The sequence below is a fragment of the Massilia terrae genome (genome assembly GCF_024753145.1).
Taxonomy (GTDB): domain Bacteria; phylum Pseudomonadota; class Gammaproteobacteria; order Burkholderiales; family Burkholderiaceae_D; genus Telluria; species Telluria terrae.
In genome coordinates, this window is record NZ_JANUGU010000001.1 from 1,602,232 (window position 1) to 1,659,902 (window position 57,671).

A 57,671-nucleotide genomic window follows, 5' to 3' on the forward strand; every position below is an offset into this window, starting at 1 on the left:
ATGCCGCGCGTCGGTTCGTCGAGGATCATCAGCGTCGGATCTGTGGCCAGCCAGCGCGCCAGCAGCACCTTCTGCTGGTTGCCGCCGGAGAGCGTGCCGATCGGCGTCTCGATGCTGGCTGTTTTGATGCCCAGCCATTTCACGTAGTCCGTGGCGAGCTGCTGCTGGCGCTTGAACGAAATCGCCCGCAGCATGCCCTGGCGCGCCTGCAGCGCGAGGATCAGGTTTTCGCGCACCGACAGCGACAGGATCGCGCCTTCATGCTTGCGATCTTCCGAGCAGAAGCCGATGCCTTGGGCGATCGCGTCGCGCGGCGTATCGAAGGTACGCTCACGTCCGCCGATGTCGATGCTGCCGCTGTCGGCCTTGTCCGCGCCGAACAGCAGGCGCGCGGTTTCGGTACGGCCGGAACCCAGCAGGCCGGCCAGCCCCACCACTTCGCCGTGCTTGATGGTGAGATCGACCGGCTGCAGCACGCCTTTGCGCGCCAGGCCGCGCGCGCTAAGCACGATGCCCTCGCCCGCGTGGCTCGTCACATCGGCGCTTTCTTCAACGACGGCCGGCGCGCCAACCATTTTGTTCACCAGCGCCAGGCGCGACAGCTCGCTGCACGCGTATTCGCCTTCGCGCTCGCCGTTGCGCATCACCGTGATGCGGTCCGAGATCGCGTAGGTCTGTTCGAGGAAGTGGGTGACGAACAGGATCGCCATACCCTGCTCGCGCAGCGAACGCAGCACGGAGAACAGCAGCTGTACCTCGGCCTCGTCGAGGCTGGAGGTAGGTTCGTCAAGGACCAGCACACGCGATTCAATGTTGAGCGCGCGCGCAATCGCCACCATCTGCTGGATCGCGAGCGGATAAGTGGACAGCGGCGCCGCGACGTCGATGTCGACCTGCAGGCGCGCCAGCAGCGCGGACGCCTGCTTGCGCATGGTGCGCCAGTCGATCATGCCAAAGCGGCGCGGATATCGGCCGGTGAAGATGTTCTCAGCCACCGACAGGTTCGGGCACAGGTTCACTTCCTGGTACACGGTGCTGATGCCGAGGTCCTGCGCTTCCTGCGTGGAGCGCGGCGCAATCTGCTTGCCGCCCAGCGTGATGCTGCCGCGGTCTGGCTGGTAGACGCCGGTGAGCACCTTGATGAGCGTCGACTTGCCCGCCCCATTCTGGCCCATCAGCGTGTGGACTTCGCCCGGATAGAGGCGCAGGCCCGCTTCGGCCAGCGCCTTCACCCCGGGGAACTGCTTGTGGATGCCGGCCATTTCAAGGACCGGCGCTCCCTTGACTGCATCGGGCATGTTCGCCTCAGTACTTCCGATTCGGGAGTTCCTTGGCCGCCAGGTCGGCCGGGTACACACCCTCCTGCACGGTCACGCGCTTCGGCACCGGCTTGCCGGCCACGACATCCTGCGCGGTCTTGATCAGCAACGGCCCAAGCAGCGGATTGCATTCGACCGTGACGTTGAGCTTACCCTGCGCCATGGCCTCGAACGCGCCCTTCACGCCGTCGACCGAAATGATGATGATGTCCTTGCCCGGCTTGAGTCCCGCTTCCTCGATCGCCTGGATCGCGCCGATCGCCATGTCGTCGTTGTGCGCGTACAGCACATTGATGTTCTTGCCCTCCGACTTGAGGAAGGCTTCCATCACTTCCTTGCCTTTGGCGCGGGTGAAGTCGCCGGTCTGCGAGCGGACGATCTTCAGCTTCGGATTGGCGGCGATGACTTCGGCGAAGCCGCGCTTGCGGTCGTTGGCCGGGGCGGCGCCGGTGGTGCCCTGCAGCTCGACGATGTTGAGCTGTTTGTTAGGGTTCTTCTTGGCGTAATCCAGCAGCCAGTGGCCGGCGCGGCGGCCTTCCTCGACAAAGTCCGAGCCGATGAAGCTGACGTACAACGACTGGTCGCCGACGTTGACCGCGCGGTCGGTCAGGATCACCGGGATCTTTGCGTTCTTCGCTTCGCGCAGCACGCTTTCCCAGCCGGTTTCCACGACCGGCGAAAACGCGATCACGTCGACGCGCTGGGCGATGAAGGAGCGGATGGCCTTGATCTGGTTCTGCTGCTGTTGCTGGGCGTCGGCGAATTTCAGCGTGACGCCGGCGGCCTTGGCGGCGGCCTTGATCGACGCGGTATTTGCGGTGCGCCATTCGCTTTCGGCCCCGACCTGTGAGAATCCGATCACGAGTGGCTTGGCGGCGAATGCCGGAATGGCGGCGGCGAAGCTTGCGGCGGCGGCTGCAAGCAGCAGCGTTCTACGGGTGAAGGTCATGCCTTGTCTCCAGTATAGTTATGACCCAATACTAGAGCATGGGCCGATACTCTTCCAATCATATTTTTGACAGAATTGATCACTTTTTCGGTATCCACAAACTAGCGCAGCAGGCGCAATCCAAATAGCCGGGCGGTGCTCGATCCCGGCCGCGCGCGCAAGCTCACGACCAGCTTCCCATCCGCGCGGAGGCCAGCCGGCAGCGCGAACTCGCGCGCGTACACCTCCTCCGCCGCCTCGCCGTCCAGCCTCACCGATTGCAGTAGCTGTCCGTTGACGAGGATGTCGAACTCGCGGCCCTTGTCCGCGCGCGCGAACTCGAGCCTCAGCGTTTTGGCCTCTCGCTTGCGATCGGTGAGGTCGTAGCTGAACCATCCTTTTGCCTCGCGCCAGTGCCGCCCCTGGGTCAGGCCTGCGCGCGACTCGTCACCTTTGAAGAAATGGTCCGATTCCGGCTGCTGCTCGCCCGGCGCAACCTGGTCGATCGTCTGCGCGTCCAGCGCCAGGCGGGCGGCCTCGCGCTCACGGTTCTCGGCCATGATGCGCACCAGCCCGGATGAGGTGGTCTGCTGCCAGTAGAGCATGTAGCGCGAATCGTGCAGGCGGAAGAAGGGAATGAATTCGGTCGACGCGCCGGCCCCGCCGTGCACCAGTCCCGGCGCCACGAAGGTCAGCGGCTTGCCCTTCACCGGCTTGAACTTGTCCATGAAGGCCTTGGTATCGCTGACGAACAGCGGCGCCGCCTCCTGCGGGCACACCGGGCCCTTCGCGATGTGCCCCATCCGCGAGCCGTCGGCGAGAAAATCCAGGTGCTCATCCGGGAACGGCTTGGTTTTCGCCGCCAGCACGATCGGGCCGTGCAGCACCGCGTAATAGTTCGACAGGTCCGGCATCTGCTCCAGGTGAGTCGTCATCGGCAGCACCACGTCCACATGGTCGCCCCTTCGCCAATTGCGCTCGATGCTTGCGTAGCCGCCGGGCGCGGCGTTGACCTTGACCGGCAGGCCGTTCACGCGCAACTGCATCCGCCCGGCCGCGACCCAGGCCGGATAGCGGATCCTCATTGTGAAATGCGAAGACGAATCCACCGTGATGCGCGTGCTGTCCATATCCGGGAAGCGCGTCGACTGCGTGATCCGCGCGCCCTTCTCCCGCCACTCCAGCGTGGAGGGGATGAACAGGTTGACGAACAGCGCATCGCCCTCGTGCGCGTAGATGAATTCGCCGTACTTGGCATGGCTCTCGATGCCGGAACCGACGCAGCACCACATCGCCTGGTCCACCTGCGAATACACCCGGTAGTGGTTCGGACGCATCGGCGTGAAGTAGACGAAGCCGCCGCCCGGGCGCTCGGACGAGAGGATGTGGTTGTACAGCGCGCGCTCGTAGTAGTCCGCGTAGCTGCCCTTCTGCTGCGTCAGGAACAGCATCTCGGTCAGCTTGAGCATATTGTAGGTATTGCAGGTCTCCGGTCCCTCGACTTCCTCCATCATCGAACTGAAGTCGTTCGCGTCGTTGAAGTGCTCCTTGACGCTGTTGCCGCCGATGGCAACCGTGCGGTGCTCCACCACCGTCTGCCAGAAGAACTCCGCGGCGCGCTCCATGTCCGCGCTGCCGGTCAGGTCCGCGATGCGCTTGAAGCCGATCACCTTGGGAATCTGCGTGTTGGCGTGCAGGCCGGTCAGCCTATCCTGTCCTTGTTCGAGCGGCTGCAGCAGGGCCTGGTGCGAAAAGCGCAGCGCCAGGTCCATGTACTTGCGCTGGCCGGTCATCTGCGCGACGTCGGCCAGCACTTCGTTCATGCCGCCCTGCTCGCTCCTGAGCATGTCCTGCATCTGGCTGTCGCTCAGGTGCGAGGTGAGGTTCAGGGCCCAGTCGGACAGGGCAACCAACATCGCCTTCGCATCCTCGTTGCCGGCATAGCGCCAGGCGTCGCGCAGGCCGGCGTACGTCTTGTGCAGGTTGTACCACGGGACCCATTTGCCATTGACCGAGAAGCTGTCGGCATGCAGCTTGCCGTTCTCGATGTCGCGCCAGGCCTGCCGTCCGCCCGGAATGCCGCCGACGTAGCCGTCGCCATTGGCCCGCTGCGCGCGCTTCAGTTCAGAGACAAAGTAGTTCAGCCGCCGCAGCACCTCGGCGTCGCCAGTCGACGCGTACATCAGCGACAGCGCGGACATGTAGTGGCCGCCCATGTGACCATCCAGGCCACTCGATTCCCAGTTTCCGTAGCTGGGCTGCTTCGGCTGCAGGCCCGCTTCGCGCAGGAAGGGTGCGAGCAAGCGGTCCGGATCCAGCGCGAGGATGTAATTGAGATCGGCGGCCTGCGCGTCGAGGAAGGGACTTGGGCCGAGGCGCACGTCCTTCAGCGGGAACAGTTCGGCCGCCTGTGCGTGGACAGCGGCCAGCGCCATGAGCAGCGCGAAAAACTTCGTCTTCATTTAAGCAGCTCGCTCTGGTAGCGCTCCAGGTCATTGTGGTCTACCGCCGGCCAGCCGTCCGCGTCCCATTTCATCTCAAGCACCTTGAGCTTGGATTTGTAGCGGTCGGCGGTCTCGTAGGCGTGCAGCACCAGGTAGTCCTCGCCGTCGAAGGTATACGCGCCGTTATGCCCAAGCGCCTTCCAATCCCTGTCGCCTTCGATGACGAGCGAACCGCCGCCCTTGGCCATGTCGCGGCCGGCGCGGTCGAGATAGGGGCCGGTCGCATCGCGCGAACGGCCGATCATCACGTGGTAAGTGCTGTTCGCGCCCTGGCAGCATTTGCCGAAGGAGACGAACAGGAAGTACCAGCCATTCTTCCTGAAGATGAACGGCGCCTCGATCTCGGCGGGGCCGCCCTTCTCGTCTGCCGTGAACGAAGGCCGTTCCCGGCGCGCGATGGTGTGCCAGTCCTGTGGCTCGGCGAGATGGGTCCAGCTCTCGTCCAGTCTCGCCAGTTTGATGCCGGTCCAGAACGAGCCGAAGGCCAGCCAGGCAGCGCCCTTCTCGTCCTCCACCACGTTTGGATCGATCGCATTCCACAGGTCGCGGCCGGGCACCGACTGCAGCACCATGCCCTGGTCTTCCCAGCGGTAGTTGGGCGAGCACGGGTCCAGCGCCGCATTCACCGTCACACCGATGGCCGAGGTGTTCTTGCCGAAATCTGAAACCGCGTAGTACAGGTAAAACTTGCCGTTGTGGCGCTGGATGTCCGGCGCCCAGATGTGGTCCTTGAAACCCGGCGCGGCCTTGCGTGCCCATGCGGGAGGCGTGTCAAAGATGCGGCCCTCCGCCTTCCAGTGGACCATGTCGTCCGAGCTGTAGAAGCTGATGCCGCGCCCCGTGCTGAAGAGGTAGTACTTGCCGCCCTCCTTCGCCATCACGGGGTCATGCACGCCGACCTGCGTGGCGCCAGCGTGCACCGTCACGGCCAGCGCAAGCACGCCGGCGAATGCGCGCAGCACTGGCTTCATCACTCAGCCGGCAACGGAGAACACGACCACCGCCTTGGCCGGCACCTTGACGGTCAGCTTGCCGTTGGCGGCTTGCGCCGAGAACGGAGCCGGCTTGATCGCCTGCTTCTGCTCCATCGTGTTGTGCGCATCCATCGCGACCGCGGTCAGCACCTGGCCCTGCACCGACTGCGCGCTTTCGCCGGCGACGGACAGCACGACGTCGGTCGCTTCATGCGGGTTGGTATTCACCAGCGCCACGTACAGCTTGCCGTCCTTTGCACGCGCGGCGGATGCGCTGATGCCCGGGATGCTGGACGCGCCGAGCTTGTACGATGTGTCGTTGGCGACGGACACCGGCAGCGAGGCCGCGTCCTGGAACGGCACGTACATCTTGTACGCGTAGTAGGTCGGCGTGAGCAGCATCTTGTCCTTGTCGGTGATGATCATCGACTGCAGCACATTGACCATCTGCGCGATGTTCGTCATCCGCACCCGGTCCGCATGCGCATGGAAGATGTTGAAGTTAAGGGCCGCCACCACCGCGTCGCGCAGCGTATTCTGCTGGTACAGGAAGCCGGCGTTGGTGCCCTTCTCCACGTCGTACCAGGTGCCCCACTCGTCGACGTAGAAGCCGATCTTCTTCTGCGGGTCATTCTTGTCAAGGACGGCCACGTTGTCCTGGATATGGTTCTCCATTTTCAGCGTGTTCTGCAAGGTCGACATCCACTGAGCCTCGTCGAAGCCGGTCGCAGCGCCCTTGACCTTCCACTGGCCGGTGGGGATGGTGTAGTAGTGGAAGCTGATGCCGTCGGTGCGGTTCTTCAGCTCGCGCGACAGGACCTCGGTCCACCTGGTGTCGCTGTCGTTGCCGCCGCTCGCGATGATCTTCGGCCGCACTTCGCGCGGCGCCTTCAGGAAGCTGTCGTACTGCTTGTACATGTCTGTGTAGTACTCCGGCCGCATATTGCCGCCGCAGCCCCAGGCCTCGTTCCCGACCGCGAAGTAGGCGACCTTGAAGGGCTTGGGATGGCCGTTCTTGCGGCGCAGTTCGGCCAGCGTGGACTTGCTGTCCGAGGTCATGTATTCGATCCACTCGCTCATCTCGCGCGAGCTGCCGGTGCCGAGGTTACCGTTCACGTAGGCGTCGGCGCCCAGCATCTCGACCAGGTCAAAGAACTCGTGCGTGCCGACGGCGTTGCTCTCCTCGACGCCGCCCCAGTTGGTATTGACCTTCACCGGGCGCTTGTCGCGCGGGCCGATGCCGTCGCGCCAGTGGTACTCATCGGCGAAACAGCCGCCCGGCCAGCGCACCAGCGGCACGTGCAGGTCCTTGAGCGCGCCGACCACGTCGTTGCGCCAGCCTTTGGTATTCGGGATCTTCGAATTCGGGCCGACCCACAGGCCGCCGTAGATGCCGCTGCCGAGGTGCTCGGCGAACTGGCCGTAAACGTTCTTGTTGATGACCGGGCCGGGGTGGGCGGCGTCCACCGTGACCGTCACCTGCGCAAAGGCCGGCACGGCGGCGATGGCGAGGGAAATAAGGCTAAGCTTGAGTGCTTTCATTGGATTGTCTCTACTGTTTTTATATTTGCGCTGCCGCGCCGCGTGCTTTAGCTTTGCCGTCGTTCCCGCGTTCGCGGGAACGACGGTTAATCTGAAGCTTTGGCTTAGATCCAGCCCGCATCAACGATAAAGTCCTGCCCTGTACACATCCGGCTGTCATCCGCCGCGAGGAACAGCACCATGTTCGCCACATCCTGCGGCATCAGCTTGCCCGGCAGGCACTGCGATTTCTCGATCTCTTTTTCGGCTTCGGCGTCCACCCACAGGTCCAGCTGCCGCTGCGTCATCACCCAGCCCGGCGTCACCGTGTTCACACGGATACCGAACTTGCCCAGGTCGCGCGCGAGCCCGCGGGTCAGGCCCAGCACCGCCGCCTTGGTGGTGGCGTAGACCGGATAGCCGCCGTTCATCGCGTGGAAGGACATCGAACTGAAGTTGATGATCGAACCGCCGCCCTTCTTCTTCATCCCCGGGAGCACGGCCTGGCAAGTGAAAAACATCGGACGCTGGTTGATCGCGATGCGCTCGTTCCAATAGTCGAGCGTCACATCCTCGACCTTATGGCGCTGGTCGTTGGCCGCGTTGTTGACGAGGATGTCGAAGTCGCCGAGCTCCTTCGCCAGTTCGGCCATGGTCGATTGCAGCGCGCCGATGTCGGTGATGTCGCAGTAGCGGAACACCGGCTTGTGCTCCAGCCGTTCCACCAGCGCGAGGCTGGCCTCGCGCATGATGTCCACGAAGGCCACCACCGCGCCCTGCTGCACGAACGCTTCGACGATCGCCTCGCCGATGCCGCTGCCGCCGCCCGTGACGAAGACGCGCTTGCCCTTCAGGCTAGCGTAACTGGCCAGTTGTTCGCTCATAATGCGTTCACTTTCACATAGCGGGTTTCGGTGATTGCCAGGCGGTTGCTCAGCGCCGGCCCGAATGCCTCGGCCTGCACCTCGAAAGTTTCGCCAGCCTTGACCTGCACGCCATCGGCAAAGCTCAGCGTCGCGGTGCCGAAGAAGTGGATGTGGACATCGCCGGGCCGCTTGAACAGGCCGTACTTGAAGTGGTGGTACTCAAGGTTCGCGATGGTGTGCGACATATTCTGCTCGCCGCTGACGAAAGCCTTCTCCCAGCGCACTTCTCCGTTGGCATCGCGGATGCGCGACATTCCCGCCACGTGCTCCGGCAGTTCGCCCGCCAGTAGTGCCGGGCCGACGCCACAGCTGCGCAGCTTGGAGTGCGCGAGGTAGAGGTAGTTCTGGCGCTCGGTGATGTGGTCCGAGAACTCGTTCCCGATCGCGAAGCCGAGGCGGTAAGGCTGGCCGTCGTCGCCGATCAGGTACAACCCGGCGATCTCCGGTTCCTCGCCACCGTCCAGCGCGAAGTCGGGCATGTCGAGCGCCTGGCCGCTGGCGCGCACGATCGATCCGTCGCCCTTGTAGAACCATTCCGGCTGCACGCCCGCTTCGCCGGCTTGCGGCTTGCCGCCCTCCACGCCCATGCGGAACATCTTCATGCTGTCCGACAGCGCGGCGACGTCGCCGCCGATCTTCTTGTGCATGGCGTCGCGCGTGTCGGCGCTGCCCAGGTGCGTGAGACCGGTGCCGGTGACGTAGCAGTGCGCGGGGTCCGGGTGATCGAGCGGTGGCAGGATGCGGCCTTCGCTGGCGGCCGCACCAAAGGCCGCGGTGGCGTCGCCGATGCTTGCGCCGGCCAGCTCGGCCAGCTTGACGCGTTTGGCGATGGCGGCGCGCGCCAGCTGCAGCGTCGAACTGTAGCCTTCGATGATGCGCAGCGTGTCGCCGTCGAGCGCGCCGACGCGGCGCTGTCCGGAAGTGGTGGTGAATTGAACGAGCAGCATGGTGGCCTCCGGTCAGTGCGAATGCTTGGGAACGGCGGAGCCGCGGCAGCCCACAAGGAAGTCGAAGTCGCAGCCTTCGTCCGCCTGCAGCACGTGGTCCAGGTAAAGGCCACGGTAGCCGGTCTTGTCGAGTGGCTTCTGCGTGCGGGCGCGTTCCGCCAGGCGCTGCGCGATCTCCTCGTCCGACAGCTCAAGGTTCAGGGCGCCTTCGCGGCAGTCGAGCGAGATGATATCGCCGTCCTGCACGATGCCCAGCGGGCCGCCGGCCATCGCTTCCGGCGCCACGTGCAGAACCACGGTGCCATAGGCGGTGCCGCTCATGCGCGCGTCCGAGATGCGCACCATGTCGGTGATGCCCTGCGCCAGCAGCTTCGGCGGCAGGCCCATATTGCCCACTTCGGCCATGCCCGGATAGCCCATCGGGCCGCAGTTCTTCATCACCAGGATCGAGTCGGCGTCGACGTCCAGCTCGGGGTCGTTGATACGCTGCTTGTAGTGGTCGAAGTCCTCGAACACGACGGCCTTGCCGCGGTGTTTCATCAGGTGCGGCGACGCGGCGGACGGCTTGAGCACGGCGCCGCGCGGCGAGAGGTTCCCGCGCAGGATGCAAATGCCGCCGTCGGCGATCAGCGGGTTGTCCAGCTTGCGCACCACTTCGTCGTTGTAGATCGGCGCATCGGCGCAGTTCTCCCATAGCGACTTGCCGTTCACGGTTTGCGCGTCCGGATGCGGCAGCAGCTTGCCTTCGCCGAGGCGGCGGATCACGGCCGGCAGGCCGCCCGCGTAATAGAACTCCTCCATCAGGAAGCGGCCGGACGGCAGCAGGTCGACGATGGTCGGGGTGCCCTTGCCGATGGTGGTCCAGTCTTCCAGTTCGAGCGGCACGCCGACGCGGCCGGCGATGGCTTTCAGGTGGATGACCGCGTTGGTCGAACCTCCGATTGCTGCGTTCACGCGGATCGCGTTTTCGAAGTTCTCGCGCTTGAGGATCTTCGACAGGCGCAGGTCCTCGTGCACCATCTCGACGATGCGGATCCCGGACATATGGGCCAGCACGTAGCGGCGCGCGTCCACTGCGGGAATCGCGGCGTTGTGCGGCAGCGAGGTGCCGAGCGATTCGGCCATGCAGGCCATGGTCGACGCGGTGCCCATGGTGTTGCAGGTGCCGGCGGAACGCGAATGGCCCGCTTCGGCCGACAGGAAATCGTGCATCGTGATCTGGCCAGCTTTGGCCTGCTCGTGCAGCTGCCAAACGGCGGTGCCGGAGCCGATGTCCTTGCCGTTCAGCTTACCGTTCAACATGGGGCCGCCGGTGACGACGATGGTCGGCAGGTCGACGCTGGCCGCGCCCATCAGCAGCGCGGGCGTGGTCTTGTCGCAGCCGACCAGCAGGACCACGGCGTCCATCGGATTGCCGCGGATGGATTCTTCGACGTCCATGCTGGCCAGGTTCCGGGTCAGCATCGCGGTCGGGCGCAGGTTGGATTCGCCGTTGGAGAACACGGGGAATTCGACCGGGAAGCCGCCGGCTTCGAGGATGCCGCGCTTGACGTGTTCGGCCAGCTTGCGGAAGTGGGCGTTGCAGGGGGTGAGCTCGGACCAGGTGTTGCAGATGCCGATGATCGGCTTGCCCTGGAATTCGTGGTCGGGGATGCCCTGGTTCTTCATCCAGCTTCGGTACATGAAGCCGTTCTTGTCCTGGGTGCCAAACCATTCCGCAGAGCGCAGTTTGGGCTTGTTCTTGATCTCCGACACGCGGTTCTCCTCATTGAGCGATGAGGCATACTAATTTGGCGAGAGATATGTTTCCAATCAATTTTTTGACGGATTTGATATCAAAAACGGTATTAGCACCTCTCTGCTCGAAGAGCCGCGGTTTCAGTAGATTTCGGAGGCGACCGCCCGCACTGCGTCAAGCAGCAAATTCGCCCCCGGCGACAGCAAGCGGTCCTCCTGCCGGATGATCCCAAACGCATCCATCTTGCACGGCAAATCGATCGGCAAGATCCGCAGCACGTTCAGCGAGGCGTAGTACTGCGCCACGTCCACCGGCATCACGTGCAGCGAATCCGTCTGCTGCAGCAGCGTCGTGATCACCAGCAGCGCCGTCGTGTCGACCACATTGGCCGGCGGCTGCAGCCCCTCGCGGCGGAACATCATTTCGAAGCGGTGGCGCAGGATGCTCCCTTGCGGCGGCAAGATCCACGGCAGCGAGGCAATGTCTTTCAGTTCAAGCTGGGTGCGCGCGAGCAGCGGATGGCCCGGACGCACCACGGCGCAAGCCGGCTCCTCGGTCAGCTCTTCGTAGACCAGCGCCGTGGCGCTCCCCGTTTCCTGCACGCGACCGATCATGAAGTCGAGCATGCCCCGTTGCAGCTTATCGAGCAAGACATTGCTCGGCTCCAGTTGAATGCCCACGCGCAGCAGCGGCGCCTGCTCCTTCACACGGGCCACCGCGCGCGGCAGCAAGGCCATCGCCGGCGACATGATCACGCCGACCTCGACCTGCCCGCTCAGACCGGACTTCAGCGTGACCAGGTCGTCGTGCGCCAGCGCCAGGCTGGTCAGCGCCATGCGCGCGTGGCGGATCATGGTCTCGCCGTAGATGGTCGGCTCCATCCCGCGCGGCAGGCGGTCGAACAGCCGCACCTCCAGCATGTCTTCAAGGTCCTTGATCTGCTTGGACGCGGCCGGCTGCGTCATGTGCAGCTCTTCCGCCGCACGATGGATGTTGCGGAAATCGTCGAGCGCGATCAACAGCAGCAGCTGCCGCGTCTTCAGGCGCGCCTTCAGGAACCAGTTTGGATTCGGATTCATTTACGAATATTAACAGAGCAACATATTCATCGGACCAGCAGTTCATAGCTAACGATATCGAAATCGATATCATTATTGGCGCGCAACATGCCGTAAGCTGGACACTGCCACACCAACCAGAAAGTGAGAACGCATGCCGGAGCGGTCCTTTTCCACCCTGCGATTGATCCCGCGCCCGATTTGGGTGCTCGGCTTCGTGAGCATGCTGATGGATATCTCGTCCGAAATGGTGCACAGCCTGCTGCCGATGTATCTGGTCGCGGGGCTGGGCGCCAGCGTCGCCACGGTGGGGCTGATCGAAGGCATCGCGGAAGCGGCGGCCCCGATCGTCAAGATTTTTTCGGGCGGGCTCAGTGACTACCTTGGCAACCGCAAATGGCTGGCCGTCGCCGGTTACGCGCTCGGCGCGGCCAGCAAGCCGTTTTTCGCCATCGCCGGATCGGCCAACACCATCCTCGCGGCACGCTTCGTCGACCGCATCGGCAAAGGCATCCGCGGTGCGCCGAGGGATGCGCTGGTTGCCGATATCGCTGCTCCGGAATCGCGCGGCGCGGCCTTCGGCTTGCGCCAGGCGCTGGACACCGCCGGCGCCTTCGCCGGCCCCTTGCTCGCGGCCGGATTAATGTTCTTGTGGGCGAACGACTACCGCCGCATCTTCTGGGTGGCGGTGATCCCGGGCGCGCTGGCGGTGCTGCTGCTGGCTGCAGGCGTGAAGGAGCCGCCACACGCTACGGGCTCCAAAGGGATCAATCCCATCCATCGGGCCAGCCTTCAGCAGCTGTCGTCTTCGTTCTGGTGGGTGGTGGCCATCGGCGCCGTGTTCACGCTGGCGCGCTTCAGCGAAGCCTTCCTCGTACTGCGCGCCATGCAGGGAGGGATGAAGCCGGCGCTGGTGCCGCTGGTGATGGTCGCGATGAACGTCGTCTACATGCTGTCGGCCTACCCCTTCGGCAAGCTGGCCGACTCGATGAGCCACCGGCGCCTGCTGGTGATCGGGCTCGGCTTCCTCGTCCTCGCCGACCTGATGCTCGCACACGGCAATGGCTGGCCACTGGTGCTGCTCGGCGTTGGCCTATGGGGCCTGCACATGGGGATGACCCAGGGCCTGCTGTCCGTGATGGTGGCGGACACCGCGCCGGCCAACTTGCGCGGCACGGCGTTCGGATTCTTCAACGTGGTCTCCGGTATCGCCATGCTGTTCGCGAGCGTGGTGGCGGGCCTGCTGTGGGAACGCTTCGGCGCATCCGCCACCTTCCACGCCGGCGCCACATTCGGTGTACTGGCCGCGCTATTGATCATCATCCGCGGCCCGCGCTAGCAGGCCCGCGCCGGCGGCGCAGAAGAAAATAGGCCGCCGGTACCACGAACATCGACAGCAACGGCGCCGTCACCATCCCGCCCACCATCGGCGCGGCGATGCGCTGCATGACTTCCGAACCGGTGCCGCTGCCGACCATGATCGGCACCAGGCCGAGCACGATCACGGCAACCGTCATCGCCTTCGGGCGCACCCGCAGCACGGCGCCATCGGTGATCGCCGCCCGCAAGTCCTCCTCGCTGCACTGGCCCGCGGCGCAGCGGGCTTCCCACGCTTGTTTCAGGTACAGCAGCATGATGACGCCGAATTCGGCCGACAAGCCGGCCAGCGCGATGAACCCGACGCCGCTCGCGACGGACAGGTTATACCCGAGCAGCCAAAGCAACCACGCGCCGCCCGAGAGCGCAAACGGCAGCGTCGCCATGATCAGCAGCGCTTCGTCGAAGCGGTGGAAGGTCAGGTACAACAGGAAGAAGATGATCGCCAGCGTCGCCGGCACCACGACCTTGAGCCGGGCGACGGCGCGCTGCAGGTATTCGAACTGCCCGGACCAGGCGACCGAATAGCCGGGCGTGAGCTTCACCCCGCGCGCCACCGCCTCCTGCATCGCCTTCACCGCCGACTGCAGGTCACGGCCGCGAATGTCCACGTACACCCAGCCGGACAGCCGCCCGTTCTCGCTCTTGAGCATGGGCGGCCCGTCGGCGACGCGGATATCGGCAATGTCGCCCAGGCGGATCTGCGCGCCACGGCCGGTCAGCACCGGCAGCTGGCGCAGCTTGTCGACCGAGTCGCGCACTTCGCGCGGATAGCGCACATTGATGGGGAAGCGCTGCAGGCCCTCGACAGTCTCGCCGACATTGTCGCCGCCCACCGCGGCCGATACGATGCCCTGCACGTCGGCGATGTTCAGGCCATAGCGCGCGGCGCGTTCGCGGTCGATGTCGATGTCGACATAGCGTCCGCCGTTGAGGCGCTCGGCCAGGGCCGACGACACGCCCGGCACCTTCCTGACCTCCGCTTCGATTTCGCCGGTCAGCCGGTCGATCTCGGCCAGGCTGGGTCCCGAGACCTTGATGCCGACCGGGCTCTTGATGCCGGTGGCGAGCATGTCGATCCGGTTGCGGATCGGCGGTACCCACACGTTCGACAGGCCCGGCACCTTGACCACGCGGTCCAGCTCTTCCGTGAGCCGGGCCATGGTCATCCCCTGCCGCCACTGTTCGCGCGGCTTGAACTGGATGGTGGTCTCGAACATCTCCAGCGGCGCCGGATCGGTGGCCGATTCCGCCCGGCCGGCCTTGCCGAACACGGTAGCTACTTCCGGCACGGTCTTGATCAACCGGTCGGTCTCCTGCAGCAATTCAGCAGCTTTGCCTGCACTCAGGCCGGGCAGCGCGGAAGGCATGTACAGCAGGTCACCCTCGTCCAGTGTCGGCATGAATTCGCCGCCGAGGTGCATGGCGGGCCACAGCGCGGTAGCGCCGATGATGGCGGCAGCGGCAAGTACCGTCTTCGGGCGCCGCAGCACTTGCGCGATGAGCGGCCGGTACAACGCGATCAGCGCGCGACTGAGCGGATTGGCCTGTTCGGCGGGGATCCGTCCGCGCACGAGGTAGCCCATCAGGACCGGAACCAACGATATCGACAGCCCCGCGGCGGCGGCCATTGCATAGGTCTTGGTGAAGGCGAGCGGCGCGAACAGCCGCCCTTCCTGCGCCTCCAGCGTAAACACCGGCACGAAGGACAGCACGATGATCAGCAGCGAGAAGAACAACGCGGGACCGACCTCGGTCGCGGCATCGCCAATCACCCGCCAGCGCGCCTCGCCCTCCAGGTTCGCGCCGGGATGCGCGTGGTTCCACGCCTCGATGTGCTTGTGCGCGTTCTCGATCATCACCACGGCACCGTCGACCATGGCGCCGATCGCGATCGCGATACCGCCCAGGGACATGATGTTCGCGTTCACGCCCTGGTAGTACATGATGGTAAACGCAGCCAGCACGCCCAGCGGGAGCGACACGATCGCCACCAGCGCCGATCGCAGGTGGAACAGGAAGAGCGCGCACACCAGCGCGACGACGATGAATTCCTCGACCAGCTTGCGATTGAGGTTGCTGACGGCGCGATCGATCAGCCTGGATCGGTCATACGTCGGCACCACTTCCACGCCGGCCGGCAGGCTGGCCCTGAGCGATGCCAGTTTCTGCTTGACGGCGGCGATGGTGGTGCGCGCGTTCTTCCCGGAGCGAAGGATCACGACGCCGCCTGCCACTTCGCCCTGCCCGTCCAGCTCCGCGATCCCGCGCCGCATCTCCGGCCCGACCTGGATCCGCGCCACGTCGCCCAGCCGCACCGGCACGCCAGCCGCGCTGGCGTTGACCGGAATCGCGCGGAAGTCGTCCAGCGAGCGCAGGTAGCCGGAGCTACGTACCATGTACTCCGCTTCGCCCGATTCCAGCACCGAACCGCCGCTTTCCTGGTTGGCCTTGCCGAGTGCGTCGAGCACCATCGCATGCGTGACGTTGTAGGCCCGCATCCTGTCAGGATCCAGCACCACCTGGTACTGCCTGACCATGCCGCCGATACTGGCCACTTCGGACACGTTGGGCACCGTCTTCAGCTCGTACTTGAGAAACCAGTCCTGCAACGCGCGCAGCTGCGACAGGTCGTGCCTGCCAGTGCGGTCGACCAGCGCGTATTCGAACACCCAGCCGACACCGGTGGCGTCCGGGCCGAGCGCGGGACGCGCCTGCGCCGGCAGCCGCGCCTGCACCTGGTTCAGGTATTCCAGCACGCGCGAACGCGCCCAGTACGGGTCGGTGCCGTCCTCGAACAGGACGTAGACGAAGGAGTCGCCGAAGAAGGAGTAGCCGCGCACCGTCTTCGCGCCGGGTACCGACAGCATTGTAGTAGTCAGCGGATAGGTGACCTGGTTCTCGACGATCTGCGGCGCCTGCCCCGGCCACGTCGTGCGGATGATGACCTGCACGTCGGACAAATCGGGCAGCGCGTCGACCGGCGTGCGCGCCAGCGACCAGATCCCCCACGCCGCGAGCGCCACTGCCGCTGCCAGCACCAGGATGCGGTTGACGATTGACCAGCGGATGATTCGGGCGATCATTCATGGCTCCCGTGGCCGCCGTGTTCGTGTGCTGCGGCGCCTTGCGGCCGGATCGCCACGATCTGGTAGCGCCCTCCCGGCAACGCCTTGATCTCAAACACGACGCTGTCGCCAACCTTCAGGCCGTCCATGCCGCCGGGCGGCGGCGCGAAGCCCATCGTCATCGGTCCCCAGTGCAGCTCCGGTATGGCCTCATGCGAAATCGTGACCTCGGCGCTGCCGATCTTTTCAATGCGGCCGCGGGTCTGCCAGGTCGCCTGGACGGGTTCCTGTTTCGTCTCGGCCTGCGCCGCTCCCTCAAGCCGGCGCAGGCTTCCCCGCAGGCTCGCCTCGGAGTCGATCAGGAACTGGCCCGACGCGACCACGCGCTGCCCCGCGCCCACACCAGACACGATCTCGGTCTCGCCGCCCGATTCGGCACCGGTCTGGACGTCGACCGGCCGGAACTTCCCGCCGTCTTCGGCCAGGATGACGACACTGCGCGTGCCTGTCCGGATCACCGCTTCCGACGGTACCAGCAACGCTTGCCGATGCTGGGGCGCGATCTCGATGTTCGCGAACATTCCGGGGGTGAGCTTGCCGTTCGGGTTGTCCACGGCGATGCGCGCAGTCAGCGTGCGCGTGGCCGGATCCACCTGCGGCAGCAACGCCTCGACCTTGCCGGTGAAGGTCTCGCCCGGCCAAGCCACCGTGGATGCGCGCACCGGCGTGCCGGGCCGCACCTGGGCGGCGGCGCTCTCCGGCACTTCGGCATTGATCCAGACACTGCGCAGGCCACTGATCGTCATCAGTGGCGCCCCGGCGGCCACGGTCATGCCTTCGCGCGCCGGCAGCTCGCTGATCACTCCCGACACCGGCGCCGTCACGGTGACGTGCCGCTGCACCTGGCCGCGCGCGGCGACCTGGCGCACCTGCTCGTCAGTCATGCCGGCGAGCCGCATGCGCTGCAGCGCGGCGTCGAGCAGGCCCGCGGCCTGCGCTGCGCCCATGCGCTTGATGGACAGGTAGTCCTCCTGCGCCGCGACCCAGTCGGGCACGTACAGGTCCAGCAGCGGCTGGCCTTTGCGCACAGGGTCCTGCGGGGCGCGCGTGTACAGGCGCTCGACGTAGCCATTGCTGCGCGCCTGCACCACCACGCGTTCGCGCTCGTCGAAGGCCACATTGCCGACCAGGCGCAGCGCAGCGCCAAGGCTGCCCTCGCGCACGTCGGCGTAGCGGATTCCCAGGTTTTGCGCGACACCCGGGCTCACCTTGACCGTGCCCTCGTCGGCCTGCCCGTCCGCGTACACCGGCACCAGCTCCATGTCCATGTACGGCGACTTGCCCGGCTTGTCGAAGCGTTTGCCGGGGGCCATCGGATCCTGCCAGTACAGGATCTTGCGTTCGCTTGAAGGCGCGAGGACGGGGACGGCCGAGCGTTGGCCGAGCCGGTAGGCGCTGTAGACGGCTGCCGCGGCCAGCAGCACGATGACGGCAAAGGCTGTGAGGACGCGGCGCTTCATTGCGCCTCCTGTTTGGCGGTGATGGTATTCATCTGTGTCGTCGGAAGTAGGAAGTTCAGGCGCGCCCACAGGCGTGCCGTTTCGGCTTCGAGCTGCAGGGCCTGCAGCCGGGTGTCGAGTTCAGTGGCGCGCGCGGCGATCACGTCGGTGAGCGCAGCCTTGCCTCCACGGAAGGCGGCAAGTTGCGCCTCGGCGCGCTCGCGGGCCAGCGGCAGCAGCTCTTCGCGGTAGCGGGCCAGCCGTTCGAGGCCGGTGCGCCATTCGCCGATTTCGGCGCGGGTCTCGGCGGAGTGGGCCCGCAGCGCTTCGTCGCGTTCGTCGCGCGCCTGGTCAGCCAGCGCGAGCTGCGCCGCGACCTGGCGGTCCTGGCGATGCTTGCGGTCCCATTGCAGCGGCACCGCCACGCCGAACGACACCATGTTCGGGTAGTCGGGACCGCGCTGCTGGTAAGCCAGTTCGACCCGCCAATCGGGGCGGCTTTCCGCGTCCGCCAAACGCGCCTCGGTGCGCGCCAGCTCTTCGGCCCGGGTCATGACCGCGACTTCGGGGTGATGGTCCAGCTGCGAAGGCAGCGTCTCGGGATTGTGCCGCAGGCGCGTGATGTCCGGAACGCCGGCTGGCGACGGGTCTGGCAGGTCGCCGACCCAGCGCGCCAGCATGGTGGCGGCGTTCAGGCGTTGGCGCTCGATCGTGGCGGCGCGGTCGCGCACAAGCACGGCCGCGCTGCGCGCCGCGAGCAGGTCGGCCTGGCTGGCGCGGCCGCCGCGGAAGCCTGCCTGCGCGGCCTCGGCCTGCGCATCGGCCTGCCCTGCCTGTTCGGCCACCAGCTGCGCCATCTGCCCGGCGTAGTATAGGTCGAGCCAGGCCAGCGCGGTATCGCGCTCGATCGCCGCCGCAGCCGCAGCCTGCTCGGCGCGGGTCTTGTCGGCCTGGCGTTCGTAGCGTTCCGCGCGCAGGTCGCGCGTGGCGCCCCGGGTCAGCTCCTGCTCGATGCCGATGCGGCGCATGGTCATCGAGTCCCGGCCCAGCGAGTAGCGCTCGGCGCCACTGAGCGGGAGGTTGTCGATGCCGGCCTTGAGCATCGGATCGGGCAGCTGCCGGGCCGCCACGGCCAACTCGCGCGAGGCTGTAACTGCGGCATCCTGCGCGCGCAGCTGAAGCGAACGGTCGAGCGCCCGCTTTTGGGCCTCGGGCAGGGACAGGCTCGTCGCGGCGGCGGGACCGCTGGCGGCCAAAGCCAGCGACAGCAGCGCCGGCGTCACGCGGCGCCGCAGCACCGCGAGGTCAAAATGGAAGAGCATGGTATCTCCAAATGCAATTGACTACCTCGGCCCTTCTGGGAAGAGCCATGGAACGAAGAGCAAGCGGAGGGCTAATTGCGCAGGCAGCAGTGCCTGATGGAGATGGGTGGTGAGCTGCTCGCCGCCTGCAGGAACGCAGCCGGCGCGTCAAGATTGAGCGGAAGCGGATGTCCGATAGGCGACAGTTCGACCACGAGCGCCGCAGGGATGAAGGGCGCAACGGGAGGCTGCACCGGTGAATCTGGCGTCTGAGTTTGCGCGTGTTTGTGCGCGTCGCACAGGTTGGGGCTTTGCTGGTCGTGAGGCGCGCAGCAGTCCGCATGCGCCGCCGGTGTATGCATCATCGACGCCGATTGCTCGATCTGCTTCGCCAGTTGCGGACAGTCGTAGGCGGCCAGGGCGACCTGCGTGAACAGCAGGCTGACCAGGGCAAGCAGTGCGGCGAACAGTCGAATGTGGCGTGGATATCTCATGGCGTATCAGCCCAGGCAGGTTATCATCCCCGCACGTAAATGTCGAGTGAGGGGAGTAAGCATGTTCGCCAAGCGATTGTTCCTGGCCGGCGCGTTTGCCGCGGGCGCGGCACTTGCCACATCGGCGCAGGCCCATGCCAAGCTGCAGTCATCCGATCCGGCCGCAGGCAGCATCGTCGCAACCGCGCCGAGGCAGATCAGGCTGAAGTTCAATGAGGCGGTGGAGCCCGCGTTCAGCAAGATCATCCTCAGCGACGACAAGAATGCCGACATCAAGCTGCCGCACGTCGAAGTCGACAAGGCCGATCCGAGCGTCATGACAGCCACCTTGCCTGCCCTGGGCCACGGGACCTTCCGCGTCCAATGGACGGCCATGACCCACGACAGCCACAAGACCAAGGGCGACTTCACGTTCCAGGTCAAGTAGCATGCTGCAGGACGGCGCTGCCGTTGTGCTGTATGCGGCAGCGGCGATTGCGCTCGGGGCGTGCATGGCGGCGCTGTGGATCGCGCGCGGCTATTCCGATTTGGAACGCAGGACGCCGGGCGCGAACGGGAAGCCTCTATCAGGAATCTGTCCAACCCGGCGACCCTGGCCCTGGCGGGTATCGTGCTGCTGGCCGCTACTCCACCGGGCGCATGACACGCAGCGTCGGGCGCGGTTGGTTCAGCGGCAGGTAGACCTCGTGGCTGCGCGGGTCGGCCGCTATCGTATGCGCGTTGCGTCCAGCGCTAATTGAAACGGCCTTCGTCACGCCGTCCGGCCCAATGCGAAACATGTGCACCGGCCCGGACTCGGTTGCGACATACAGCAGCTTGCGACCCGGGTCGTAGGCCAGCACGTCAGGCTCACCGCCGACCGGGAATTCAGCCGTGACGCGCTTGCTCCGAAGGTCCAGCACGAGCAGTTTGTCGTTGCCTTCACAGGCGATGAACGCGAGCCGCTGCTCCGGCTCGATCAGCAGGCCGTGGTTTCCATCGGCGTTGGGCAGGCGAATGCGGCCGACGATCTTGTCGGTGGCGGGATCGAGCTCGACGAGCTCTCCTGTCCCTTCCACGTTGACGTACACATGCCCGCTGATCGGATCGTACTGGCTGTTCCCGACTGTGCCACCCAAGGCGACCACCGCCACGCGCTTGTGCGTGCGCACATCGATCACGCTCTCCGTCTTGCCCTCCTTGTCCGACACGTAGACCTTGCCGGCACGCGGCGCATAGGCCAGCCCGTCGGGATAGCGGCCCACCGGCACGCGCGCCAGGATCGCCAGGCTCGATTCATCGATGACGACCAGCTCATCGCTGCCCGTGGCCGTCGCAAAGATGCGCCCGAGTTCCGGCACCGCGAGCACGCCGTGCACCTGCCTGACATTGCCGACCGTGCCGAGCACCTTCCCCGATTCGGTGCTCACCACCACTACGCTGTCGTCCCCGAGGTGGGCCAGCGCCAGTTTTCCGTTTGCGGCATCGAGGCTCATGTAATCCCACCGCGTGGCCCGCCCGGGCAAAGGAAGATCACGCACCAGCTGCAATGTGTCTGCCGCCGCCAAGGCCTGGCAAGATGCGAGCGCGGCGAGCGCGAGCAGTCGGCGCAGATTCAATCGGGGCATATCGTTTCTCCATTCACTGGTGCGGACTCCAGGTAAAGCCAGCACGCAGACGCCCACCGTGCGCGACGAATCGCTGTCGGCGGCGCGCACGGCGCCTTCGGCCACAAGCTCACTGTCCGGCGAGATGCCGGCATTGAGCACCAGGCCCGGCGCGGACAGGCTCCGCCGGCTCCCCTCCCGCACCAGGTCCAGATACCCGACCTCGAACGCCATCGCGCCGCTCCGGACGACGGTGGCATCCGTACCGTCGAATGGCGAAACGCCTGAGCGGGCCGCATGGCCGCCAGCGCCAAGACCACAGCCAGCAGCGCGCGCTTCATCGCCCCGGGATCAAATGATTGCGCGGACTCCGGGCCTGCTCCTCCGGCGGCCGGATGTGCCTGAACCTGAAGTACAGCAGCAGATCATAGACGATCTTGCAGGCGCCGGCCGCAATCAAGGGCCAGCCGAAGGTACTCAGCGTGAGCATATAGCCTGCCAGCGCCGGACTGGCGGCAGCAGCCAGGCTGCGCGGCACCGACGTAACGCTCGCCGCCGCGGCACGCTCCTCGGGCGGCGTGATCGCCATGACGTAGGAAGAGCGCGTCGGCACATCCATTTGCGACAGCGCGCTGCGGGCGATCAACAGCAGCAGCGCCCAGGGCAATGTCGGCGCGAACGGGATCAGGATGAGCAGCAAACTCGATGGCAGGTGCGTGAACACCATCGTGTTGACCAGGCCGAAGCGACCGGAGATCCAGGCCGCCGCAAGGTACGACACCGCGGAGACGAGTCCGGTCCAGAAGAAGATCGTGCCCGTCGCCATGGGCGACAGCTGGAACCGGTCGAACAGCCACAAGGCGAACATCGACTGGACCACGAAGCCGCCCCCGAACGCGTCCAGGCTGAACAGGGCAGCCAGCGTATAGGCGGTGCGCTTCGATTTCCTCAAGGGTGCCTTGCCCCTGCCCTCTTCCGTCTTGCGCAAGGCCGGCAGGCCACGATAGACCAGCGCGCAGGCCATGCCCAGCACCGCATACAGCAGGAACATGCAGCGTAGCGCCGTCAAGCCATCGACATGAAGCAGCGCGGAGAGCACCTGCGGCAGCCCCGCCATCAGCGCGCCCAGCGCCGCGACGATCGAGCCGACCACGTTGTAGCGGGCGAAGAAGCCGGTGCGGCGATTATCCTCGACCGTATCGGCCAGCAGCGCGTGCTCGAGCGGCAGGAACACGCTGACGTCGCCACTGGACGGATTCAGCGTGCCGACGACGGCGATGACGAGCAATGGCCAGAAATCGCTGGCGAGGGCGAAAGCGATGCCGGTAGCGGCCATCAGCGCGCAGGCCAGCAACAGCCAGCTGCGAAAGCGAAGGCGCCCCGCGTGCAGCCCGACCAGCAAGGACAAGGCGCCGGAGCCGAGCAAGGTGCCGGTCGTAATGATGCCGACCTCGAATGCGCTCATGCCCAGGCCGATCAGGTAGACCGGCAGCAGCAGGCTGACGTATCCGTCGGCAAATGCGCGCAGGCCGCGCGCCCATAACAAGCGCGTCAGGACCGACCCATTCGTTTGCAAGGCCGCCATGAACGGCTCCCCGCCGGCGTCGCCGCCGGAGTGTCTGATCGATCTCCAGAGATTAGCGCACGGCCTCGATCAGTTCAATGCGATTCCCGAACGGGTCTTCGATGCCGGCGCGGCGGCGCCCGTAAACCTGAACTTCCTCGCGCACGGTCACCTGACGCTCGCGCAGCAAAGCGCAGTAGCCGTCGAAATCGTGAACCAGCAGGGCCGGATGGGCTTTTTTGGCAGCGATGAAATTGGGCTGGCTGCCGATGTGGACCTGCGCCGTTCCCGCCAGGAACCACAGGCCGCCCGAGGCGTTCAGCGGGGCCGGCTTCGGGATCTCGGCCAGGCCCAGCACGCCGCCGTAGAAGGCCCGCGCCTCTTCGTCGGCGCCGGGAGGAATGGCTACCTGGACGTGGTCGATACCGGCAATGTGGGGCATGTCTGTTCCTCAGCGCTTGTCGAGTGCAATGCTGTGCATTATGGCACGGCCAGCGTGATGTCGAAGGGGGCGTGTGCAGGTAGAATGGCAACTTTCCATCCTTCCTTGCAAGCCTTCAGGCACATGGCCAAGCTTCCCACCACGACCCGGCGCAGCATCAACCGCCTGTTGGAACACATTGCCAGCGACTTGCAGGTGGGCGATCTCTTGCCGACCGAAATCCAGATGACCACGATCGTCGACAGCAGCCGCACCGTCGTGCGCGCCGCCCTGGCTTTCTTCGTGGAGCGCGGGCTGATTGCGGGCATGAAGGACCGGCATCTGCTCCGCATCCCGGTGCCGGACGATTACTTCGATGTGTCTGCCCTGCACAGCAACACCGAGCAACTGCAAGAGATGCTGATGCGGCTGATTTACCAGCGCGACCTGCCGCCCGGCGCCGGATTCACCGAAGCCGAACTGTCGCGTGCGGCGGGGGTCAGCACGATCGCGGTGCGCGAATTCCTGATCGGGTTTTCGCGCAACGGCCTGATCGAAAAGAATCCGCGCGGTGGCTGGCGCTTGTGCGCCTTCGATACCAAATATGCGCAGGAGCTAGGCGAAGCGCGCGAGATGTTCGAGCTGAAGGCCATCGAACGCATTGCGACGCTGGAGCCGGGCGATCCCGTGTTCGCCCGGCTGGACGAGCTGCTGGCGCGCCACGAGGCATTGGGCAAGGCGCCCGCTGCCGCGCATGCGGAATTTCCCGCGCTCGACCGCGAGTTCCACTCCTTCCTCATCAGCCTGCTCGACAACCGGTTCGCGGAAAACCTGAATGACGTCGTGTCGATGGTCTACCACTATCACTACCAGTGGGACAAAAGCGACGAATTGTCACGCAATCAGTACGCGCTGCTGGAACACCTGGCGATCTTGCGCCCGCTGTCGCAGGGCGACGCCGCCGCCGCGCATGCGGCCATGTGCACCCACCTGCGCTCCGCACACTCCACGATGCTGAGCTCCTTGCGCAACCGCGAACACAAGCTTCATCCCGCCCCCAAGGCCGCCTGAGCACCACCGCTCGCCACCTCGTCCCGCTCTCCGGGCAGCCCTGGTTCGGGCACCTTTGCGCGGGCGCCCGCCTTCTTTCGCCCAGCCGGTGATATGAATTTCGGCATCAATACGCGAAAAAAATGAATTAGAAAGCAACACGCAAGCGGCCTACTATCCTGACCCATACGTTTGGGAACTTGTCTCCGATCAACTATATGACCGATAAGAGGCCTGGTGTGCCGTGGCCTCTTTACTTCGATAAACTTTGTAAAGATGCGCTGGGATCTTAGCATCCGAGTGCTGTGGCGAGATCAACCTGGGAGGGAGTGCCAACGGAATAGCCTGATCAGATAGCGACAGCAATAGCTTTGAAAATAAAAATTATTAAGGAGAGAGAGTTATGCATCAAAAGGCGTCCGGCCAGATCCGGCTGAATCGATTAAGTTACGCAGTTTCCCTGGCGCTGGCCTCGCTCATGGCCGGCCATGTCGCGCTGGCCCAGGAAACTCCGGCGGCGCAGCCGGCGGCCACGCCCACGGCCACCCAGCCCGGCGAGATCACCACGGTGGTGGTCAGCACCCGCCGCTCGCAGCAGTCGGCGATCGACCGCAAGAAAAATGCCGCCACGGCGATGGACTCGATCGTCGCTGAAGACGTCGGTTCGCTGCCGGACCGTAACGTGGGCGAAGCGATCTCGCGCATCGCCGGTATCGCGATCGACCGCGGCGACTACGGCGAGGGCATCAGCGTGTCGGTGCGCGGCAACGGCCCGGACCTGACCCGCGTCGAGCTCGACGGCCAGGCCGTGCAATCGGCCGGCGGCACCGACATGAACGGCGGCGGCGACGGCCGCGGCACCGAGTTCCGCCAGCTGTCCGCCGACCTGATCAAGAGCGTGGACGTGGTCAAGGGCTCGACCGCCGACATGACCGAAGGTTCGCTCGGCGGCAGCATCCAGATCAAGACCCGTACTTCCCTCGACTTCGACAAGCCCTTCGTCTCGATCCGCGCGGCGGCCACCAATACCAGCCTGAACAACAAGTGGGATCCGGACTCCAACCTGATCGTCACCAAGAAGTTCCTGGACGGCCGCCTGGGCGTGATGGCCAACCTGTCGGCCCAGACCCTGACCAACGAATCGCACCAGTTCCAGACTGCGTCCAGCGGCAACACCGGCTATATGCGGATGGTCGACTTCGACAATTCGCCGGAAAAGACCTTCACCTACCAGCCGCAGACGCTGAACATGGACGACCCGGCGTCGACCACGCCGGTCAACGTGCTCTCCGGCAGCAACGGCTACAAGTACACCGCCGCCACGCCGCAGGAGATCCTGACGAAATCGGCCGCGGCCCAGACCAAGGCCGATTGCTACAAGGCCTTCCCGACCCTGTCGACCAGTTCGCCCGAGCTGTCGCCGCTCTCGAGCTCCAACCGCACCACCGCGGTCAACCTGCGCTCGAACGAGCAGCTGTCCTGCCTGCACCAGTGGGACGACTACATCCCGGCGCTGGTGCGCTACTTCGTCAAGCGCCAGATCGACATGCGCAAGAACCTGGACCTGCGCACCGACTTCAAGGTCAACCGCGACCTGACCATCTACGCCAAGGGCAGCTACAACAAGCGCCACGTCGACGACAACTACCTGACCTACAGCCTCGGCAACGTCGCCCTGAACGACAGCGGCTACATCGACACCAACAACGTCCGCGCCGCCATCCCGGGCTCGGGGCGCTACCTGTTCCCCAACGCCACCAGCTACTTCAGCGGCCGGCCGCTGGTCACGGGCGCGGTGATGAACGTGATCCCGAGCTCGGTCGCGGTCGACTCGACCCACCACGTGACCCAGTTCACGGTGGACGGCGCCGGCGTCGGCGTGGACCAGATCCACAACGTGATGGGCACCGACACCCGTTACCTGCAGTTCGGCGGCGCCTACCGGCACGATGCGCTCAGCGCCGAGTTCTTCGTCGGCGACTCCAAGTCCAACTACTGGCGCGGCGACAAGCGCACGTCCTGGGGCTACACCATCGGGCCGTCGACGCTGACCATGGCGCCGTCCGGCATCTGGGCCTACACCGTGCCCGCGGGCGTCAACCTGAACGACTGGGCCAAGGCCAGCGTGCTGCTGGCGCCGACCTCGAATACCGCACCGGCGCTGACCCGCACCGTCGCCACCAACTTCGACCCGAGGGAAGCCGAGACCGGCGAGCGCACCGCCAAGCTCGACCTGGCCTACGCGCTGCCGGAATCGGTGCCCTTCTTCAAGCGCATCAAGTCGGGCTTCAACTTCCGCGACACCCGCATCGATTCCTGGGGCGCGGGCGGCTACACCGTGCAGGCGGCCACCGGCACGCCGGGCACCGACGGCTACGTTCCCGCCATCACCGTGCCGGGCAATTCGATCCGCGGCACCATCGTCGGCTGCGCCGATACCGCCGGTTCACTGGGCGCCGGCGGCACCCCGTGCAAATACGGCTACAACCCGAGCAGCGCCACCTCGCGCGCCGGCCAGATCGTGATGACGCAGCAGCAGTTTGCCGACATCATCTCGGGCGCGATGTATGCGCCGGCCACCCAGACCAGGCTGTTCAACGGCGCATCGGGCCGTCCGGCCGAACTGATCGACAACTGGACCCAGATCGACGTCGAGAAGGTGTTCGCGATGGCTGGGGTGCCGAACATCAACTATGACTGCATCAAGGAATGCGTCGGCAGCGACGGCAAGGTCTACGCCCAGCCGGTCTCGCGCGTGCGCGAGCGCTCCGAAGCGTTCTACGTGATGTCGGACTTCAGCCTGGACCACATCCCGTTCACCAGCCGTGCGCTCCCGTTCGGCTGGGAGCTGGAAGGCAATCTGGGCTACCGCTATATCCGGACCAAGGTGCATGGCTCGGGCCTGGCGACCATCCAGACCTATGTCAAGACGGCGCAATTCAATCCTCTCGATCCGAACAATGCTGCCGGCGTGCTGCTGTACCAGGCCACGCGGAACGTGGAGCTCGATTCGACGCGTAACGACTTCCTGCCGATCTACAACCTGGCGATGTGGGTCGTGCCGGACAAGGTGGTGGTGCGCTACAACCACGCCAAGACCGTGGCCCAGCCGCCGGCCAGCCGCCTGTTGGCGGCCGGCACCTGCACGATCGACCCGCGCCGCGACGACACGCTCGGCGAAGGCGCGGACATGACCTGCGGCACCTTCGGCAATCCGGCGCTGAAAGGCCAGCAGAACACCAACCAGAACCTGTCCGTCGAGTGGTATCCGAACAAGGACACGATGCTCACGGCCTCCGCCTACAAGCAGCAAGGCAAGGTTGGCCCGGCCATCACCAAGGGCGTGAACGGGGTGTCGGTGTTTGCCGGCACCGACCTGCTGGCCCCGGGTTCCGGCGTGCCGCTCAGCGAGGAGACCTTCTCCTACAACCAGTGGGTCAACGGTCCGGCGGCGGTGCGCACCGGCGTCGAGTTCAGTGGCAAGACCGCGTTCACCTTCCTGCCCTGGAAGCTGCGCTACACCGGCCTGGACGCCAACCTGACCCGCCAGCACTCGAACCTGAGCCGCCTGGTGTTCGACTTCCTGAACGGCGAAACGCTGTCGCCACGCGGCGAGCCGCGCTGGTCCTACAACTGGGCGCTGTGGTATGACGACGGCAAGTTTTCGGCGCGCGTGGCGGTCCAGGGCGTGGGCGCCAAGTACAGCTGCACGGTGCCTTGCGGCGCGACGCTCAACGGCGTGAACTACAACCTGGGGATCTACCCGAATACCTCGGACCTGGCCACCCGCAGTCCGCAGTACAACCCGGGTTCGCCGCAGTACACGGACATGACGCGCTACGTCGACGGCAAAATCGCGTACCGGATCTCGAAGTCGCTCGACATCTTCATCGAGGGCCGCAACCTGACCAACCAGACTGCGACCCAGAGCCTGCCGTCGCTCGGCTACGCAAGTGGTCCGAACTACGCGTCGTACTACTATCCGGGCCGGCGCATCACGGTGGGCCTGAACTGGCGCAATCTGTAAGGCCAGGGCCGCCCGCCGCAGTCTGGCGGGCGGTTCGGGCAAGCCGGGGGCGCGGCGCGTCCCCAATCTCTACATTCGATATAATCGGGCCATGCGCAAACCGCCCGGATCCAGTCGCCGTCTCAAGGTGGTCGTTATCGCTTTCGACGGTATCTCGCCCTTTCACTTGTCGGTGCCCTGCCTTGTCTTCAAGGGCAACGGGCGCGACCCTGCGGTCTCAAAATTCGAGGTAGTGGTGTGCTCGGCCGACTCGCGCCGCCTTGCCACCGAGGCCGGCTTTTCGATCGGCACACAGGCGGATCTCGGCGCCGTGGACTCCGCCGACATCGTGGTCATGCCCTCGTGGCACGACGATTGCCGCCCTGCCCCTGCCGGGCTGCTGCGGGCCCTGCAACGCGCGCACGGCGCCGGCGCCACCGTGGTCGGCCTGTGCCTGGGCGCGTTCCCGCTGGCGCAGGCCGGCCTGCTCGATGGACGCACGGCCACCACCCACTGGGAATGCGTGGGCACGCTGGCCGAGCGTTATCCCAAGGTGAAGGTTGATCCGGACGTGTTGTATGTGGACGAGGGAAATGTACTCACGTCGGCGGGCGTTGCTGCCGGCCTCGACTGCTGTTTCCATTTGCTGCGCCGCCTGTCGGGCGCCGAGGTCGCCAACCGCCGTGCCAAGCGACTGCTGATCGCACCGCACCGGCAAGGCGGGCAGGCGCAGTTCATCGAGCGCGCCGTCCCCGTCACCAAGACCGACGGCAGGCTCTCGCAGGTACTGGACTGGGTGGCGCAGCACCTCGAAGAGGAGCACAGCATCGAAGCGCTGGCGCAACGTGCCGCCATGAGCCGCCGTAACTTCACGCGGCATTTCCGCCAGACGACGGGGACCTCGCTCAAGCAGTGGTTGCTGAGCCAGCGGATCGCGCACGCGCAGCGCATGCTTGAAAGTGGCGACGCGGCCATAGAACTGGTGGCGCAGCAGGCCGGCTTCGGCACAGCGTTTTCTCTGCGCCAGCATTTCCGCGCCGCGCTCGGCATATCGCCATCGGTCTACCGCAAGCAGTTCCGCGCGCAGGAGCAGCAGTAGGCTACGACTCGCGCTAACGCCACGCTGCTGCGAGGATGATGCTGCATAGATTGCCGCGCCGGAAGTGCGGATCCTTGAAAGCGAGGAAATCGTCGTTGAAGGTGCCGAACGTCGTGTCCGGCCGGTGCTTGAGCCCTTGGTAGAAGGTATCGATCACTTCGTGCGCGAAATCGTGGCCGCGCGGACAGGCCGACTTGACGGCCTTGCGCTCTTCCTCAGTGAAGTCGTCACGGTTACGCCCGGTCATGTCCATCCCGCACCTGCCTGTACCAGCGCGACCTCGGGCTGCATGTGTTCCGGAATGCCCGGCGTGGTGTGCAGGGCAATTGCTAGCCAAACCTTTTCGACCTCGGTTTCCGCAATGCCATGGCTGCGCAAAAACTCGCGGGCGGCGTTGGCCCCGTCCACCTCGAAGCGGAGCTGGCTGGCGTGGTAGTGCGGCGTGATGCCGATGTCGTGAAACATCGCGGCGGCATAGAGCAGCTCGGCATCGAATGTCAGCCCCTTGCGCTGTCCCAGCAGCGCAGCCCAATAGTAGACCCGCGTGGAGTGCTGGAACAGCATGTCGCTCTCGGTGTCGCGAATGAACTTGGTGATGTTCCGGGCGATGCTGCTGTCCGGTATGGCTACTCCACAGATTTCGGTCGCATTCATGGTGTCACCTTGCCGGGTACAGGCTCTCTCAGGCGCTTAGCGTGCGGCCCCGGCCGGCGTGGCGCGGAAGCTGATCGCCATACGGTTGTAAGCGTTCATCAACCCGATTGCAATCGTCAGGTCGGCCAGTTGGGTCGCGCTGAACACCGCCGCTGCGGCCTCGTACTCGGCGTCCGGTACGCCGGTATCGGCCACCAGTGTCACGGTCTCGGCCCAGGCTAGCGCGGCGCGCTCGCTGGCATCGAACAAGGCGCCGCCCTCGCGCCAGGCCGGCACCAGCACCAGCTTGTCGACCGACACGCCTTCCTTCAGCAGGTCGCGCGAGTGCAAGTCGATGCAATAGGCGCAGCCATTCAGCTGCGAGATGCGCAGGTAGACGAGGTCCACCAACACTTTGGATAGTCCGGACTGCAAGATGTGGCCGTACACGCCGCCGAGTGCCTTCATGCCGGCCGGTGTGGCCGCGTTGTAATCCATGCGCTGTGTCATTTCATTTCTCCTGTTGATGGCCGGCGCACTGGCCGGCCGGGGTTTGAATCATGGCCGATGCTAAAAACTGTACGACTCCCCGTCTGCCGGGACCAACACGCGCTGCGCGCTCATGCCTTTTTCCGCGATGTAGTCGCGCAGGTCGCGGCGGCTTTGCGTGCAGTGCGCGAGCGATTCCATGTGGCTGGCCACCACGGTGGCCTTGGGTAGGGCCTGGTAAGCGCGGTAGAGGTCTTCCTTGCCCATGATGAAGGAGCCTTCATAGCCGACCAGCCGGCCGTAGCAAGCGTTGATGACCATGACATCCGGCCGGTACCGCGCAATGGCGTCCTCCACGAAGCGGTTCCAGGTCGTGTCGCCGGCCACGTACACGGTCTTGTAGCCGGGCCGCTCGAACAGCACGCCTGATGACTTGCCGAGGCGCTTGCCGCGCCCCGCCAACATCTCGTCGCTGCCATGCTGGCCGGCGGTCTTGCTCAGGAAGGTACCGTGAAAATCGACCTTTGTGGTGAGCACCCGCACGTCGGTGAAGCCGTCCTTGCGGATGCTCTCGGCATCCTCCTCGCTCTGCGTAAAGATCGGGATATTCTTCGGAAGGACGCGCCGTGCCTCGTCATCCCAATGGTCGTAGTGTTGGACATGGGTGACGATGACGGCATCGGCCTTGATGACTTCGCTCAGCGGCATCGGCAGATCGACCAGCGGATTGCGCAGGTGGCTGTTGACGGTGCCGGGGAAGCCCGGATACGCGCCCTTCGGGGCGAGCATCGGGTCCACCAGGAAGGTGGTGCCGGCGTACTCCACCTTGATGGCCGCACTGCGCACCTGCGTGAACTTGACGGCCCGCGCAACAGGGGTCGCTTCGGCTTGGCCCGGGATGCCCGCACAGCCGGAGAGCAGGATGGCACATGCGGCGCCAGCAGTGATGTGCAAATTGTTCAGGATGTTCATGGATTCGGCTCCGCAAATGAAGTGTGGCGTCCAGGGACCGAAACGTTCCCCATGCCAGGCATTTTCGGCGCAGGGGCGGCGCGCGAACAGTGGCCCACAGGCCATCCTACGTAACAAATGGGCCATCGCCACAATGCGGAGATTTGTCGAAAAAAACCCGTTGCCTCTACAGGTCAACGGGTTTCTTGTTCGGGTGATGATTGATGGCCGCTTCTCACGACCGGATCTGGTTCATTTCGCCGCGTCGTGCCAGGCCTTTACTGCACTCATCGTTTTCTGGATGTGCAGCTCGGGCTTGGAGTCGGTGTAGCTAAGCAAAATCTTCCCATCCGGAGCAATGACGTAAGACGTACGTTCGGAGAGCGCGGTGCCGTTCTTGGTTTTGAATTGGGTTTGATACTCCGCGGCCACTTTGGCGCCAGGATCGGCTGCAACTGCGAACTTGTCGCGGCATTCGAGCTTTGAAAACTCGGCGACACGGTCGACATTGCCGGCAGTGACACCGATCACGGTCGCGTTCAACTTCTTGAAATCCTCGGTCGCTTCGGCGAATTCATGCGCTTCCACGGTGCAGCCTTTCGTGAATGCCGCGGGAAAGAAGTACAGCACAACCGGGCCTTGGCGGAGCGCATCAGCAAGCGAGAACGTCATCGGCTTGCCGGCGAGCGCGGCGTTCAATTGAAAATCCGGCGCCTTGGCACCTTCGGGCAAGGCCGCTTGGGCGAGGGAGGCGGAAAGCGCCAGGATGGTTGCTGTTGCAGCATGCGAGAGTTTCGTGCCGAGCGTGGTCATGTAGAACTCCTTTGAAGGGGTGGTTGGGATACTTCGATCGTCATACTTGCCAGTTCGCCCATGAGAGTCAAGAAGTTGTGGTCCAAAACATTGATTTTGTGCCGGCGGCCCCTCAATCGCTTCCGCAGGACGCCTATTCGCAATAAAGATGACAAGTATTCAAAGAATAAATTTTTCAAACTATGCTGCGGCGCACTAAAGTGGATTCGTACCAGCAATATTCCGAACCCAAACTATTGGAGCTCATCATGATCGCCAAACTTCGCATTGTTGCTATCGCTTCCACCCTGTTGCTGACCGCGTTCGCCGCAAACGCCGCTGAACCGGGCGCGCGCCTGAAATCGGCCAACTGCAACGTTCCTGACTACCCCAGGGGCTGGCAAGATGAGGACCTCCAAGGTACCGTACGCCTGGCCGTGCTGGTGGGCGCGGATGGTTCGGTACAAGACGCCAAAGTGATCGAGTCCAGCGGTCACCGCGCGCTGGACAAGGCCTCGCTACGCGCCGGAGCCACCTGCAAGTTCGGGGCGACCCCGAAAGACAGCGACAGGTCGTCAGTCTGGGCCACCGTGCAATACAAGTGGGTCATGAACTGATGCCGATGTACGCGGCTGCTGGCTGAGCGCGCCAGCTGCGCTCGCGTAGCGCCCGCCATGCGGGCGCAAATCTTCCCCGACCAAGACTAAGGTTTTGTGCAATGCAGTTGCGGGGCAGCCCAGTCTGCAGTGTCAAATGCACTTTGCCCACCTGAACGGTGAATCAGATCATCGAGCATTCCGCCGTTCTGCCCGTTCACGATCAGGCGCAACATGGCAACCTGGCTGACGTTAACGTTGATCCGCTTGGCTTCGTCGCCTGGCTGCATCATCCCGCTGTCATACAGCTTTCTGCCATCGCCCCAAACCTCGAAATTGACGGCACCGGCAGGATTGCCAGTATCGTCGGCGCCGATATCCGCGGTAAATTCCGAACACTTCCGATCAAGTCGATACGCAATTTGTGTTGGCGCACCCAAGATGCCGAAACCCCTTGCGTAGCTTTTGCCCGCAATGCTCATCTTGCGGTCTGCGACCGGAACTGCCAGGCTGGCATTGACGGTGAGGGCGGTGCTAATCGGAACTGCCTTCACGTCCGTGTGGGCAGCCGGCGGCGCCGCATCGATCGCGATATTCGAGGTATAGGGCGATGTATCGATACGGTTGAACGCGGCATGCGCCCAATGTACGGAGCTCAATTCAACCAAGCCCGAGAGCGCAGGCTCCTGGCCAGCCACAGTGACCAACATGGTGCCATGCGGAGGCAGCTCCGTGGAGAACGAGTCCTTCATGCGGCCAAGATCCTTGTGCGTCCACACGTCGCGCACCAATACAAGCCCTTCAGCCAAACCGAGGTCGGCAAACTTCACAGTAAGGTTTGCCGCCTGGTCGCCTTGATTCACCAACGCCACTGCCCTGCTGCCGGAGCTTGCAAGGGGCTTGGCGAGCATGTGAGTCCTTGCCTGCTGACCGGGCCTTAGCCCGACCTCGCTTGCTCCGAAGCCCAGCGGATCCTGATCGATTGCGATCACTTCCGGATTGGTCAGCAGCGCCTGGGTTTCCCGATCCATCTTCGTCAAGTCATTCCCGGCCATGAAGGGCGCAGACATGACGGCCCAAACGGAAACATGGGTTCTTGCCTCGTCTGGCGACAATTCCGCGTGGCCCACTTCAAAGGAATCCATATCCGCAACGAATCCCGGCTGAATGTATGCTGGCGCCAGCACCCTGGCATCGTCGATCAGATGTTCGACCGTTTCCCATTTCCGCGAGATGTCGCGGGCGATTCGCGCCGAATCACCAAGCCGGGTAGCTGCCCAGCTATCCGGCGTGTGGGGAAATGCGTCCGGCCGGGTCACATAATGCAAATTCAAGTAGATCTTCTTGCCACTCTTCTTTTCAATTGCGTCAAGTGCCGCGCGCATTGCGTAGAAGCTTTCCGCGCTACCATCGCAATTGTCGAACTTAAGCAAGTCGATACCCCAGGCAGCCATGGCAGCCGCATCCTGGAATTCGTGGCCCAGGCTACCGACCAGGCCGCCGCCTTTACGACCTGCGCAGGTGACGGTGTAATTGGTCGTGTACAAGCCCAGCTTCAGCCCCTTCGAGTGGACATAATCGGCAAGCGCCTTCATCCCAGAGGGAAACTTGTCAGGGTCAGCCTTGATGGTCCCATCGTGCTCACGGCCTTTCATCCATCCATCGTCGATGTCGATGTAGATATAGCCCGCATCTCGCAATCCGCTCGATACCATGGCGTCAGCGGTCTTCTTGATCAGATCTTCGTTGACGTGTCTGCCGAATGTATTCCAACTACTCCAACCCATGGGCGGCAAGGTGAATCGAATTTGCTTGCTGGTGGCGGACAACGGTGACCACATATCGGGCACCGATTGGGCCACCGCAGCAGTCGACGCAAACAGGATCGATGCCAACAATATTTTTGATGCCGGCTTGACGCTGCCGAGGCGGCCGCCGGCGCCCGTCAGGAGAAGGCGCTTGAAAGGTTTGGAAGCTATCGCTTGACTCATGGCTCGACTCGTTGTTAAACGTTTAACCAAGTATATCCAAAAACCTTTCCCTGTCAATTTCTTGTACGCTATTCCACGGGGAAGCCGGCCGGCCTAATGATTCCAATGACGGTGGCAAACCACAAAGGAGACTAGATCTACATGCTAAGATGACGCGAAGAATAACGATTACCATCCATGAAACGAGCCGCCCCAACCATCCGCGACGTCGCCGCAGCCGCCCAGGTATCGACCGCCACCGTATCGAAATACATCAACGGCGCACAGCGTTTCTCGCCCAAGGTCGAGGCGGCGCTGCAGAGTGCGATCACCAGCCTGGGCTACAAGTCCAATCCGCTGGCCAAGTCGATGATCACCGGGCGCACCGACACCATCGGCCTGTCGGTGTTGGACATTACCAACCCGTACTTCTCCAGCATCCTGAAGGGGGCGAACCGGGTCGCCAACGACCGCGGCTTTTCCGTGCTCCTGATCGACACCGAGGAAACTCCTAGCCGCGAGCGGCGTACGCTGGAGGAACTCGCGCGGCGCGTGGATGGCATGATCGTGTTCTCGCGCATGCGCGAGCACGAGATGACGTGGATGGCCGAGATCGACAAGCCGCTGGTGTTCTTCGGCAGCCTGAACGAACTGCCGCTGCCGACCTTCGCCAGCGACGACCACGGCGGCGCCTTCATGCTGACCCAGCACCTGCGCCTGCTCGGCCACAAGCGCTTCGCCTACCTCGGCTTTTCCAAGTCGCGCCGCGACGAGGAGCGCCTGGGCGGCATCCGCGAGTGCCTGGGCGCGGCCGGCCTCGACCTCGCCATCTACGACGCGGAAGCGCCCTCGCTGCTGGAGGGCGAGCGCCTGTGCTCTTCCATTGTGCTGGGCAGCGGAGGGCCGGACGCGCTGATCTGCTACAACGACCTGATGGCGCTCGGCTTCATGAAGGAAGCCGCCAACCTGGGCGTGGCGGTCCCGCGCGACATCTCCGTGGTCGGCTTCGACAATATTCCCTACGGCAAATACACGACGCCGGCGCTGACCACGGTCGACCTGCAGAGCGAGCGCCTGGGCGCGGCCGCAATGGACAAGCTGCTGGCCGTGATCCGCGGCGAGCCGGTCGAGAAGCTGACCAAGATCGCACCGCAGCTGATCCTGCGCGCATCGACGCTGGCGCGGCGGGGCTGAGCCCCCACCGGCACGTCCGCCCGCCCGCGCGGGAACGACGGCATGACGCTACCTGTCGCAGTCCCGCGTACCGACGCGCCGCCAAGAATAATCTCCGCGTTTACTTTCCCGAAGAGTTGGCTTATTCTTTTTGGAAAACGTTTAACAACAATGGAGATGCCACCCATGCGTATTGCCCTCCCTGCCCTCGCCGCCGTGCCCGCGGTCCTGGCCGCAGCCCTGTTCGCCGGCCAGGCCCAGGGCGCGACGGCGCCCGCCCCGCTGCACCAGACCGTCGAGCAAGCCTATCCCCAGCTCGAGTATTTCTCGCAACTGCTGACCCGCGAAAAAGCGGGCCTGACGATGGACGGCGTCAAACCTTTCGGGGCAGGCGACAAATTCCTGCCCGGGAAAATCGCCGCCGGCCTCGGCGACCTGCTGCTGCACACCCCGGGCAATGACCCGCGCCTGCCCGGCATGTTGAGCGACTTCGCCACCATGGCCGACGTGACCGTCGACATGGACAACCACACCTGGGGTATCTACTACTACATCGGTACGCTGTACAAGCTGAAGAAGGCCGGCCTGCTCGACCGCGCGGTCCGTCCCGCCACCCTCGAGAAGCTGCGCCAGAAGCTCGACTGGCGCACTTTCGTGAGGCAGCCGAGCTTCGAGCTGATCAACCTGCCCACCAACTATTTCGGCGTCGCCTTCAGCATCGCGCGCCTGCGCTTCCTGATGGGCTGGGACGACGTGCACCCGAGCGAAGTCCTGCTGGACAAGATGCTCACCCACTACCACGACTATTCCGGCAAGTACGGCTTCTCCGACGAGACCGATGGCGAGGGCCGCTTCGACCGCTACAGCATCCTGCTGGCCGCCGAGATCTGCGAGCGCTTCATCGAGACCGGCCTCGAAGTCACACCGGAGCTCAAGGGCCTGCTGCACAACTCGGCCGAACTCGCGCTGAACGCCGCCAACGCCGACGGCAGCGGCTTCACCATGGGCAGAAGCCTCGGCCCGTACGGCGAGACCGCCATGCTCGAGATCCTGTCTACCGCCGCCTACCTGGGCGTGCTCACGCCCGAAGAAAAGGAGTACGCGTACAGCCTTTCGTCGCGCATCGGCGAGCGCTACATGAACTTCTGGTACGACCCGCAGATGCATTCGGTCGACATGTGGAACAAGGGCCGCCGCACCGACACCTACCGCGGCAAGCACCGCATCCTGGGCGAGAATTTCTCGCTGATTCACCAGTTGATCTCGACCGACGAGATGTGGAACCGGGCCGGCATGAAGGACGCGAAACCGCGCGCCGACCTGGCGTCCTGGCTGGAACACAAGCGACCGGCCTTCAGCCTGACCCGCTTCGCCAGCGGCGAATACGACCGCGCGCTGGCCATCTGGCGCGACGGCCGGCACGTGGTCAGCCTGTCGCTGATCAACGGCGGCATCAGCCAGCACGCCAACAGCCCGTACTACCCGCTGCCGTTTTCGTACGGGATCGTGTCGGGCATCGCCGACAGCGGCGCCGAGCATCCGCAGCTGCTGCCGAAGTTCAAGCTGGCCGATGGCAGCGAACTGATCGCCACCGCTTACGAGCAGGACATCCAGGCCACGCCGGAGGGCAAGGGCTACCGCGTCACGTATCGCCAGGACGCGCTCGACCGCCTCGGCCAGAAAGGGCCGGTCAAGGACCCCCGCATCGTGGTCGAAACCGCCCACAGCCTGCAGCACGGCGTGATCACCCGCACCGACACCTATCGTGCCGGCAGCCCGCTCGACGTCGCCGGCATCGACTTCGAATTCGCCGCGTTTTCGGGCAGCGCCAGCGTCGAGGGCAATACCGTCAGCTTCAAGGATGGCGCGGTGCGCTCGTTCACGGTCAGCGGACTGCAGGTTTGCCAGGCCGCGCCGACCAATGGCAACCCGCTGTATCAGGCGCCGTATGGTCCGATGGCGAGCGTGGTCAAGTGCAGCAGCGGCGCGTTCACGATGAACAAGCCGTTGACCATCAGCTGGACGATGCGCTACCAGTGATCGCCGGCCCCGCCCGCACGTATGCGCGCGGGGCACTTGCTCAGTCGATGCAGCAGCTGGCGTCGATAGCGTCATTAGTTAAACGTTTTTCTTCCGCATAAAAAAGATAACGAGACATGCATACTTCCCGCCTCCTGATCCTGCCCGTTGCCCTCCTTGCGGCCTGCGCCGCCCCGAATCCTCACCCCGCCGCCACCCCAGGCCCCATCAGCGCCGCGCCGGCCGATGCCGCCGCGCTGGCGCCGGCCGCCGTGCTGGCGGAAATGAAACGCGTCGCCGACTGGCAGCTCGCGCACCCGAGCGCGCACGCGCCGGATGACTGGACCCAGGCGGTCGGCTACGCGGGCTTCATGGCGCTGTCGAACCTGGCCCCGACCCACAATTACCGCGACGCGATGGTCGCGATGGGCATGCGCAACGAGTGGAAGCCCGGCAAGCGCATGTACCACGCCGACGACCACGTGGTCGGCCAGACCTATGCGGAGCTCTACCTGCAGATGCGCGAGCCGGACATGATCGCGCCCCTGCGCGAGCGTCTCGACGACATCCTCGCGCACCCGCGCACCGGCTCGCTCGACTTCACGACGCCCGGCAACCAGGAGCGCTGGTCGTGGTGCGACGCCCTGTTCATGGGCCCGCCGACCTGGATGCGCGTGTACGCGGCCACCGGCGACAGCCGCTACCTCGAGCACGCGGTCGAGGAATGGTGGCACACCTCCGATTATCTGTACGACCGCGACGAGCGCCTCTACTACCGCGACAGCAACTACTTCAAGCAGCGCGAAGCCAACGGCAAGAAGGTGTTCTGGGCGCGCGGCAATGGCTGGGTGATGGCCGGCCTGGCGCGCACGCTGCAATACCTGCCCGGCGGGCATCCGGCGCGCGCGCACTTCGAAACCCAGTTCCGCGAGATGGCCGCCAAGGTGGCCAGCCTGCAGCAGGCGGACGGGACGTGGCGCGCCAGCCTGCTCGACCCGGACGCCTATCCGGCGCGCGAGACCAGCAGCACCGGGCTGTTTGCCTACGCCCTCGCCTGGGGCATCAACCAGGGGCTGCTCGATGCAAGCGAATACGGTCCGGCGGTGCGCCGCGCCTGGTCGGCGCTGGTGGCCAGCGTCGCGCCGGACGGCAAGCTGACCCACGTGCAGCCGGTCGGCCGCGCGCCGGGCGGTTTTCCTGAAGACGCCACCGAGGTCTACGGCGTCGGCGCCTTCCTGCTGGCGGGAAGCGAGATGTTCCGCATGGGCCTGCAGGCGCGCGCGACACCGCAGACGGTCATGGCCGTCAATCCGGGCAGCTTCTACCGTCCGGACGAAACCATCGAGGTCAAGGCGCCGGGCGCGCCCGTGGTCGTGATGGAAGCCGACACTTCGCGCATCGTCCCAAGCCAGCGCCTGGGCGACAGCCTGCTGTTTCAGGCGAACTTCGTCGCGAACCAGCAGCGCCGCTTCCTGCTGTTCCCGGCCAGCCGCCTGCCGCCGCTGGCCACGCCCGACGTCAAGGTCCACGCGCGCTACGTGCCCGAGCGCTACGACGATTTCGCCTGGGAGAGCGACCGCATCGCGCACCGCCTGTACGGTCCGGCGATCCTGAAGGTGCCGAGCGAGCATGTGGGCAGCGGCATCGACGTCTGGGTCAAGCGCGTGCGCACGCCGATCGTGGACCTGTTCTACAAGCGCGGCGAATACCACACCGACCACGGCGAAGGCCTGGACAACTACGACGTCGGCACCGCGCGCGGCTGCGGCGGCGAGGAGATCTTCGTTGGCGGCAAGCCCTATCCGGCGCCGGTGTACTCGAGCTGGAAGCTGCTGGCTTCCGGCCCGCTTCGCGCCGCCTTCGAACTGCGCTACGACGGCTGGAATGCGGGAGGCCAGAAGGTGTCCGAGACCAAGCGCTTCTCGATCGACGCGGGTTCGAACTTCACCCGCGTCGAAAGCGTCTACACGTACGCTACCGGCGCGCCGCTGCAGGTCGGCGTCGGCATCTCGCAGCGCCAGGGCGATGGCCGCCTGGTGAGGAATGAAGCGGCCGGCTGGATGAGCTACTGGCAGCCGGAGAAGGCGCCGAATGGCCACACGGCTTGCGCGATCATCGTCCCGGACCAGCGGCTTACGGCAGGCATCGATCGCGAGGATGCGCTGCTGATGGCCCAGGCAAGGCCGGGCCAGCCCTTCGTTCACTACCTGGGAGCGGGCTGGAGCAAGAGCGGCGATTTCCCCGACGCGCAAGCGTGGGAGGCGACGGTGGCGAACGTCGCGGCCAGGGTGGCGGCGCCGCTCAAGGTGAGCGGGCCGAAATGACGTGAACGAGCCGACCCGCAGGTCGGCTTTTTTTTATTCCTCCAGTCGGTAAAACGGCTTCTTTTCTATGGGCGCCTGTTGGTCCTGCACGGTTGACGGCTCGTGTGTTGTGGGGAATCGACAGTCGCGCCGACGAACGGTTGACGTGCCAGAAGATTACTGTATATAGTGGGGTTAAACGTTTTACACGTGCAGTCCACGGGACATCAAAAAGAACGCCGTAAGCCCCGACAGCAACCTTGTTAAACGATTTCAAAAAAAATAGATTCAGGAGACGCATGAACCTCGCTCAGCCCATGCTCGCGGCTCTGCTGCCGGGCAATTGTTCGACACTCGGCCTCGCTGCAAGCCATATCTCGGCCGCGGTATCCAGATGAAGGGTCGCAAGCCGCTCCTGGTGCTGCTGCTGGCGGGCTGCCTGTCGGCCGGCGCGCAGCCGCATCAATCGTTCGAGATGCAGTCGCCGGACATCATCCGGATCGACCGGGCGCGCGTGCTGAGCGCCGCCCAGGCCGACCTGGCGGAACAGCCGCTGACCATCACTGCCTTTCCCGCCCCGCGCAGCAGCGGCGGCCCGCACGACTTCTTTTCCGAGGGCGATTACTGGTGGCCGGACCCCGCGCACCCCGGCGGCCCCTACATCCAGCGCGATGGCCTGAGCAACCCGGACAACTTCAACCTTCACCGCCGCGCCCTGCTGCGTTTTTCGGTACAGGCGCCGGCCCTGGTCGCGGCGTGGAAGCTCACGTCCGACAAACGCTACGCCGACCATGCGGCGGCCCACCTGCGCGCCTGGTTCATCGATCCGCAGACCCGCCTCAACCCGAACCTGCAGTACGCGCAAGCCATCTTCGGCCGCTCCAAAGGGCGCGGGATCGGCATCATCGACACCCTGCACCTGGTCGAGGTGGCGCGCGCGATCGAAGTGCTGGAGACCGGCGACGCGCTCTCGAAGACGGAGCAGAAGCAGATCGCGCAGTGGTTCACGGACTACCTGCAGTGGCTCACCCACAGCAAGAACGGCCAGGACGAGCGCGACGCAAAAAACAATCACGGCACCTGCTGGCTGCTGCAGGTGGCCGCCTTTGCCCACCTGACTGGCGACGAGACGCTCCTCGCGTATGCCCGCGAGCACTTCAAGACCGTGCTGCTGCCGACCCAGTTGGCGCTCGACGGCAGCCTGCCGCTCGAACTGAAGCGCACCAAGCCCTACGGCTATGCCCTGTTCGACCTGGAGGCGCTGGCCACGCTGTGCGAGATCCTGTCCACGCCCGCGGACAATCTGTGGACCTATACCCTGCCAGATGGCCGCGGCATGGCCAAGGCGATGGCCTGGATGTTCCCCTACATCGCCGACAAGGCGAGCTGGCCGTTGAAGCCTGACGTCATGTACGCAAAGGAATGGCCGATGCGTCAGGCCAGCCTGCTGTTCGCGGGCCGCGCGCTGCACCGCCCCGATTACCTGGCCTTGTGGGCCACGCTGCCCGCCGACTCGATCGTGGAAGAAGTGGTGCGCAACTTCTTCATCCGCCAGCCGGTGCTCTGGGTTCCCTCTATCAATAACAAATCATAGTTCGTAAAAAAAGGAGACTTACGTTGGACAAGCACATCAAACGACACCAGGCGCTTGCGGTACGCGCCCTGCCGGCGGCCATCGCCCTCGCCCTGCTGAGCATGAACGCGTCCGCCCAGGCGCTGCAGGCGGGCGCCTCGCAGCCGCCTGCGCCGGCCGTATCGAACCAGGCCGAGGCCCCGATGCTGAAGGTGGAAGTCACAGGTTCGAGCATCAAGCGTTCGGTCGCGGACCAGGCGCTGCCGGTCACCGTCACCAAGGCCGAGGACTGGATCGCGCAAGGCGCCATCACCGTCGAAGACATCCTGATGCAGATGTCGACCGCATCGGACTACGTGCCCGCCACGGTCTCGGGCACCGGCAACAGCGCCAACATGCGCGGCATCGGCACTTCGCGCAGCCTGGTCCTCCTGGACGGCAAGCGCCTCAGCGACAGCTCGATCGACCCGAACAACATTCCGGTCAGCGCGCTCGACCGCACCGAAGTGCTGCGTGACGGCGCGTCCTCGATCTACGGTTCCGACGCGATCGGCGGCGTGATCAACTTCGTCACCAAGAAGTCGTACACCGGCGGCTCCATCACCGCCAAGGGCGCCACGCCGCAGCTCGCTGGCGGTGGCCAGTCCGAAGGTCTCAACTTCATCGTCGGCAAGGGCGACCTGGCGACGGACGGCTGGAACGTCTACGTCGCGGGCGACTTGCAACACCAGAACGCACTGGCGCAGAGCGCGCGTCCGAACATCACCTCGGAAGAGCGCCGCGTGAGCGCGGGCTTCGCGCCGGCCCATCTGAGCAAGGGCAGCAATGCGGTGCCCGCCAACGTCACGCTGGTCGGCGGCTCGTCCAAGAACTTTACCGGCAACCCGTACTACGCGACCGGCTGCCTGGCGCCCTGGTCGACCCCGGGCACCAGCAACACCTGCACGGCCACCGCCGGCGCCAACAGCCTCACGCTGACCAAGGAGAACGAGCAAGCCTCCTTCTTCAGCAAGGGCATACTGGAGCTGAACCCGGACCACAGGCTGTCGGCGTCGCTGCTGTATTCGTCGATCCACAACCGTCCGGTGAAGAATCCGACCTTCGGCATCAACGCCTCGATCCCGAACTTCCCGGCGCTGACCATCACCCCGGCCAGCAAATACTACCCGGGCCTGGGCATCACCCCGGCCATGACCGGCATCACGAACCAGACCCTGACGCTGGCCTGGTCGCTGATCGGCGACCTCGGCCCGACGGTCCTGGACTACAACACCAAGACCGCCCGCATGACGATCGACGACGAGGGCCGCATCGGCGCCTGGGACTACCGCGCCAGCCTGTGGAGCGCGCTGTACAGCTCGCACACGACCTTTCGCTCGGGCTTCGTCAACAGCTACGGCCTGCTGGCCGGCGTCGCCGACGGCACGCTGAACCCGTTCGGCCTGCAGGACAGCACCGGCCGTGCTTACCTCGACAAAATCTCGACCAACGGCCAGACCGCCTCCGCCGGCGTGACCCGCATGAACGGCCTCGACCTGACCGCCAACCGTGAGCTGATGGACCTGCCCGGCGGCCCGATGGCGCTGGCGGTGGGCGCGAGCGCCTGGCACGACTTCACCTACAACACGATCCCGGAGACCGTGGCGCTGTCCGGCGGACAGACCGGCGGCACCGCCGCCGCCAACCAGCACGCCTCGCGCAACGTGGTGGCCGCCTACGTCGAGATCGACATGCCGGTCACCAAGGCGCTCGACGTCGACGCCGCCGTGCGTACCGACCGCTACAGCGATTTCGGCTCGACCACCAACCCGAAGCTCAGCTTCCGCTACAAGCCGGGCCAGACCTGGATGCTGCGGGGCGCGGTCGGCACCGGTTTCCGCGCGCCGACGCTGGGCCAACGCTACTTCGGCGCGGTCAATGGCCCCACCGGCATCACCGCCACGGGCTACAACGACCCGGTGCTGTGCCCGGGCGGCAGTCCGGGCGGCAATACCGGCGGCACCGCGCTGCCCGGCTATGACCCGGCCGTCGTCTGCAACGCGCGCAAGCCGATCAACAGCGGCGCCAACCCGAACGTCGGACCGGAACGCTCGACCACCTTCAACTTCGGTATCGTGCTCACCCCGACCCGCACCCTGCTGGTCTCGCTCGACTACTTCCACGTCAAGCTGCGCGACATGATCGGCCAGATCGCCCAGCCGGCCTTCTTCACGAATCCGGCCTACGCCAACCTGTTCATCCGCGACGCCAACAAGAACCTGCTGTATATCGACGACCGCCAGACCAACCTGGGTGGGCTGCGCACCGACGGCATCGACATCACGGCCACCTACACCTTCCCGAAGACGCGCTGGGGCACCTTCGGCGCGCAGCTGGACGGCACCTACATCAACCGCTTCGAGACCCAGGTGGACCGCGGCGGCCCGTGGATCTCGAGCATCAACAAGTTCGGTCCGCTGGACGCCAACGTGATGAACTTCCGCTGGAAGTACGGCGCTTCGGTCAAGTGGGTGAGCCCGGCCGGCGCCTGGACCTCGACCCTGAACGAGCAATATCGTCAGAGCTTCGAGGACCTGAACAACGGCACCCAGTTCTTCCACACGATCGATCCGTACACGCTGTTCAACTGGTCGCTGGCCTTCTCCGGCTATCGCCAGTGGAAGGTGCTGGTGGGCGTGAACAACGTGTTCAACCGCGATCCGCCGGCCGCCAACTACCGTGGCGAGGGTTATGCCAGTGGCGAAGGCAGCCCGCTCGGCCGCACCTTCGTGGCGCGCGCGACCTACAATTTCTGATGTCCCCGCCGCCCCGCCGTGCGCGTACTTTTGCATGCGCGCGCGGGGCCTTTTTTAATTCCGATCCGAGGACCCACCATGATTGTTTCTCTCCTGCGCCCGGCCGTCCTGGCGGCCTGCCTGGGCGCCTGCCTGGCCGGCCCCGCGCTGGCGGCGGCGCCGTCGCAATTCTTTACCTACGATCCGGCCGGACTGGAGCTGGCCAAACAGAAGGTCGCCGCGCGCGATCCGCTCTACCTGCCCTCCTACGACAACCTGCTCAGGGACGCCAACGCCGCCCTCACCCACAAGCGCTACAGCGTGGTCGACAAGAGCCTGGCTCCGGCCAGCGGCGACAAGCACGACTTCTTCAGCTTCGGCCCCTACTGGTGGCCGGACCCGTCGAAGAAGGATGGCCTGCCCTACATCCGCAAGGACGGCCTGCACAACCCGGCCTCCTCGACCGACGCCACGGACGCTTCGCGCCTGGGCCATTTCACCCATGACGTGCAGGCACTGGCGCTGGCCTGGTACTTCACCGGCGAGAAAAAATACGCGGACAAGGCCGCCGAGCTGGCGCGCGCCTGGTTCCTCGCGCCCGAGACGCGCATGAAGCCGAACCTGGACTACGGCCAGGCGATCCCGGGCCGTGTGAACGGTCGCGGCATCGGCATCATCACCAGCCGCAACCTGATCGACGTGATGGACAGCCTGGCCCTGATCCAGCCTGCGGGCGCCCTCAGCGACGCCGAGAACGACGGCGTGCGGGCCTGGTACCGCGACTACCTGAGCTGGCTGCTCAACAGCCGTAACGGCTTCGAGGAAAGCAACGCGCACAACAACCACGGCACCTGGTACTCGGCTCAGGTGGTGGCCTACGCGCTGTACACCAAGCAGCCGGCAATCGCGAAGCGCGAGCTGGAAATCACCAAGATCCGCCGTATCGCCGGCCAGATCGACCGCGAGGGCAAGCTGGTCGCGGAACTCGAGCGCACCCGCCCCTCCGGCTACATCAACTTCGCCCTCGAAGCCTTCGGCGACCTGGGCCGCTACGGCGAACTGGTGGGCGAGCCGGTGTGGGAGCACGGCCAGGACTCGCACAACATCGAGCAGGGCTACCGTTTCGTCGCGCGCTACGTCAATGGCGAGAAGTGGCCCTACCCGGAAATCGATCCGAAGGAAGGCTCGGCGGACGGCGTCAACCGGCACGCGATGCACAACATGCTGGCTGCGGCGCGCGCGTACAAGGATGAACCACTGTTCAAGGAAAAGGCGCGCTGGCTGCTGCAGCGCTATCCGGGACAGCTGAGCGCACTGCTCTACCCTTTGCAGGACTGAGCGGCGCGCACCTCGCTCACGAGCTTGAGCGCGAACATCAAGCGGCGGGTCACATCACAACTTCCAGAGGTGGCCAAAGGCTCGCCGCATGTTTCGAGCAATTCTCAACGGACTACAAGGTAATGCCATGATAAAAAAAATTTTCGCTGCCACCGCCTTGACCGGCTTGCTGTGGGCTCCAGTGGCGCTGGCCGGTCAAGCGCCTGGTGCGCAGGGCGCCGCTGCCGCGCGCCCGGGAACGCCACTGCGCCTCTGGTACGATCTGCCTGCCACCAACGACAATGATGGATGGGTCAGCCAATCGCTACCTTTAGGTAACGGCTATATGGGCGTCAATGTGTTTGGTGGCGTGGGTCAGGAGCGCTTGCAAATTACCGAAAACAGCCTCGTCGATTCACCAGCAGACAAGATCGGCGGCCTCAATAGTTTCGCGGAGGTCTTTCTCGATTTCCCGCACGCCGCCCCCGCTCATTATTCCCGCGACCTCGTGCTGAACAGCAGCACGGCGCACGTGTCGTACGACAATGAAGGCGTGCATTTCACGCGGGAATATTTCACCAGCTATCCGGATAAGGTGCTCGTGATACGACTGCAGGCGTCGAAACCTGGCGCCCTCGACTTTACACTCCGCCCGACCATTCCCTATCTCACCGAATTCCGGCGTGCGATGGAAGGCCCCCAAGACCATCGTGGCAAACACGGAACGGTAGCGGCGACGGGCGACACGATCACGCTTTCGGGAACGATGGATTATTACGACATCAAGTTCGAAGGGCTGTTCAAGGTCATTCCCCAAGGCGGGACGATGCGGGCGATGAACGATGCCCAGGGCGGAAACGGCTCAATCAGTGTCAAGGGTGCGACCAGCGCCGTCATCCTGGTCGCCGCGGGGACCAATTATCCGATCGCCGACCCACGGGTGTTCTCGGCCGGCGATCCGCGGGATAAGCTCAAAGGCAGCGCGGGTCCGCACGACAAGGTAAGCGGCTATATCGCGGCGGCCGCCGCTCGCTCCTATGCCGACTTAATGGAGCGTCACGAGGCGGATTACACCAGACTCTTCGATCGCGTGAACCTTGATCTCCGCGCGCCAACGCCGGCCGTGACGACCGACAAAATGGTCGACGCGGAACGAGCAGGCAGCGCCAATCCATATTTCGACGAACTGGCCTTCCAGTTCGGCCGCTATTTGCTCATCTCGTCGTCGCGATCTGGTGCTTTGCCGCCAAACCTGCAGGGCGTGTGGAACGTCTATCAGGATGCCCCGTGGACGGCAGGCTATTGGCACAACGTGAACCAACAGATGAACTATTGGCCAGCGTTCAATACCAATCTGCCGGAGTTATTCGACCCCTATCTGGATCTCTATCGGGCGTATCTTCCCGCGCAGCGGGCTAGCGCAAAAGAGTTTCTGACTCGGTATCATCCTGCCGGTCTTGCTGCCGATGGCGACAATGGTTGGGCGCTGGGGAATTCGATGCGGCCGTTCGAACCGGCGGGGAAGGCGGCCCATTCGGGCCTCGGTACCGGCCCGTGGACGACAATGCTTTTCTGGGATTATTACGACTTCACCCGCGACAGGACGCTCCTCGGTCGGGTGGTCTATCCCGCAATGCTTAGTCAGGCGAACTTCCTTTCTCGTTTTGTACAAGATATCGATGGCAAACTTCTTGCGAAGCCTTCCTCATCCCCGGAGAACGCCGATAACTTGCAAACTGCCGGCACGACATTCGATCAGCAGACGATCTACGAAAATCACCGTAATACCATCGCGGCCGCGCAAATTCTTGGCGCACACGATCCCTTGATCGCAAAACTCAAGGCACAACTGCCCAAGCTCGATCCGATTCTCATCGGCGACTCCGGGCAAATCAAGGAATATCGGGAAGAGACCACGTACGGCTCGATCGGCGACCCGCATCACCGCCATATGTCACAGCTGCTGGGACTCTATCCTGGTTCGTTGATCAACACGAACACCCCAGCCTGGCTCGATGCAGCCAAGGTCTCGCTGGAAGGACGCGGAGCGGTAAATATTCCTGGCTGGGCGCAAGCACAGCGCATGGAGTCATGGGCCAGGACAGGTGACGGTGACAAAGCCTATGCCCATTACCACTACTGGATGTCGCATCATGCCATGTACAACCTGTGGAACAATCATCGCGACTCCCGCACGGCCAAGCTGTTCCAGGTTGATGGCAATTTCGGTGTGACGGCCGGGGTGGCGGAAATGCTGCTGCAAAGCCATGAAGGGTTTATCGCGCCGCTTCCCGCTCTTCCGCAGGCGTGGCCAAATGGGAGCTATCGCGGACTGCTCGCCCGTGGCGCCTTCGAAGTTTCCGCCGACTGGTCAAACGGACATGCTGATCGGATTGAGGTGCGCTCCAAAGCCGGTGGCCCACTCAAGCTCCACTATCCGGGCATAGGCGGTTCAACCGTGCGTACCAAAGCAGGCGATACCGTTACGGTTCGCCATCTGGGCCATGATGACATCAGCGTCGAGACTGTTCCCGGCCAGGCCTACGTTGTGACCGCTATTCCAATTATGGAAAAGGTCGCGCCAGTGATGGGATTGGCCATCGCTGCCGACGCCAGCGATGGATTACGCCTGAACTGGCAATCAAGCGCTCCGGCCATCTCATACACCATCGATCGCGCCATCGGGGATTCTCCTACGTATGAAAGGATAGCGACCAGCCAGACCGGGACCTCATTCGTCGATTCTACGGCGGCGATCGCGAAGGCAACGCGCGCGCGATATCGGGTATCCGCCGTGTCCTCCAGCGGAAGCGAGAGTCCCGGCGCGAGCGTGTTTTGGCTACGTTCGACGCCGACAGATCCACTTTCCGCCAGTACGCGGTGACAGGGGCTCCTCCATAGGTCGGCAGCATCAGCCGGTCGACCGGTTTGGTGCGGTGATTGCGATCGGCGGCGGCAAGTTCAAGACCGCCGATCGCAGCGAACGATCCTCATTTGTGTAGCGAGGCCGAGCAAGGGCGACAGCGCGCTTACTTCCCCACTTCCGATCGTGTCAGGCGCATCGCGTTCGGAGTCAGAAACTCCTTGCCGTCGATCCGCAGCGCCTTCAATTCGATACGGTGCGCGCCTGGGGAAAGAGCGATTTCGCCCAGCTTGATGTCACCGCTCTCGCCGCCAGCGTCAAAACTCCGTGCAAGCTTGCCGTCGACCACCAACGCGCCCTGCCCTTGCACGGCGCCGGCATGGCGCAAGGTAACCGTGTAATTTGCCGTTTCCAATGTGCGCACGTGCCAAGCCATGAATTGGGCTGTTGAGGTCCAGCCGGCCACGCCATAGTTCTGTGCTTTGCCGTCGCCAAACCTGAAACCGTTTCCGGCCAGGGTGGCGTCGAAGGCCAGCAGCGTCGTGACGGGTATATTCGGCGCAATGCGCAATTCGCTCCGGTCTTCAACTGGCACAAAGCTGGGTTTCGGCTCGAGGGCGATCACGAGGTCAGGCGATTCCGCCAAGCCGGCAGGCAGCGTAATCATGCAGCCATCGGGACCTTCAGCCGACATTGCCAACATCGTGTCAGGACCGCCTAAAATGCGCGCCGACGCGATGTCGGAAGCTGCAATTCCGCCGACGTGGAGACGGCCGTCCACGGGACGTTCGAAAACGTGAAGGTAGAGCGTTCCAGCGCCAGCGGTGGCGACACCCCAGTTCTGCCGCGGGAGGGGGGCAGGACCCGCACCGTGGATACTCGCACCATTCTTCGTCATCCATGATGCCATGCCGGAAAGGATGGCTGCATCCGGAGCATCGAATACGCCATCGCCTTTGGGACCGATATTGAGCAGCAGGTTGCCGTTACGCGACACCGCGTCGGCCAGCAGGCGTATGAAGAATGCGACTGGCTTGTGGCTACGGTCCTGCGCACTATAACCATAGGACTCATTCGTGGTCGGAATGGCTTCCCAGTCGCCCACGACGGGGAAGAAGTAGCTTGGACGGTCGGCAGTGTTCCGATAGTCGCCAAAATTGATGCCCGCAGTAGAAGCAAGGCGCCCGTTCACCACGACGTTCGGTTTCGCGGCGCGAACCGCTTTCAGGATGCGAAGGTTTTCTGACAATGGCAGCTTGTGCGGGGTGTCAAACCACAGAATGTCGATTGGATAGCGGGCGAGCAGTTCCTGGAGCTGAGGAATCGCTTTTTCGTTCACGTATTTGATTGCGGCAGGCAGCTTTTCCGGGTGGCTGTCATACCAGCTGCGGCCGCCGAAGAGGTTCTTGTCACCGCCGGGGTTGTTGTACTCCCAATCGTTACCCGGCGCATCTGGATGTTCCCAGTCAAACGCATGCGAATAATAGACGCCGAATTTCAAGCCTTGTCGATGGCAGGCCGCGGCGAGCTCGGCGACTGGGTCGCGCTTGAACGGTGTCTTTTGCACAATGTTGAAGTCCGAAACCTTCGAGTCGTACATTGCGAAGCCATCATGATGCTTGGCCGTGATAATCAGGTATCCCATACCTGCCGCCTTGGCCGCGGCTACCCAGGCGTCGGCATCAAAGCGTTCCGGGTCAAAACTTGATGCCAGCTTCAGATAGTCGGCCCGGGAAATTTTTTCTTTACGCATCAGGTGCTCGGCGTAGCCGTTTATCGGCCTGCCATTCCAGACGCCGCCCGCCTGCGAGTAGACACCCCAATGGATGAACATGCCGAACCGCCCCACCCTCCACCAGGCGATGCGCTCATTGCGTGTGGCATCGGCTTCCTTCCACCAGCCATTGACCGCTTCGCGCACCATCAGGAGATCGCGGGTATTGAGGGAGTTGAACATGGCGGAGTCTTCGTCCCTCTCGTCGGCGCGTGCTGTCAGGGAGAGCGCGACGAGCGCGGCGAATAGCGGAATCCGCAGGCATGGAGCCATCCGCTTGCCATAGGAAGTTGCAACCATATTTGCAGTCATAAATTCGCTTGTAGACAAAGCGCTATCCGTCGATAGCGTCAGGACTCTGCCGGACGCAAAAAACCCCCGGTCTCAGCATGAGAACCGGGGGTCTTAGGGATTTGCTGAAGCTCAGCAAACAGCATTTTGGCGGAGGCGGTGGGATTCGAACCCACGATACAGGTTTAAGCCCGTATGCTTCCTTAGCAGGGAAGTGCCTTCGGCCACTCGGCCACGCCTCCAACTCGTGTTCCAGTCGTCCAGAACCGAGAGCACGCATATTAAAGGGCACGATTCATTTGGTCAAGGAATGCGCCCTCTTTTTTTTCAACTTTTTTAAGCCTTTTCGAGGTCGAAGGTCTGGTGCAGCGCGCGTACGGCCAGCTCCATGTACTTCTCGTCGATCAGCACCGAAATCTTGATCTCGGAAGTCGAGATCATCATGATGTTGATGCCTTCCTTGGCCAGCGTGCTGAACATCTGCGAGGCCACGCCGACGTGGCTGCGCATGCCCACGCCCACCGCCGACACCTTCGACACCTTGTTGTCGCCGATGATGCGCGCCGCGCCCAGCTGCTCCTTGACGCCTTCCAGCACCGTCATCGCCTTGGCGTAGTCGCCGCGCGAAACGGTGAAGGTGAAGTCGGTCTTGCCGTCCACCGACTGGTTCTGGATGATCATGTCCACTTCGATGTTGGCATCGGAAATCGGGCCGAGGATGCCGAAGGCAACGCCCGGACGGTCCGGCACGCCCAGGACGGTGATTTTGGCTTCATCGCGGTGGAAAGCGATACCGGAGATGACGGCTTGTTCCATGTTGGTTTCTTCCTCAAACGAAATCAGGGTGCCGGAATTGGCTTCTTCTTCCAACGGCATCATAGGATCGGTCAGCGACGACAGCACGCGCGTCGGCACGTGGTAGTTGCCGGCGAACTCGACCGAACGGGTCTGCAGCACTTTCGAGCCCAGCGAGGCCAGCTCCAGCATTTCCTCGAAAGTGATCTTGCTCAGGCGGCGCGCTTCTTCCACCACGCGCGGGTCGGTGGTGTAGACGCCGTCGACGTCAGTGTAGATCAGGCATTCGTCGGCCTTCAGCGCGGCGGCGATCGCCACGGCCGAGGTGTCCGAACCGCCGCGGCCCAGGGTCGAGATGTTGCCGTCTTCGTCCACGCCCTGGAAACCGGTGATGATGACGATCTTGCCGGCGGCCAGGTCGCCCTTCACGCGGCTGTCGTCGATCGACTGGATGCGGGCCTTGGTGAAGGCGGAGTCGGTCTTGATGCCGACCTGCCAGCCGGTGTACGACACCGCATCCTTGCCGCGCGCCAGCAGCGCCATGGCCAGCAGGCCAACCGACACCTGCTCGCCGGTCGAGGCAATCATGTCCAGTTCACGCGGGTCCGGCTGCGGCATGATTTCCTTGGCCAGCGCAATCAGCCGGTTGGTCTCGCCGGACATGGCCGACGGTACCACCACCACCTGGTGGCCAGCGTCATGCCATTTGGCGACGCGTGCGGCCACGTTCTTGATCCGTTCCGTCGAACCCATCGACGTCCCGCCGTATTTGTGGACAATTAAAGCCATAGCGATTCAGGTTTCCAGCTGAGAAAAATCAAAAGAGTAATCCTAACTCTAGCATGCTGCAGCGCAAAATAACAAGATCGAAAATGCCAAAATCACAGAACGATTAAGAATATGCAAATTCTGTTTCGTGGGATTTATTGCGCGGGATGGGGCTCCCAGCGCAGCGCGACCAGCCCGCCCGGGCCGCTGCCAAAGTGGTGGCAATCCATGCCGATGCCGGCTGCGAACAACAGGTCCTCGCCGGCGAACACCAGCGGCAAACGTTCGCGTTGCCAGGTTGGCACGCCCAGCGACTGGTAGTGCGCCTTCAGGCCGCGCGAAGGACGGTTGGCGGCCAGCTTGAGCCGTTCGCCGCCCTGGCGAAAGTCGATGGTGAGGGCCCGGCCGCGCAGCCAGCCGGCCTCGAAGCCCTGCCCTGCGCCCGCGTCGAAGTGCAACACGCCGCCGTAATCGGGGAAGTCGATCGACGCTTCGCCCTGCCACACGAAGCCCTGCCCTTCCTTGACGAGGACGCCGATGTCGTCGCGGTCGCGCATGCCGGCCAGCTCGGGCAGGCGCGGGGTAATGAACAGGCGGTCGCGGTGGCGGCGGATTTCGCATTCGGGATGCGTCACGCGCAGTTGCGCATCTTCGCGGGCGTCGAGCACCTGGCCGACCATTTCGTCGAGCCAGCTGGTGGATGGCATGCGCAGGCCGCGCGTGCCGAACCAGTAGCGCAACAGGTTGTCGATGCGGTCCTTGCCCAGCGGCCGGACACGCGCCATTACCAAGGCCTCGCCATCGAGGCAGGCGGCCAGGTCCTGCGCCGCCAGCTGGTCCAGCAGGCGCTGCGCCGCCTGGGCGTGGGCGGCGCTGCGGGCGATGCGTTGCTGGAATCCGGGGAAGGCCTGGGCCAGCGCCGGCATCACCTGATGGCGCAGCGCGTTGCGGGCGTAACGCGGATCGGCGTTCGATTCGTCGTCCACCCAGGCGACCGAATTTTCGCGCGCCCACGTTTCGAGTTCGGCGCGCGACACGGCCAGCAGCGGGCGCGCCATCACGGTGTTGCCGTCGCCCAGCAGGGTCGCGGCGCGGTTGGCGCCGTCCATGCCGGACAAGCCCGCAGGGCCGGAGCCGCGCATCAGCTGCAGCAGCACGGTCTCGGCCTGGTCATCCTGATGGTGCGCGGTGAGCAGCAGCGGCACGCCGTGTGCGCGGCACATTTCGCCCAGCGCCAGGTAGCGCTGCTTGCGCGCGGCCTGCTCGATGCCGGAGCCATCCTTGGCGACCGCGACGCGGCGATGGTCGAAGGTCACGCCAAGCGCGGCGCACGCCTGCTCGCAATGCGCGAGCCACTGGCCGGCATTCGCGGACAGGCCGTGGTGAACGTGGAAGGCAAACAGTGCGACGCCCTGCTCCCGCGCCCATGCGTGCGCGAGATGCAGCAGCACCATCGAGTCGAGCCCACCGCTCAGGGCGACGGCGATGGCAGGAAGGTCGGCCCGCAGCGCGTCGAGCGCGCGTGCGAGCGTGGAAGGAATCGACCGGGCAGCGGACTGCCCGGAACTGCGGCGGCTCACTCTTCGGTCGGCGTGGTCTCTTTGAACTTACCGTAGCTCATCAGCTTCTGGTGACGGGCTTCGAGCAGGTCCTTGGTCTTCACGCCCTGGAACTGGCGCAGGGTGTCGGCCAGCGCGCGCTTGAGCAGCTGGGCCATCTGGGCCGGATCGCGGTGCGCGCCGCCCAGCGGCTCGCTGACGATCTTGTCGACCAGGCCCATGGCCTTGAGGCGGTGCGCGGTCAGGCCCAGCGCGTCGGCGGCGTCGGACGCGCGCTCGGCGGTCTTCCACAGGATCGAGGCGCAGCCTTCCGGCGAGATCACCGAGTAGGTGGCGTATTGCAGCATCAGCACGGCATCGCCGACGGCGATCGCCAGCGCGCCGCCGGAGCCGCCTTCACCGATGATGGTGGCGATCAGCGGCACCTTCAGTTCGGCCATCACGTACAAGTTGTGGCCGATGGCTTCGGACTGGCCGCGCTCTTCGGCGTCGATGCCGGGGAAAGCACCCGGGGTGTCGACGAAGGTGAAGATCGGCAGGTTGAATTTCTCGGCCAGCTTCATCAGGCGCATGGCCTTGCGATAGCCTTCCGGACGCGGCATGCCGAAGTTGCGCGCGGCGCGCTCCTTGGTGTCGCGGCCCTTCTGGTGGCCGATGACCATGCAGGCCTGGCCGTTGAAGCGCGCGAGGCCGCCAATGATCGACTGGTCGTCGGCGAAGGTGCGGTCGCCGTGCAGTTCATGGAAATCGGTGAAGATCGCGTTCACATAGTCCATCGTGTACGGACGCTGCGGATGGCGCGCGATCTGTGACACCTGCCACGGGGTGAGCTTGGCGTAGATGTCCTTGGTCAGCTGCTGGCTTTTCTTGGCCAGGCGGTCGATCTCTTCGGAGATGTCGACGGCGGAATCGTCCTGCACGAAGCGCAGTTCTTCAATTTTCGAATCGAGCTCGGCGATTGGCTGTTCGAAACTGAGGAAGGTTGTTTTGGTCATTATTACTCCGGGATTATTCAAGCCCGTTAACTTAAACCCGTCGTTCCCGCGAAAGCGGGAACCCATGCTGAGCGTGCGGTCACGCGGTCTATGGGTCCCCGCCTGCGCGGGGACGACGGCTTTGGGGTAACGGGCCGTTTGTTCTTAGCCGCGGAGCAATACGCTTTCCCCTCGCGGCGGTGTCAGGCGTTATTCTACCGGAACCGGGTCCAAACTACGCCATAAATACCACGTGGCAACCGTTCGCCACGGTTCCCAGTTGGCCGACACTTCGCGCGCATCGCTGCGCGAGACCGGCTCGCCCGAGAAGTAGTTCTGGCTGATGCCCTGGATCAGGCCCGGGTCGTCCAGCGGCAAGACGTTCGGCCGGAGCAGATTAAATATCAAAAACATCTCGGCTGTCCAGCGGGTAATCCCGCGGATCTGGACCAGTTCGGCAATCACCGCCTCGTCACCCATCTCGGCCCACAGGTCGCTGTGCACGCGCTTGGCCTTGAAGCTGTCGGCCAGGTCGAGGATGTATTCGGTCTTGCGCTTGGACAGGCCGCAGCCGGCGATCGGCGCCGCCCCCACCTTGGCCACCTGGGCTGGGGTGAACTTCGGGCACAGGTCCTGCAGCTTGCCCCAGGCCGCGTCGGCCGCCTTGGGCGTGGCCTGCTGGCCGACGATCGAGCGCGCCAGCGTGGTGAAGGGATCGGGATGGCCGCGCAGGTGCATGTCGCCAAACTGCGGGATCAGCTTGTTCATGATCCGGTCGCGCTTCATGAGCTCGGCCTTGGCCTCGGCCCAGTACGCGGGAACGTCGAGCGGCGGGGCTACCCCCGCTTTATCCTTGCCTAGTGCCATTATGCGCGGCGCCAGTTGGTGGTGCCGTCGGGCTTGTCTTCGAGGACCACCCCGGCCGCCGTCAACTCGGCGCGGATGCGGTCGGCCTCGGCGAAGTTGCGGGCCTGCTTGGCGGCCTTGCGCTGGGCGATGGCGTCCACGATCTTGGCCTCGTCCATGCCGCCCTCGCCCGCGCCGGCGCGCAGGAAGGCTTGCGGCTCACGCTGCAGCAGGCCCAGCACGCCCCCGAGCGCCTTCAGCTGGCGGGCGTCGATGACCGATTTGGTCTTGTTGACCTGGTTGGCCAGGTCGAACAGCTCGGCCACCGCCAGCGGCGTGTTGAAGTCGTCGTCCATCGCCTCGCGCACGCGCGCCGCGTGCTCCTCGGTCCAGTCGACCTCCAGCGCCTGGTCGCCCAGGTCGATGTCGGCCAGCGCGGTGTACAGGCGCGTCAGCGCGGCCTTGGCGTCGTCGAGGTTGGTGTCGGCGTAATTGATCGGGCTGCGGTAGTGGGCGCGTACGACGAAGAAGCGGATCACTTCGCCATCGTATTTCTGCAGCACGTCGCGGATCGTGAAGAAGTTGCCCAGCGATTTGGACATCTTCTCGTTATCGACGCGCACGAAGCCGTTGTGCACCCAGTAGTTCACCATCTTGTTGCCGAAGGCGCCTTCGGACTGCGCGATTTCGTTCTCGTGGTGCGGGAACTGCAAGTCCATGCCGCCGCCGTGGATGTCGAAGTGCTCGCCCAGCAGCGCGCACGACATGGCCGAGCACTCGATGTGCCAGCCCGGGCGGCCGCGGCCCCACTGCGAATCCCACTTCGCTTCTTCCGGCTCGTTTTCCTTGGCGGACTTCCAGAGCACGAAGTCGAGCGGATCGCGCTTGCCGGTATTGACATCGACGCGTTCGCCGGCGCGCAGGTCGTCCAGCGACTTGCCGGAAAGCTTTCCGTAGCCGGGAAAATCGCGCACGGCGTAGTTGACGTCGCCGTCCTCGCCCTGGTACGCCAGGCCCTTCTGCTCCAGCTTGCCGATGATGGACAGCATCTGCGGCACGTATTCGGTGGCGCGCGGCTCGACGCTGGGCGTGAGCACGCCGAGCGCCGCGAAGTCGTCGTGCATGGCGGTGATCATGCGCGAGGTCAGCGAGGACAGGGTCTCGCCGTTTTCCACGGCGCGCTTGATGATCTTGTCGTCGATGTCGGTGATGTTGCGGATGTATTTGACGTCGTAGCCGGACGCCATGAGCCAGCGGTAGATGTAATCGAACACGACCATCATGCGCGCGTGGCCGACGTGGCACAGGTCGTAGACGGTGATGCCGCACACATACATCCCGACCTTGCCGGGAACCATCGGAACGAATACCTGTTTGTCACGCGCGAGCGTGTTATAGATTTTTAGTTGGCTCATGAATACTTTTGAGGCGCAAGCCGGCGTCGAACCGAGCTTGCGCCGAGAACGTCAGGTCCCTGTGCGATGTTATTGTTTTGATAGAATGGGACGGGTTGGCAGAGTATAGCATCCTTAAAATCCCCACTGGCCGCTGTTTGGCCCGGGATTATTTTTCTGGAAAAGCCTTGACAGCACTTTGCGCCACCTCCACCAAGAGAGAACCACGATGGCTGAACTGAAACACCGTACCCCCTCCCTGTTTGCGCGCGGCGCCCTGCTCGTTTCCGCGCTGCTATTGTCCAGCGCTGCGCTGGCCGACCCGCAAGTGTCGCTCAAGACCTCGATGGGCGAGATCGTCGTTGACCTGAACCAGGAAGCCGCGCCCAAGACGGTCGCCAACTTCCTCCATTACGTGAAGAGCGGCTATTACAAAG

At 64.4% G+C, this 57,671-nt stretch carries 40 protein-coding genes, 1 tRNA gene and 1 pseudogene (2 of these 42 only partly in view); 14 read left to right on the plus strand and 28 right to left on the minus strand.

Annotation, left to right across the window (positions count from 1 at the left end; all coding sequences use genetic code 11):
* From NX778_RS06910 to NX778_RS06950, 9 genes are all read right to left on the minus strand, one after another.
* A protein-coding gene (locus NX778_RS06910; protein WP_258810934.1) for a sugar ABC transporter ATP-binding protein crosses the window boundary here: on the minus strand, nt 1-1,298 show its 5' portion. Its footprint begins 217 nt before the window's first position; the window shows 1,298 of its 1,515 coding nt (coding positions 1-1,298); it begins with the start codon at nt 1,296-1,298; its stop codon lies off the left edge, out of view.
* 7 nt (nt 1,299-1,305) lie between these two features.
* Nucleotides 1,306-2,268 carry an ABC transporter substrate-binding protein gene (locus NX778_RS06915; protein WP_258810935.1) on the minus strand — a complete coding sequence of 321 codons (963 nt, stop codon included), beginning with the start codon at nt 2,266-2,268 and terminating at the stop codon, nt 1,306-1,308.
* A 101-nt stretch (nt 2,269-2,369) separates the two neighbouring features.
* A complete protein-coding gene (locus tag NX778_RS06920; protein ID WP_258810936.1) occupies nt 2,370-4,709 on the minus strand; it encodes a glycoside hydrolase family 127 protein in 2,340 nt (779 codons plus the stop codon).
* Entirely contained in the window at nt 4,706-5,722 is a 1,017-nt protein-coding gene (locus tag NX778_RS06925; RefSeq protein ID WP_258810937.1) for an arabinan endo-1,5-alpha-L-arabinosidase, read from the minus strand. The genes NX778_RS06920 and NX778_RS06925 overlap by 4 nt, the downstream gene beginning before the upstream one ends.
* Nucleotides 5,723-5,725: 3 nt before the next feature.
* Entirely contained in the window at nt 5,726-7,267 is a 1,542-nt protein-coding gene (locus NX778_RS06930; protein ID WP_258810938.1) for an alpha-N-arabinofuranosidase, read from the minus strand.
* Between the two features lie 104 nt (nt 7,268-7,371).
* Nucleotides 7,372-8,130, minus strand: a complete 759-nt coding sequence (locus NX778_RS06935; RefSeq protein WP_258810939.1) for an SDR family NAD(P)-dependent oxidoreductase — start codon at nt 8,128-8,130, stop codon at nt 7,372-7,374.
* Nucleotides 8,127-9,119 (minus strand): AraD1 family protein, encoded by a 993-nt coding sequence (gene araD1, locus NX778_RS06940; RefSeq protein WP_258810940.1) that lies wholly within the window; start codon nt 9,117-9,119, stop codon nt 8,127-8,129. The genes NX778_RS06935 and araD1 overlap by 4 nt, the downstream gene beginning before the upstream one ends.
* Before the next feature lie 12 nt (nt 9,120-9,131).
* Nucleotides 9,132-10,874, minus strand: a complete 1,743-nt coding sequence (locus NX778_RS06945; RefSeq protein WP_258810941.1) for an IlvD/Edd family dehydratase — start codon at nt 10,872-10,874, stop codon at nt 9,132-9,134.
* Nucleotides 10,875-10,997: 123 nt separating this feature from the next.
* Nucleotides 10,998-11,936 (minus strand): LysR family transcriptional regulator, encoded by a 939-nt coding sequence (locus NX778_RS06950; RefSeq protein WP_258810942.1) that lies wholly within the window; start codon nt 11,934-11,936, stop codon nt 10,998-11,000.
* A 133-nt stretch (nt 11,937-12,069) separates the two neighbouring features.
* On the opposite strand from NX778_RS06950, the gene NX778_RS06955 reads away from it, so the two are divergent.
* Nucleotides 12,070-13,254: an MFS transporter gene (locus NX778_RS06955; protein WP_258810943.1), complete on the plus strand. Its 1,185-nt coding sequence runs from the start codon at nt 12,070-12,072 to the stop codon at nt 13,252-13,254.
* Here the strand turns inward: NX778_RS06955 and NX778_RS06960 are convergent.
* From NX778_RS06960 to NX778_RS06975, 4 genes are all read right to left on the minus strand, one after another.
* A complete protein-coding gene (locus tag NX778_RS06960; RefSeq protein WP_258810944.1) occupies nt 13,235-16,378 on the minus strand; it encodes an efflux RND transporter permease subunit in 3,144 nt (1,047 codons plus the stop codon). The genes NX778_RS06955 and NX778_RS06960 overlap by 20 nt on opposite strands.
* Nucleotides 16,375-17,880 carry an efflux RND transporter periplasmic adaptor subunit gene (locus tag NX778_RS06965; protein ID WP_258810945.1) on the minus strand — a complete coding sequence of 502 codons (1,506 nt, stop codon included), beginning with the start codon at nt 17,878-17,880 and terminating at the stop codon, nt 16,375-16,377. The genes NX778_RS06960 and NX778_RS06965 overlap by 4 nt, the downstream gene beginning before the upstream one ends.
* Nucleotides 17,877-19,181, minus strand: coding sequence for a TolC family protein (locus tag NX778_RS06970; protein WP_258810946.1), 1,305 nt, complete (start codon nt 19,179-19,181; stop codon nt 17,877-17,879). Before NX778_RS06970 ends, NX778_RS06965 begins: the two co-directional genes overlap by 4 nt.
* Nucleotides 19,182-19,252: 71 nt before the next feature.
* On the minus strand, nt 19,253-19,654 hold the full coding sequence (locus tag NX778_RS06975; RefSeq protein ID WP_258810947.1) for a hypothetical protein: 402 nt from the start codon (nt 19,652-19,654) through the stop codon (nt 19,253-19,255).
* Between the two features lie 61 nt (nt 19,655-19,715).
* Here NX778_RS06975 and copC point away from each other — a divergent pair, with 61 nt between their 5' ends.
* The gene (copC, locus tag NX778_RS06980; protein WP_258810948.1) at nt 19,716-20,081 is read left to right on the plus strand and encodes a copper homeostasis periplasmic binding protein CopC; all 366 of its coding nucleotides are present in this window, start codon (nt 19,716-19,718) and stop codon (nt 20,079-20,081) included.
* 196 nt (nt 20,082-20,277) lie between these two features.
* Here the strand turns inward: copC and NX778_RS06985 are convergent, their stop codons facing one another.
* From NX778_RS06985 to NX778_RS06995, 3 genes are all read right to left on the minus strand, one after another.
* The gene (locus tag NX778_RS06985) at nt 20,278-21,261 is read right to left on the minus strand and encodes a YncE family protein (protein WP_370661317.1); all 984 of its coding nucleotides are present in this window, start codon (nt 21,259-21,261) and stop codon (nt 20,278-20,280) included.
* Between the two features lie 316 nt (nt 21,262-21,577).
* Nucleotides 21,578-22,825, minus strand: a complete 1,248-nt coding sequence (locus NX778_RS06990; protein ID WP_258810950.1) for an MFS transporter — start codon at nt 22,823-22,825, stop codon at nt 21,578-21,580.
* 52 nt (nt 22,826-22,877) lie between these two features.
* Nucleotides 22,878-23,246, minus strand: coding sequence for a VOC family protein (locus tag NX778_RS06995; protein ID WP_258810951.1), 369 nt, complete (start codon nt 23,244-23,246; stop codon nt 22,878-22,880).
* 84 nt (nt 23,247-23,330) lie between these two features.
* On the opposite strand from NX778_RS06995, the gene NX778_RS07000 reads away from it, so the two are divergent.
* The 3 genes from NX778_RS07000 (at nt 23,331) to NX778_RS07010 (ending at nt 29,380) form a co-directional block, all read left to right on the plus strand.
* Nucleotides 23,331-24,296 carry a GntR family transcriptional regulator gene (locus tag NX778_RS07000; protein ID WP_258810952.1) on the plus strand — a complete coding sequence of 322 codons (966 nt, stop codon included), beginning with the start codon at nt 23,331-23,333 and terminating at the stop codon, nt 24,294-24,296.
* Nucleotides 24,297-24,678: 382 nt separating this feature from the next.
* Nucleotides 24,679-28,302, plus strand: coding sequence for a TonB-dependent receptor (locus NX778_RS07005; RefSeq protein ID WP_258810953.1), 3,624 nt, complete (start codon nt 24,679-24,681; stop codon nt 28,300-28,302).
* A 91-nt stretch (nt 28,303-28,393) separates the two neighbouring features.
* The gene (locus NX778_RS07010; RefSeq protein WP_258810954.1) at nt 28,394-29,380 is read left to right on the plus strand and encodes a GlxA family transcriptional regulator; all 987 of its coding nucleotides are present in this window, start codon (nt 28,394-28,396) and stop codon (nt 29,378-29,380) included.
* A gap of 13 nt (nt 29,381-29,393) precedes the next feature.
* Here NX778_RS07010 and NX778_RS07015 read toward each other — a convergent pair.
* From NX778_RS07015 to NX778_RS07030, 4 genes and pseudogenes are all read right to left on the minus strand, one after another.
* A pseudogene (locus NX778_RS07015) lies at nt 29,394-30,034 on the minus strand (HD domain-containing protein).
* A gap of 36 nt (nt 30,035-30,070) precedes the next feature.
* Nucleotides 30,071-30,523 (minus strand): carboxymuconolactone decarboxylase family protein, encoded by a 453-nt coding sequence (locus NX778_RS07020; protein WP_258810955.1) that lies wholly within the window; start codon nt 30,521-30,523, stop codon nt 30,071-30,073.
* Nucleotides 30,524-30,583: 60 nt separating this feature from the next.
* On the minus strand, nt 30,584-31,474 hold the full coding sequence (locus tag NX778_RS07025) for an MBL fold metallo-hydrolase (RefSeq protein ID WP_258810956.1): 891 nt from the start codon (nt 31,472-31,474) through the stop codon (nt 30,584-30,586).
* Nucleotides 31,475-31,705: 231 nt separating this feature from the next.
* On the minus strand, nt 31,706-32,266 hold the full coding sequence (locus NX778_RS07030) for a peroxiredoxin (RefSeq protein WP_258810957.1): 561 nt from the start codon (nt 32,264-32,266) through the stop codon (nt 31,706-31,708).
* Nucleotides 32,267-32,514: 248 nt separating this feature from the next.
* Here NX778_RS07030 and NX778_RS07035 point away from each other — a divergent pair, with 248 nt between their 5' ends.
* A complete protein-coding gene (locus tag NX778_RS07035; protein ID WP_258810958.1) occupies nt 32,515-32,862 on the plus strand; it encodes an energy transducer TonB in 348 nt (115 codons plus the stop codon).
* Nucleotides 32,863-32,948: 86 nt separating this feature from the next.
* On the opposite strand, the gene NX778_RS07040 is transcribed toward NX778_RS07035, so the two are convergent.
* Entirely contained in the window at nt 32,949-34,832 is a 1,884-nt protein-coding gene (locus NX778_RS07040; RefSeq protein ID WP_258810959.1) for an NPCBM/NEW2 domain-containing protein, read from the minus strand.
* Between the two features lie 177 nt (nt 34,833-35,009).
* Between NX778_RS07040 and NX778_RS07045 the strand changes: the two genes are divergently transcribed.
* From NX778_RS07045 to NX778_RS07075, 7 genes are all read left to right on the plus strand, one after another.
* On the plus strand, nt 35,010-36,005 hold the full coding sequence (locus NX778_RS07045; RefSeq protein WP_258810960.1) for a LacI family DNA-binding transcriptional regulator: 996 nt from the start codon (nt 35,010-35,012) through the stop codon (nt 36,003-36,005).
* Nucleotides 36,006-36,170: 165 nt separating this feature from the next.
* Nucleotides 36,171-38,024, plus strand: a complete 1,854-nt coding sequence (locus NX778_RS07050) for a hypothetical protein (RefSeq protein ID WP_258810961.1) — start codon at nt 36,171-36,173, stop codon at nt 38,022-38,024.
* A gap of 116 nt (nt 38,025-38,140) precedes the next feature.
* Nucleotides 38,141-40,327 carry a glycoside hydrolase family 88 protein gene (locus NX778_RS07055; RefSeq protein ID WP_258810962.1) on the plus strand — a complete coding sequence of 729 codons (2,187 nt, stop codon included), beginning with the start codon at nt 38,141-38,143 and terminating at the stop codon, nt 40,325-40,327.
* Nucleotides 40,328-40,700: 373 nt separating this feature from the next.
* Nucleotides 40,701-41,900 (plus strand): alginate lyase family protein, encoded by a 1,200-nt coding sequence (locus NX778_RS07060; protein WP_258810963.1) that lies wholly within the window; start codon nt 40,701-40,703, stop codon nt 41,898-41,900.
* A 23-nt stretch (nt 41,901-41,923) separates the two neighbouring features.
* A complete protein-coding gene (locus NX778_RS07065; protein ID WP_258810964.1) occupies nt 41,924-44,674 on the plus strand; it encodes a TonB-dependent receptor in 2,751 nt (916 codons plus the stop codon).
* Between the two features lie 78 nt (nt 44,675-44,752).
* Entirely contained in the window at nt 44,753-45,991 is a 1,239-nt protein-coding gene (locus tag NX778_RS07070) for an alginate lyase family protein (protein WP_258810965.1), read from the plus strand.
* A gap of 88 nt (nt 45,992-46,079) precedes the next feature.
* Entirely contained in the window at nt 46,080-48,854 is a 2,775-nt protein-coding gene (locus NX778_RS07075) for a glycoside hydrolase family 95 protein (protein ID WP_258810966.1), read from the plus strand.
* Nucleotides 48,855-48,999: 145 nt separating this feature from the next.
* Here NX778_RS07075 and NX778_RS07080 read toward each other — a convergent pair whose 3' ends face one another.
* The 7 genes from NX778_RS07080 to cysS form a co-directional block, all read right to left on the minus strand.
* Nucleotides 49,000-50,919 carry an alpha-L-fucosidase gene (locus NX778_RS07080; RefSeq protein ID WP_258810967.1) on the minus strand — a complete coding sequence of 640 codons (1,920 nt, stop codon included), beginning with the start codon at nt 50,917-50,919 and terminating at the stop codon, nt 49,000-49,002.
* Nucleotides 50,920-51,046: 127 nt separating this feature from the next.
* Nucleotides 51,047-51,140, minus strand: a tRNA-Ser gene (locus NX778_RS07085).
* 94 nt (nt 51,141-51,234) lie between these two features.
* Nucleotides 51,235-52,482 (minus strand): aspartate kinase, encoded by a 1,248-nt coding sequence (locus NX778_RS07090; protein WP_258810968.1) that lies wholly within the window; start codon nt 52,480-52,482, stop codon nt 51,235-51,237.
* 134 nt (nt 52,483-52,616) lie between these two features.
* The gene (tilS, locus tag NX778_RS07095; protein WP_370661313.1) at nt 52,617-54,041 is read right to left on the minus strand and encodes a tRNA lysidine(34) synthetase TilS; all 1,425 of its coding nucleotides are present in this window, start codon (nt 54,039-54,041) and stop codon (nt 52,617-52,619) included.
* Entirely contained in the window at nt 54,038-55,015 is a 978-nt protein-coding gene (locus NX778_RS07100; protein ID WP_258810969.1) for an acetyl-CoA carboxylase carboxyltransferase subunit alpha, read from the minus strand. Before NX778_RS07100 ends, tilS begins: the two co-directional genes overlap by 4 nt.
* 189 nt (nt 55,016-55,204) lie before the next feature.
* Nucleotides 55,205-55,861, minus strand: coding sequence for a DNA-3-methyladenine glycosylase family protein (locus tag NX778_RS07105; protein WP_258810970.1), 657 nt, complete (start codon nt 55,859-55,861; stop codon nt 55,205-55,207).
* The gene (gene cysS, locus NX778_RS07110) at nt 55,861-57,255 is read right to left on the minus strand and encodes a cysteine--tRNA ligase (RefSeq protein WP_258810971.1); all 1,395 of its coding nucleotides are present in this window, start codon (nt 57,253-57,255) and stop codon (nt 55,861-55,863) included. Before cysS ends, NX778_RS07105 begins: the two co-directional genes overlap by 1 nt.
* Before the next feature lie 208 nt (nt 57,256-57,463).
* Here cysS and NX778_RS07115 point away from each other — a divergent pair, with 208 nt between their 5' ends.
* Nucleotides 57,464-57,671, plus strand: partial view of a peptidylprolyl isomerase gene (locus NX778_RS07115; protein WP_258810972.1) — the 5' portion only. Its footprint extends 398 nt past the window's final position; 208 of the gene's 606 nt are visible here — the first part of the coding sequence; it begins with the start codon at nt 57,464-57,466; the stop codon falls past the right edge of the window.

Excerpts from the sequence above, each read along its gene's own strand:
- NX778_RS06915 (WP_258810935.1), bottom strand. The coding sequence starts at position 2,268 with ATGACCTTCACCCGTAGAACGCTGCTGCTTGCAGCCGCCGCCGCAAGC.
- NX778_RS06920 (WP_258810936.1), bottom strand. The coding sequence starts at position 4,709 with ATGAAGACGAAGTTTTTCGCGCTGCTCATGGCGCTGGCCGCTGTCCAC.
- NX778_RS06925 (WP_258810937.1), bottom strand. The coding sequence starts at position 5,722 with ATGAAGCCAGTGCTGCGCGCATTCGCCGGCGTGCTTGCGCTGGCCGTG.
- NX778_RS06930 (WP_258810938.1), bottom strand. The coding sequence starts at position 7,267 with ATGAAAGCACTCAAGCTTAGCCTTATTTCCCTCGCCATCGCCGCCGTG.
- NX778_RS06935 (WP_258810939.1), bottom strand. The coding sequence starts at position 8,130 with ATGAGCGAACAACTGGCCAGTTACGCTAGCCTGAAGGGCAAGCGCGTC.
- araD1 (WP_258810940.1), bottom strand. The coding sequence starts at position 9,119 with ATGCTGCTCGTTCAATTCACCACCACTTCCGGACAGCGCCGCGTCGGC.
- NX778_RS06950 (WP_258810942.1), bottom strand. The coding sequence starts at position 11,936 with ATGAATCCGAATCCAAACTGGTTCCTGAAGGCGCGCCTGAAGACGCGG.
- NX778_RS06955 (WP_258810943.1), top strand. The coding sequence starts at position 12,070 with ATGCCGGAGCGGTCCTTTTCCACCCTGCGATTGATCCCGCGCCCGATT.
- NX778_RS06960 (WP_258810944.1), bottom strand. The coding sequence starts at position 16,378 with ATGATCGCCCGAATCATCCGCTGGTCAATCGTCAACCGCATCCTGGTG.
- NX778_RS06965 (WP_258810945.1), bottom strand. The coding sequence starts at position 17,880 with ATGAAGCGCCGCGTCCTCACAGCCTTTGCCGTCATCGTGCTGCTGGCC.
- NX778_RS06970 (WP_258810946.1), bottom strand. The coding sequence starts at position 19,181 with ATGCTCTTCCATTTTGACCTCGCGGTGCTGCGGCGCCGCGTGACGCCG.
- NX778_RS06975 (WP_258810947.1), bottom strand. The coding sequence starts at position 19,654 with ATGAGATATCCACGCCACATTCGACTGTTCGCCGCACTGCTTGCCCTG.
- copC (WP_258810948.1), top strand. The coding sequence starts at position 19,716 with ATGTTCGCCAAGCGATTGTTCCTGGCCGGCGCGTTTGCCGCGGGCGCG.
- NX778_RS06985 (WP_370661317.1), bottom strand. The coding sequence starts at position 21,261 with ATGCCCCGATTGAATCTGCGCCGACTGCTCGCGCTCGCCGCGCTCGCA.
- NX778_RS06990 (WP_258810950.1), bottom strand. The coding sequence starts at position 22,825 with ATGGCGGCCTTGCAAACGAATGGGTCGGTCCTGACGCGCTTGTTATGG.
- NX778_RS06995 (WP_258810951.1), bottom strand. The coding sequence starts at position 23,246 with ATGCCCCACATTGCCGGTATCGACCACGTCCAGGTAGCCATTCCTCCC.
- NX778_RS07000 (WP_258810952.1), top strand. The coding sequence starts at position 23,331 with ATGGCAACTTTCCATCCTTCCTTGCAAGCCTTCAGGCACATGGCCAAG.
- NX778_RS07005 (WP_258810953.1), top strand. The coding sequence starts at position 24,679 with ATGCATCAAAAGGCGTCCGGCCAGATCCGGCTGAATCGATTAAGTTAC.
- NX778_RS07010 (WP_258810954.1), top strand. The coding sequence starts at position 28,394 with ATGCGCAAACCGCCCGGATCCAGTCGCCGTCTCAAGGTGGTCGTTATC.
- NX778_RS07020 (WP_258810955.1), bottom strand. The coding sequence starts at position 30,523 with ATGACACAGCGCATGGATTACAACGCGGCCACACCGGCCGGCATGAAG.
- NX778_RS07025 (WP_258810956.1), bottom strand. The coding sequence starts at position 31,474 with ATGAACATCCTGAACAATTTGCACATCACTGCTGGCGCCGCATGTGCC.
- NX778_RS07030 (WP_258810957.1), bottom strand. The coding sequence starts at position 32,266 with ATGACCACGCTCGGCACGAAACTCTCGCATGCTGCAACAGCAACCATC.
- NX778_RS07035 (WP_258810958.1), top strand. The coding sequence starts at position 32,515 with ATGATCGCCAAACTTCGCATTGTTGCTATCGCTTCCACCCTGTTGCTG.
- NX778_RS07040 (WP_258810959.1), bottom strand. The coding sequence starts at position 34,832 with ATGAGTCAAGCGATAGCTTCCAAACCTTTCAAGCGCCTTCTCCTGACG.
- NX778_RS07045 (WP_258810960.1), top strand. The coding sequence starts at position 35,010 with ATGAAACGAGCCGCCCCAACCATCCGCGACGTCGCCGCAGCCGCCCAG.
- NX778_RS07050 (WP_258810961.1), top strand. The coding sequence starts at position 36,171 with ATGCGTATTGCCCTCCCTGCCCTCGCCGCCGTGCCCGCGGTCCTGGCC.
- NX778_RS07055 (WP_258810962.1), top strand. The coding sequence starts at position 38,141 with ATGCATACTTCCCGCCTCCTGATCCTGCCCGTTGCCCTCCTTGCGGCC.
- NX778_RS07060 (WP_258810963.1), top strand. The coding sequence starts at position 40,701 with ATGAAGGGTCGCAAGCCGCTCCTGGTGCTGCTGCTGGCGGGCTGCCTG.
- NX778_RS07070 (WP_258810965.1), top strand. The coding sequence starts at position 44,753 with ATGATTGTTTCTCTCCTGCGCCCGGCCGTCCTGGCGGCCTGCCTGGGC.
- NX778_RS07075 (WP_258810966.1), top strand. The coding sequence starts at position 46,080 with ATGTTTCGAGCAATTCTCAACGGACTACAAGGTAATGCCATGATAAAA.
- NX778_RS07080 (WP_258810967.1), bottom strand. The coding sequence starts at position 50,919 with ATGACTGCAAATATGGTTGCAACTTCCTATGGCAAGCGGATGGCTCCA.
- NX778_RS07090 (WP_258810968.1), bottom strand. The coding sequence starts at position 52,482 with ATGGCTTTAATTGTCCACAAATACGGCGGGACGTCGATGGGTTCGACG.
- NX778_RS07100 (WP_258810969.1), bottom strand. The coding sequence starts at position 55,015 with ATGACCAAAACAACCTTCCTCAGTTTCGAACAGCCAATCGCCGAGCTC.
- NX778_RS07105 (WP_258810970.1), bottom strand. The coding sequence starts at position 55,861 with ATGGCACTAGGCAAGGATAAAGCGGGGGTAGCCCCGCCGCTCGACGTT.
- cysS (WP_258810971.1), bottom strand. The coding sequence starts at position 57,255 with ATGAGCCAACTAAAAATCTATAACACGCTCGCGCGTGACAAACAGGTA.